The organism is Martinezella lusitana (genome assembly GCF_900094565.1).
Classification (GTDB): domain Bacteria; phylum Pseudomonadota; class Alphaproteobacteria; order Rhizobiales; family Rhizobiaceae; genus Rhizobium; species Rhizobium lusitanum.
Genome location: NZ_FMAF01000013.1, coordinates 114,032 through 156,004, shown reverse-complemented (window position 1 = coordinate 156,004; position 41,973 = coordinate 114,032). Strand labels below are relative to the sequence as shown.

The following is a 41,973-nucleotide window of genomic DNA, read 5'->3' as shown; positions in this document are numbered from 1 at the left end:
GCTGCGGAAATCTCCTCGATCTCGAAAAGTCACATCGGGCGCATGAACAATGCGACGGACCCGGAAATGATGCCGTTGCACGCCGTTTACGCCCTGGAATCCGAATGCGGCGTGCAGGTCGTCACCTCGGCGATGGCAGAACTGCACGGCAAGCGGCTGGTCGAGCCGGAAAGCGAGCGCGGGGCCGATCACTGCCTTATCGCCGCCTATTCCGACATGGTGCGAAAGGCGGGCGACCTGATTTCGGGCGGGGCAGTTGCGATTGCCGATCTCATGGTGACGCCAGCGGAAGCGACCAAGATGGACCGGGACGCGGCGGAACTGGAAATCGGGATTGCGGCGCTACGCAAGGCGCTCGCCAACGTGAAAGCACGCGGCGGGCAGAGGGTCGGCCTTCATGCTGTTGGAGGCGGACGATGAAGCCTCAAACTGATCACGCCATTGATGAATTGATGTCCCGCCCCTTGTCCGAACGTGCAAGGGGTTTTCTGCGTGAAGTGCAGTTTGCCGGCGGACGCGTCGAGATCGCAACTGGTCTTGGCCGTCGCCAGCTCGCTTTGGAGTGCCGCCGCTGTGGCTATGTCCACATCTCCCAAGACGAACGGACAGCAAAACTGACCGGCCTCGGGCAAGCCTACCTCAATCGATTGATGAGGGCTAACTGATGCCCGTCTATCAATCCGTAAAACTCCCCAAGCCCGGCCCGAACGCGCTAGCGCTCATCACGACAGCGGTTAGCGAAGGCGTCGTGAAGGCAACAGAGCCAAGACATGTGACGGCGGCAAACAATGCCGTTGGTAACCGCTATCTGAAACGCGACAAGCAAGACGCGAAAACCTACTATCCGACCGAGCGCGCCCGCGAAGTGCTGGCGATGCTGCAAGGCATAGCGGAACCGGGCGACTTGCCCATCACTGCGGATATCCCTCAAAATATGCCGGATATCCAACCTTCCGCCGATGCGTCTGGGCTGGTCGCAACCGTCGAGCGGGCGCGGGCGCTACTGGACGACGGCGATATCGTCAACGCTCGTATCGTAGCCTCGGTTGCATATGCCACGGCCAAGACGGCGGCGCAATTCGCCGAACAGATCGGCGCGACGGAAAAGCTGATCGCCAAGGCGCGGCGGATGCAGGCCGACGCACTGCTGATCGAAGCACGCGCGAAAATCCTGATCGCGGTCAAGTGGGATGAGGCGCAGGCTTCGGGGAAGGCGTCAAAAGGCGGTCGGCCCAAAACCGTTTCCGATGGAAACAGTTTTACGTCGGAGGAAACCGGCCTTTCCCGCAAGGAAATCCATGAAGCGCGCAAGCTGGCAGCGGCGGAACATCGCGAGCCGGGCATTGTCGAGCGTGCAATTCAGGCGCGGCTTTCTGCCGGGCTTGAGCCGACCCGCGCCAATCTTCGGGCGGCAGTGGGAACGGCGAGCGCCACGAAGGAAGCGCGCGGGCACAACCTTTATGAAACTCCACCGGAAGCGATGCATACGCTTCTTGCCCTCGAAACCTTCTCCACCACGGTGCTTGAGCCGGCCTGCGGTCGCGCGGCGATTGCCCGGATGCTTGAGCGGGCCGGCTACGGCGTCGTTCTCGCCGATCTGGTCGATTACGGCACGGCGGACCAGCACGGCGAATTGCAGGCGGTGCAAGACTTCCTGACTTCGCAGCCGGCGGAAGATGGTTCTTACGATATCGTGACGAATCCGCCCTATGGCGAGGTTCTAAACGGCTTTGTCGCCCATGCCCTACGGGTGTTCCGCCCGCGCAAGATGGCATTGTTGCTCAATCTCAATTTCCTTTGCGGCTTCGCCGACGATGACCGCAATTTCGCCATGGACGATTGCCCGCCGTCCCGCGTCTACATCTTTAAGCATCGCCTTCCGATGATGCACCGCGACGGATGGGATGGCGAAAAGGCCAGTAGCCGCATGAATACTGGCTGGTTCGTATGGGAGCTACAGGAAGACGGCACCTACGGCGACAAAGAGAAATGGATACCGACGCGACGCGTTGACTGGCAGGATTACATGCCCGCCGAAGCCGCGCAGACGGCGGAAAGCGAGGCGGCATGAGTGTGATTTTGCCAATCGTTGAGCTGCTTGCGGATTGCAAGACCGACGCCGAGCGCGCGCAATGGCTGTTTGCGTGCCCTTCCGCCGTTCTCTATCGCGAGGACGGCAGCATACGCGTCATTCTGCGCAAAGCGGGGCTTCAAGCGGGGATCGATTATCTCGACGTCGAGCTTTCGGCAATGCGTGCCGTTCGAGGCCCGTTCGGCGTGCTTGCCCCTACGATCAAAGAGTCGCGTGACGGCGCAACCCTGGAGCTGGCAAGGACTGTCGGCATGGTGAGGGCGATATGATCTTACGTCAAATCGTCCAGGCTGATCATCAAAGCGCCAGCAATTGCTTTCAATGCTTCGATCGATCCCGCCTTTTTGCCGGTCTCGATCTCGGACACGTAGGGCTGAGACAGTCCGGTTTTCTCGGCAAGCTCGGCCATCGTCATGCCGCGATGCTTGCGAAAGACACGTGCCGGGTTTTCGCCAGCGATCAGCGCCTTTACGACGCTGTCGGGCCAAGTTTCTTCGCCAGCGTCAATGCGTGCCTTGACGGCGCGGGCATCGACGATGTCGAGCAAATCTTCATAATCCGCTTCGGGCATGAGGACGTAGCCCTTGCCTTCGATAGTGATGCGATTGATCTCGCCCATGGTGGTCTCCTATTCCTTGTAGATATCGCCGCGCGGGCCGGCTTTGACAACCAATACCGTCATGGTCTGGTCATCGATGATGACGCGATCCTGACCGACGCGGATGCGGAAGAATTCGCTTCCCTGCAGTTTCTTCAGATCGACCGTTTCGCCATTCGCAAAAGCTTCGACCTTTGCAACGATAGCCGCTGCGCGCTTCGGCTGCATCTTGCGAAGGGCTTTCGTGGCGTCTTTGCTGTAGGCGATCTTTTTCATGAGTTTTATATAGCTATTTGCGATATTTCACGCAAGCGGAAATATCGCTATGGGCGATTAAATTTGCGATGTGAGGCTTCGCTATGAGCCAAGAATCTAACATCCGGCGCGGCGTGCGCAACTCGGGTTATGTCCCGATCCCGAACCGTGTCTTTGAAGATGATCGCCTTTCCATGGAAGCGCGCTGGCTGCTCGGCTATCTGCTTTCTAAGCCCGACAACTGGATCGTCGTTATCGGCGATATCATGAAGAAGGGCGGCTGCGGGCGCGACAAGGCACGCAAGATGATCGCGGAGCTTGTCGAGTTTGGCTATGCTGAACGCGAGCAAGGGCGCGCTGACGGCAAGTTCGGTGCATCCATGCTGGTCATCTTTGACGAACCCCGCGCGTCCGCGTCGGATGATCAGTCCGGCCAGAACGAAAGTGTTGCATTTCTACCGCAGACTGAAATGCCGGCGCCGGTAAAACCGTCGCCGGTTTTACCGTCGCCGGCAAAAACGGCACATAGTAATAACTCATCTCTAGCAAATACTGATTATCAGCAAGAGAGAGATGCGCGCGACGAAGGTTCGGAAGAAAAGCCGGAAGCCGTCGAGCGTGCTTTCCGTCGCTGGTATGCCAAATGGCCGACGCGGGACAAGGACAGCGAATATGCTGGCCGGAAGGCGTGGCAGAAGCTTTCGCCAGAGCAGCGCGCCGAATGCATCGCCAAATCTCCGACCTACATCGAGCGTGCCGAGAAAGCCAAAATCTCGGTTCCATGGGCCGGCGCTTACTTGACCGGGCGCGATTGGGAAAAGCTTGAGGACCCGAAGTCGGACGTTGCTCTGCCAATCGTCCACAAGCCGTATTCGAGGGCATGGCACGCCGGACGTTGTGCCGAGTTGCTGAAACCCGCTTCGGCAACCATGCCAGCGTTGCCGCCGCTTCTGCGGTCGCTTGTGGCGCAAGGCGGCGAAAAGGCGGACGCGATCCTGCGGGACCGTCGCATCAAGCATGGCTGGCCGAAGGTCAACACCATGGATGAGCGCGTACAGGACCGTAAGGGGATGACAGTTGCTCCGAACGTCTTCCGCGTCTCCGAAGGTTTCGACAGCGTTGGCCGCACTGGCGAGTTGTGCGCGGCATGGGAGCGATTCTTTGCCAGAACCGGATTGCCATGGGTGCCAACGCCAGACGGGAACGTCGAACGTTTCTTTTTCCCGCCGGTCTCATCCGAAATCACCGACTTGGACGCGGCGGTTAGTGAGGCGTGGTCTGCATTTGAACGGCAAGTCAACGAGGGAATTTCCAATGATGCATAACGTCAAAACCTACGCCGCCTGCAGGACGGTTGATACCACCCTCTACGATGCATCGCAGTTCGACGCTGTGCTTGATCGTGTCGTGGCGCGGAAGCGAATCAAGGCGACCATGCTCTCCATGGCATCCGAATCGCACCCATCGTTCGCCAGCAAGGCGGCGTGGTTTGCGATCCAGACCCCTGACAATCGTGAGCTGGTTGTGAAAAAACTTCTGGATGACGAAAAAATTGTCACGGCATTTCCGATGGTGCCGGGACCTCGGACCTACAAACGCGGACGAGTTTCTGAGGGCGAGAAGACGCCTTTGCTCGCCGGGTATCTCCTCATCAAAATTGTTCCGTCGCCCGCTGCGTTCGTTGGCTTGCGCCAAGTAAAGGGCGTGGTCGATATCGTTGGCGGGTGTGAAAAGCCGTGGCGTGTATCACAGGAAGATGTGAGCCGATTCATCGCGTTGACGGATTTGGAATTACGCGCCGCGGCTGATTTGGAGTTCAGCCGGGGCGACCGTGTGCTCTTTGGCTTCGGTCCTTTTAAGGGGATTGAGGGAGTGATTGAGAAGCTCCACGCGACCCGCCTGCATCGCAACGACAGCCCGGCTATGCTGCATGCTGACATCACAGCTTGCGTTCATGGACAATGGCACAATCTCAAGCGTACCCCTCTTGCATTGCTCGAAAAGCTGTGACTAGAAAGGGTCAGGTTGATCTGATGATCTCGGTTAGCGTTTGACCCGCCCGACAAGAACGGGCCGGAAGTGAGGCAAGAGCCTCCGCGTGGGTAAACCAGTCAGACCCTGCTTGAATGGCCTCGTTGGAGGCATCGATTCAAGCCCGGTGCTACTGCATTGCAAAAATCATCATCATGTCGAAGGCGGTCCAGAGTGATCGCCTTTTCTGTTTCCCATAGGTAGGGCCTGCCGATGACCGCGCTATCCATGCAATGGGTTGACCGCAACCTGTCGGAGTACGGCAAGCGTATCGGTGCACTGAAAGAACGCTTCCCGAAAGTCTTGCCGCGCATCGTCAATCAGGTCGGCAATCGCGCCAAGACCGTTGTCATTCGCGAGTTGACCAAACAAACCGGCCTGCCGCGTGCGACCATCGTTAGAGCGATTGGCAACCCATCGGCGGCCCGGCCCGGCAAACTCTACTACGACATGACCACGCAAGGCGGGAACATTCGTTTGAAGTTTCTGCGCCCGAAGGAAACCCCGGCTGGCGTCGTGGCCCGACCATTCGGCAAGCCAACGCTCTACCCCGGATCGTTCATGCGGGGTGGCCTGTTCCCCGACCGCAAGGACGTTCCACGGTTCAACGGCCATGTCTTCTATCGGTTGAACCGGTCAGGAACGAAGATCACGTTCGCCCGCTCTGGCGTGTTTATCCCGAAAGAGATGACCACGGGCGCAACGTCTGCCGCCTTCCATCGGGTCGCGGCTCCATTGCTCAAGGAACGGGTCGAAGTCGCCTTGAACAAGCTGGTCCCCTGACAGGGGCCACCCGCTCGACCCCTCCGGGCCGGGCACCCCCACCCCCCCATTCAGGGACCGGTTAGACGACCTTTGCCATGGACGGGCCTGGGGGACTGCGGGATTTCGCCAGTAGCACTTTCGAAAAGCGGTACACGGATACACGTGCAGTACACGTGTTCATGCACGGATGGCACACATGGACGAAGATTGGATATCGATCACCGAAGCCGCCGCCCGCCTTACGCAGGTCGGCGACAAAATCGACCGATCATCACTATCGCGGTATCTCAAGCAACATTCCGAAGCTCTGCCGCTAAAGGCGGACGGCAAATCTAACCTTGTCGATTTTGTCGCTCTGATTGCCCATCGCAGCGAGAATGTCCGGCTCAAGACGCCAGCCGCATCGCTGCCTGCCATGGGAACCGGGCAGGCGTCGGTCCCTCCTATGATGGCTTCCCGTTTCAAAGGCACGCAATCCGATGGTGCCGCCCGTAAGTCGCAGGCGGAAGCCGAGCTGAAGGAAATGGACCTTGCGGAGCGTCGAAGCGAGTTGACCATCGTTGCGGAGGTCGATCAGGGCGGACGCGATGCAATCGCCCTGATGCAAAGCGCTTTCGAGCGCGCGATTGAAACCGAAGCTGCTGCCTTGTCCCTGAAATATGGATGGGATGAGCGCATGGCCCGTCTCGCGCTCAAAGGCTTTGCGAGGGAGGGCTTGAGTGTCTTCAACCGCGAAATCCTGAAAAGGCTCGACGGGATGCGGCGGCAAACCGAAGCCGGCGGCGATAATCGATATCACGAGACAGGGCAGGCTTTGCAGTGACCTTTCACGATGTTCGGGCACGGTTTCCAGCGCTGGCAAACGGCGCGGCGATCCTCTTCGGAGGTTTGGCCGCAGCGAGCCGTCCAGCGGAAGATTTGACGATCAGCGAGTTTGCCGACCGTCATCGCAAGGTTTCGCCGGAATCGGGTTCACCCTGGCCGGGCGATTTTCGTACCGACCGCGTGCCCTATCTTCGCGAGCCGCAAGATTGTTTGCACCCCGATCATCCGGCCCGGCGCGTGACATGCCGATGGGCGGCGCAGCTCGGAAAATCGACCGCAATCGAAAACTGGTTCTGCTTCATCGTGGATCAAGCGCCGGGATCTATGATGATCGTGCTGCCGACGCTCGAAGAGGCGACGAAGTTCAACCGCATCAAGCTACAGCCGACCATCGAAGCCTCAAAGCGCATCGCGCACAAGGTCTTGCCGGTCAACAGCCGTGATGAGCAGGGCAGCACAACGTCGTTCAAACGGTATGCCGGCGGCTTTTGCCAGATCGTCAATGCAGGCTCTTCCAAGGGTTTGCAGATGGTGTCCATCAAATATCTCGCCATGGACGAGGTGACCGGCTATCCCAAGGACGTGGACGGTCGCGGTAGCCCTCGCGATCAGGCCCGCGCCCGTCAGAAGATGTATGGCGATCTCGCGAAAGAGTGGCAGGGGTCCACGCCGGGCATAGCGGGTGAATGCGCGATCTCGGAAGATTTCGAAGGCGGCGACCAGCGTTACCGCTACGTTCCTTGCCCGCATTGCGACACCTACCAGCCGATCATTTTCGACATGATGCGCGGACCTGACAAAGAGCAAGGGCTACCGGTTCATGTTCGGTGCATGCGCTGCGATGGTGTGATCCTCGACGGCCATAAGCGCGAGATGGAAGAGCGGGCACACTGGATTGCCCGCCGCGTCCAAGAAGGCGACGAGCCGGTTCCGCTTGAGATTGCGGCGGACGAAATCGCTGATTGGATTTGTCCGCCCTGCGAGGGGCGCTGCCGCGATTGGCAACCGAGCTATCATTTATGGGCCGGTTACGCGGTACGCGAGAAATGGGCTGATATCTGGCAGCGCTGGACTGATGCGCAGGGTGATACGACCAAACTCAAAGCCTTCTATCAGCAGGATTTGGCAGAGCCGTACGATCCCGGCAGCACAACCGTCGAGTGGGAAAAGATCGTCAAGGCGGCGCGGGACCACATGGTCCCGACTGGCATCGTGCCGTCATGGGCGGCGTTGCTTGTCTCTGCTGCCGACGTTCAAGGGTACGGCATCAAGTGGGGCGTGTATGCCATCGGGCCGCGCGACCAATATTGCCTGATCGATCGTGAGATATTCGAAGGTTCGCCCGATCAGAGCGATGAGCCGTGGATAAAGCTGTCCGATGCTTTGAGCCGCACATACCCGACATCAGGCGGGCGCGAGAAGAGCATTGACCTGTCCGGCGTTGACTCCGGCTGGTCAACCGACCGCGTTTATCGCTTCTGCGTTGGCCGTCCGAACGTCATTCCGTTGGACGGTCGCGAGCCGGTCGGCCTGCCATGGCTTGGCACTCCGGTAAAGAAGGATGTCAAAGACCATCGGAAGCGGGTCATTGCCAAGGTCTTGCTCTATCCGGTCGGCCTCTATGACGTGAAAACCGCCGTCACTGCGGCGCTTGCCAATCTCGTCCAAGGTGCTAGCGAGGCCGGGCAATGGCCTCGTGGAACGATCCATTTCGCAGGTAATCTCTGCGATGAGGATTTTGCCAAGGAACTCACCGCTGAATGCTTGGTAGACGAGGAAGAGGAAGCCCGGACCAGTCTCAAGCGAAGGTCGAAGCGGCTGGTAAACCCGAAGGCCGGACGGAAGTGGAAGAAGATCAACGGTCGCATGAACGACTGGTTTGACGTGACCGTCTATTCCTATGCCCTCGGCTGGCATCTTCAAAACAAACGCAAACTCACACTCGACCGGTGGGCCGACTTGATACGCGAGCTGCATGGCGAACCGGAACAGGCTAACGACCTGTTTGACCTGGCCGACTTAAGCCCGTTCGGCAAGCAACAGCAAAAGCCGTCTCCACCATCTGGAAAACCGCGTCAGCGCAAGCGTTGGGGGTCATACTCATGATTGAAAGCAAACCTCGGATGCGGGTGAAGGCAAATTCGGTGCGGGTTGAGATGCCCGCGCCGCAGTCTGCGCCATCGCGCAAAATGACGGCGCGATACCTTCGTGGTGATCGGGCCGGCACGCTTAGCATGCGTCGAGCGGTCACGCGCGATGCAAGGCTCGATGTCCGGGAAGCAGCGGAACGTGCCTCTGCATTGGCCTTTGACTTCATGCAGAATAGCGGCTGGATATCGGGTGCTATTCAGCAGATCGTCACCGATACCATCGGCGAAGAGCTTAAACTTGCCTGCCTCGCGCAGCTCGAATCCTTCGGCTACACAAAGAAGCAGGCGACCGCATGGTGTCGCCGGGTAGAGCGCGCATGGCGGCGCTGGGCGTGGAACCCTCGGGAATGCGATCTCGCGGGCAAGGCGACCATCGCCGATATGGCGGAAGCCGCGTTGCTTAGCTTCCTTGCGACCGGGGAGGCATTCGGCATTCTCGACAACGTGTCGTTGGAAAAACAACGTCGCCTCGGTTTGAAGTCCGGCACAAAAGTCTCTCTGATAGCCTCGCATCGTTGCCCTCGCAAAACAGAGGAAAGCGTCGGTCTCGATCAGGGCATCTACCACGACGAGGATAGCAGGGCGGTAGCCTATCGTTTTCGCGTGCGTGTTTCTGGCGTCGAGCAAGACCGAACCGTTGATGCTTCCGATGTGATCCATGTCATGGATCGTGCCGCGAACCTGAATAGCCCGCGTGGCATTTCGGTCATCGCCGCCGCTTTGAAGGTTATCGCGCAGTCGGATCAATTGGCCGATGCCACCTTGGCGACGGCGTTGATGCAGACGATTTTCGCGGCAACGATCAAAAGCCCGGAGCCGAGCGAAACCGCGTTTCAGGCCATACAGACGCTGAACGACATCGAAGCGCCTGCCGGCTATGATGGCGACTGGCCGGAGTTCATCGGCGGGTTGCAGCAAGATTTGCTCGACGTTTGGGACCATCGCATCGGTGCCTTGAAGGAAAAGGGCGTCTCGATGTCCGATTCCGCGCGCATCAATCATCTCGGTCCCGGTGAAGAATTCCAGATGCACACGGCAGCAACGCCGGGTTCGCAATATCTGCCGTTCTTCCAAAATCTCTTGAAGGAAGTCGCCCGTTGCCTCGGTATCACATACGAGGCTTTGGCGATGGATCATTCCAACGCCTCTTACTCATCTGTCCGAATGGCGGTCGCCAGCATCTGGCCGATTGTCTTGCGTCGTCGCACTCGCATCGTAGCACCATTCTTGCAGGGCATCTTTGAGCGCTGGCTAGATGAGATGATCTTTCGCGGCGTCATTCCCTTCAAGGGCGGCTATGCTGCTTTCAGTCGAGACAGAGAAAGCGTCTTTCAGACGGAATGGAGCGGTCCCGCCGCGCCGTCAGCCGACGATTACAAAGCCGCCCTGGCTGCCAAGATCAGGCTCGAAACAGGCCTTTCCACCTACCACGACGAATGTGCTCTTGCCGGCAAGAATGGCGAGGAACAGATCGTCCAGCTCGGGCGCGAAAAGAAGATGTTCGAGGACGAAGGCGTCCCGCATCCGTTTGGCCGGTCGCAGGGTGGCGGCGGTCCACTTGGGGCCGCAGCCGTTGGAAACCGAGACCCGGCGAAGGAGGCTGCTTGATGGCTGATGATGCCGACCCGCTGAAAATCGATTGGTGTGCCCGCGCGGTGAAATTGCGCCGCGTGGAAGAGGCGTTGCTCTCCGGCGAGATGGTCACGGAAGCGCGCTTCGGTGAAGACATGTCCCGCTATGCCAATGCCTCGTTGGCAGAAGTGCAACGGGCTTTGAATGAGGCCATCCGCAATTGTCAGATTGCGAGAGGCGAGAAACCAGCGCGAACCCGATACGCGATCAGCGGTCGCATGCGCCCCTACTGAGGTCACGGAAATGGCTGCTATTGTTGAAGACGGAAAGCTACGGCTTTCCGGCTATGTCGGCGATTATTACTTTGAGGACGGCTTTACCTCGGCTGATGTCGTCTTTGCTCTGTCGCAGATCGAGGCCGACGCGGAGCTTGCCGTCCACATCAATTCCGGTGGCGGCATCGCGACCGAAGGTGCTGCCATTCACGCATTGCTGTCGGCGCGACCCGGTGTGACCAATGTGGTTGTTGAAGGGATTGCGGCATCTGCCGCGTCTCTCATCGCCATGGCAGGCCACACCGTCACCATGTCGGCGGGCGCGGTGATGATGATCCACGACCCCAGCGGATACACCTTCGGCAATTCCGACGATCACAGCAAAACCATTGAAGCGCTTGAGGCGCTGGCGACTTCATACGCTCGTGTCTACGCCGCGAAGTCCGGCAAGACCGCCGACGAATGCCGGGACATCATGCGGGCCGAACGATGGCTGACGCCAGACGAAGCCGTCGCCGAAGGCTTTGCCAACGACACAACCGAAAGCAAGGCCAAAGCGGTCGCCGCCTTCGATTACCGGCTGTTCGCGCACGCTCCGAAGAGCCTCGTTGCGCTGTCGAAGGCCAAGAACTGGTCGATGACGGCCAGCCCCCCACCCAAAAATCAGAGTCCCACTTCCACCAAGGAGACAACCATGAACGACAAAGAGCGCGCGGAAAGCCTCGCATCCGAAAACGCCGGCCTGAAAGCGCAGATCGAAAAGTTGACGGCCTCGGCTGACGCAGCCGTGAAAGAGGATCGCGAGCGCCGCGCCGCGATCATGGCGCTCGATGAAGCCAAGGGACGCGAGGCGCTGGCGGAGCATCTGTTTTCGACCGGCCTTTCTGTCGATGCCGCCAAGGCAACCCTTTCCGTTGCGCCGAAAGCGGCCGATGCGGGCGAGCAGGAATATCAGCCGCCTCGCACCATGAATGCGCAGGGCCTCAATCGCGAGCCGCTGGCCGGCAAGCCGCAGGCGAAATCGGGCCTTTCGGCTCGGATCGATGCCCGCGTGCAACGCGCCAAGGCATAGCCGGCCCGGCTGACTAGCATCTCATCTGCAACACATCTTCCGTGAAAGGAAACGAACATGGGCATTCTGCCTGTTATGAAATTCCAGCAGACGCCGGGCATGTCCACGCTGCTGAAAAAAGAAGTCGATACCGAGATTTGCCGTAGCGTCGGCACCTTGCTTGCCGGCGAGGTTGCTGCCCGCTCGCTGAAAATGGGACAGCTCGTCGGCAAGATCGCCGGCACCGAGCAGGCTCCTGCCGGCGCGAAGCTCGGCAAGCTGGTGGCGTGGAACCCGACCGCGACGGATGGCAGCCAGATCGTCCAGGGTGTTTGCCTCAAGGATTGCGAAGCCGCGGTAGGTGCCGATCTCGTTGGCGGTGTTCTCTACTCTCGCCGGCTCTCCGTTCTCAATCGCGCCGCCATCCTGTGGCCTGCCGATGCGACCGACGCCCAAAAGGCCGCGGCACTCGACGATATCGAAGAGCGCCTTGGGCTGATCGTCCGCGCCTAACCCATCCCCCATTAATCGCCGGAATTTCCGTCTCGCGCTCGCGGGGAGGGGTTCCCACGCCTATCAGGATACAAGGATCCAATCCGCCATGCCGGAAATCATTTTGCCCTACTCGAATGTTGATCTCACGACGGAGGTCAACAAGCTGCCGAATACCTTCGGTCTTCTGAATGCGCTTGGCATCGCGCCGGGCGAGGCGAAGCGTTCTCGCCTCGTCCGTATCGACTATCGGGAAGGGCAGATTGTTGTCCTGTCCCATCGGGAACCGGGCGGTCCCGGCGAGATTACGGATGACGGTGTTCAAACCGGCATCATCCTGTCCATTCCGCATTTCACCCACTTCGAAAACATCCTTGTCGGCGACATTGACGGCCTCTTGGAGGTTGTGAACGGGCAGATTACGGACGTTTCGCTTGACGCCGAGCTGGAGCGTAAGCTCATCACCATCCGCAAAAACCATTCGATCACACGTGAGTTTTTGCGGCTCGGCATGTTGCGTGGCGAAATCAAGGACGGCAAGCTGCGGACGCTCTATAATCTTTACGATGTCTTCGGCGTCGAAAAGAAGGAAGTCGATTTCGCCCTGGGTACTGCTGGCACCGATGTTCGCCAGAAGTGCGAGGAAGTCAGCGACCATATCCTGTCCAACGTCAAGGGCGAGACGGTCGGCGGCGTGGAATCCGTCGTTGACAGCAAGTTTTTCGCCAAGCTGATTTCCCACGCCAAGGTCGAAAAGTACTGGCTACAGGCGCAGAATGCCTCCGTTCACACGCAGTTAGAGCGCCAGCGCCTCGGCGGCAATTGGGGTCGCGTCTTCGAGTTTGGCGATATCATCTGGCGCGAATACAAGGGCGGATTGCCGGTCAAGAGTAATGACGGCAGCATTTCCACCGTCAAGAATGTCGATGACAATTCGGGCACGGTCTATCCTTCCGGCACCCAATCGATGTTCCGCACCTTTGATGGTCCGGCCTACCACATCGACCGCGTCAATCAAGCTCCGACCGTCGATGAAGAAGGATCGATCTTCATTTCCACCAAGGAACTGGATCACGGGGTCGGCCTCGAACTGAAATCGCAGTCGAACATGCTCGCGATCTGCAAGCAGCCCGATTGCTTGGTGCAGGTCAAAACGAACTAACAGCCAACGTCATCCGGTCGCCATTGCGGCGACCGGATGCAGCCTTGGGAGATTGGGCATGCCTGTAGCGGCCAACTTTCACAGCGTCCGCGATGCGGTTGTTTCGGCGGTTGACGGCAAGTTTGCCGAAACAATCCGCTTGTCGCCGATGAGTGGCGGCGCGAGAGACCAGCAGAGGCCGCAAACCGAGATTGAGGCGGTCTTGCGCACGGGTGGCGAAAAATCCAGCTCCGTTGACGCTGCGAACCCGGCGGCTTGGCAATCCAAGATAGCAGCAGGAAAAGCCCTTCTCTACATCGATCGCACTCGATACCCGGATATCACTGTAAGAAAGCAGGACGCGGTTCGTGCCTTGGCTCGTCCTGGGCAACCTGTCTTCGAGGTCTCGCTTGTCGATGATCGCAATCACACTCGGCTGATTGTCGAGCTAGTTCACAAATAACAGATTTGGCGGGTGCTTATGTCGCTTGTACGTGTTGCATTGCGCATTGCAGCGGTCGAAGCCCTGAAAGGGCGGACGCTGGTGGATGGCAATGTGCTGGATAGCCAGATTGGCGCGCTCGACGTTGCGGCCAACGGTTTATTGCATACGCCGCAGGAAAGGCCGTTTGTCTCCGTCTATACAGACGACTCGAAGGTGACGAACGGGCTTGAGCTGCGTTCATTCACCAAAAGCGGTCATGTGGATATTGTTTTCGAGGCCGGCATAGCAACGCCACATGTCGTGACGGACGCGGACACAGACGAATCCGTCATTTACGAGGGCGTGGCGGCGACGGACGCGAATTTCGAGTTCCACCTTGATTTGACGATGCGGCAAATTGCGGACGCCTTGGCGGACCCGGAAAACGAATGGGCGGCAATCTTCAATAGCCTTATCCGCAGCTTTGAACAGTCGCAACGGTCGAGGGCGAGCGGCGATACCAACGGCGTCCGGCTGGCGGCGCATCAATTGAAACTGACCGTGGATGCGGTTGCCGATCCCGTTCGGGGCGTGGCGCTGAAAGATAGCTCGCCTCTGGCACTGTTCTTCGCGAAATGTGAGACGGACCTTGTTTCGCGGATGCCGGATATGGCTAGAAAGGTAGCGCTCATGCGTGCGCAGATCGCGGGCGATGCCAACGAACTGCAAGCCGCCATGCGACGGTATGGCATGGTCTTCGGCGAAGCCGATGCCATGTTGATGACGCCAGCTTTCGAGGTGCGGTGATGAGCGCTCTGGTTGATCAGCTCGCAGACATGCTTCACCGCATTGCCGAGCTTGAGCGGCGCAACCGCAATCGCCGCAGGAAAGGGACCGTCGCGGAAGTCAGCGACGACAAGAGTAAGTACCGGGTCAAGTTGTCTGACCAGAACGGCAAGCCCTACCTCACGCCATGGATAGGGGCACGGACCCTTGCGGCGGGTGGCGTCAAGGTGGACGTGCTCTATCAGGCCGGCGAGCAAGTCGATGTCGTTTCGGAAAACGGCGACATGACGGACGCGCAGATAGATTTCTCAACCTATAGCGCCGCCAACGCACGCGAGAACAAGGATATGCCGCTGCATATCAAGATCGGCAATACCGTCGTGGAAGCCTCGTCCGATCTGGTCAAGGTGACGGGCGCGACCGTCATCGTGGAATCGCCGAATGTACAGCTCGGCGGCGAGGGTGGTAAAAAGGTCGCCCGCATCGGCGATAGGGTAGATGTCGGAGCCGGCTCGTCAAAGGGGCTTTGGCCGATTGTCGAAGGTTCGTCCCGCGTCTTAGCCGCCGACTAGGAAGTAAGCGATTGGACGTGGAAGTCCGCTATTTCAGTAAACAGTGATAGGTGTCTTTCATGCATGCAAGTCCCATTGAATACCGCCCCTACGATGTAAGCTTTCTAAAGGCCCTAATGACTCCAGAGCACGCCAGATAACCTGAAAAATGCAATGAAAAGTAGAATCCAAAAATGAATAACGTAGATTTCGACACGAGTACAAAAAGATTATCGTGCGATCCCAGTGTATATAAGTCGATCTTTTCATGTATTCCATCGCAGGCGCATAAGAACATCGCCGCCGACATCAGCGATGTAAAAATAAACATCGGGATTGAAGTGAGGTTTCTTCTAGATGATATTTTGAAGAAAATACAAAATATTAGCCAAGTAAGTAGCAAAAAACTCAAAAGTGATCTATCGAAGAAAAATTCTGATGCCTGGGTATCGTTTAATATGCTGTTGTTACTGGAAACTTGAATGTATGCATTAGGTGGCCACGCATAAAAAAATAAGTTCGATAGAAATACAATATAATCATGATGGACGATGATTGAGTTTACGGCACCAATCAGCAAGACATAAAATAGCAAGATGTATATAAGAAATTTATAACAAAAACTAAAGTATATTTCATCCGTTGCTGTCTTCATAACCTCACTTACCAATACCGAGCCCGTCATCCTTGATGAAATTAATGAGCATCAGCCCGCTTTGACGTAGGCTGTTAAGTTGCTGCGCCTTAAAGGGCTTCATCCCGTTCCAGACCATCCACCGCAGTAACCCTCATTGAAGTGGCAACCAAGAAGCGCACTCACAAAGAGCCGCGCCTTGAAACACGATTACCCGTGTTAGGCGCAGATCATCCGAATTTTGATCGGATTACAAGAGGCGTGATCTCATGCAGAAATTCAAGGTTCGCACCGGCTGCGAGATTGCCGGGCAATGGCGCATGTCCGGCGAAACCATATCGCTGACCGCCAAACAGGCTAGCGAGCTTGCGCCGCCATTTGGCGATGTCGTGTCGCCGGTCAATCCAGAAAGAGGTTCGGGCGATGCCGGATTCAACGGGTCTAAGCGCCGCAAGCGGCAAGTCTCTCAGTAATTGGGAGCACGTCCAGCAATCAATCCGCAAGATACTGAAGACGCCCAAGGGCTCGCGCATCATGCGCCGGACCTTCGGCAGTGATTTGCCCGATCTTGTAGACGGCAAGATGACCCGCCGAAACATACTCGCCGCCTATGCAGCTGCGGCGACGGCAATCCTCGCATGGGAACCACGTTATCGCATGACGGCGGGCCGGGTGACGCGAGCCGATGCGGACGGCTCGATCACGCTGGAAATCTTCGGAACCTATTACCCACGCGGCCATCGCGGCGACTACTCCATATCGGAGAGCGCAAGCGTCCGCGTCATCTACGGTGGGGCCTGACCATGGCAATCTACACGCCTGATATCATTGACGTTTCCCGCTTGCCGGAACCGGACGCGATTGAAAAGCTCGATTTCGAGACGATCCTTTCAGCCCGGATGTCCGATCTGGAAAAGCGGGCGGGACAGGCTGGTTATGAATACGACGTGGGCGATCTCGAAAGCGATCCGATCAAGATCGATCAGGAGGCCCACGCCTACCGCGAAATGCTAATGCGTGCCCGCGTCAATGACGGCCTGCGCTCGACGTTGCCGGCGTTTGCAAAGAATACCGATCTCGACCACGCTGTTTCGAAGGCCGGTGTTGAGCGCATTGTGACGTTGGACGAACACGGCAAGGTGATCTTTCGCGAAGAGGACGGCGCATTGTTGCGCCGCTATCTCGCGACCTTTTCCGCACCCGCCGCTGGTTCGGAGGACGGATACCTGGCTGCGGCCCTGAAGGCTTGGCCGCAGGCGCATGATATTCGCATCGTCAACGGTGGGGCTGGCAAGGTTCTCGTCTATCTGCTTGGTGCGGATGGGGTTCCGGCCCCCTTGGATGCGGTCTTTGCCGTCGCCAAGGCGCTCGACGCCAAGCATATCAGGCCACTCACGGACGATGTGACCGTTTCGGCGGCGGCTATCGACCGGTACGCCCTGGCTGGAAAACTCATTGTGCCGCGTGGTCCAGACCCCGCGCAGGTTGTTGCCGCTGCGATCAAAAGCGTCAAGGCGTTCGGCGATGCCCGCTATCATATCGGCGCGGAAATTCCCCGCGATGCACTGTTATCGGCGGCTTATGTCCCGAATGTCATCCGCATTGAAGGTGTCGGGTTTTCGGACATGCCGGCCCGCGCCAATGTCGCGCCGTATCTGACGGGCGTTAATCTGACGTTCGGGGTGCAATCATGATCCCGGCGCAAACACATTTGCTGCCGCCAAATTCGGAGCCGCTGGAAAAGGCGCTGGCTGCGGTCGGGGAGCGTACCGATGCAATCGGGATTGACTGGCAAGCCTACCTCGATCCACTGACGACGCCGGTTCACTTCCTGCCGGTTCTCGCGCATGCCTATTCTGTCGATATCTGGAATCCGAAATGGCCGGTCCATCATCAACGCCGCGTCATCGCCGATGCGATCTATCATCATCGGATCAAGGGCACGCTCGCCGGGCTTGAAGCCTATGCCGCCATCGTCGGAAGCGAGATCATTCGTACCATCCGGCCACCCGGCACGTTCTTTCTGTCCGGCGGCATGTCGGAAGAACAGCGGGCGGCGCTGTCTGATCGCATGCCGCAAATCCGCATCTACACGCGTGCACTGCGGTCTAGCGCCGGGAAGCGGCTGTTTCTTTCGGCGCGATCTTATTCGGCCCTTGGCGCGTCCTTCATCGCCGATAGCAAGGCAGCGGAGCGAACGCGCCCGCGTATTACCTTTGTCGAGCGTGGGATAGAACAGCCTATCAACGTCGAAGAGATAACGGATATCATTCCGGGCCTCGGTTATGCCCTATACGAGCGGGCCTTGCTGCGGCGTCCACGTCGGCGCTCTGTTACCTATCTCGGTAAAAGCTTGCGCTTTTTGGTGTCGCTCGATCACAACCGATCGGTGGCGGCGTTCAGGCGGGCGGGCGGTGCGCCCTCGGTCATTCGCTATGGGATGCGCCCTGCGACTGTCCAGCCGGAAGCCGAGTACATGCCAGCAAAGGCAGGCCGGGCGGCATTCTTCGGGCGACCCCTGCACCGTCGATACTGGTCGGACATGCGATCCGAGACGCGGGTGTTTGAACGCATCGTCATTTGGGACCCGGAAATGGTCCCGCGCCGCCGTGGTGCCTCGTACTTGGGTGTCAGCCGCTTCGGTGTCGCGCCATTCACCGCCGAACTGGTCGTGCATGTGCCGTCCATCAAGCCCCGCCGCGCGCTCTTGGTAGGCGGTTTCTTCGGAAGCTTCTTTGCTGCCTCGGACGGCGAGAAATATCGCGAAACCCTACGAGCTTTGCGCGCCGCGAAATCGGCGCGAGACACGATCCTCATCAACACGAAAACCTATCGCAGCCCGCAGGCGGGCCAGCTCATCGTTGCTGGCACGCCCTTCATTGCTGGCCGTCTACTCAGGAGCTGACATATGCTGAAAACAGTGCCGTTTCAGGATCGCATGGAGGCGCGTCATAGCGACCTTAACGCTATCCAGTCGTCAACCCGCGCGACATTTGACACGCTGGTAAAGGATGCGGTGACGGCGGACGCGCCCGGCTATGCCGGCTTCACCGTCACCAAAAACAGCGCAACCGAATTGCAGGTTGCCGGCGGTCGGATTTACCGGCCCGATGGCGCGATCTTCGAAATGGCGCAGGCATCCACCCGCAATATCGTCTCGATCCTGCCTTCTGCGACCAAGCGGCTGGTTGCCGTGATCGCCTACGGGCAGGAGGAAGACAGCCGCAACGAGACCCGCGACTTTCTCGTTGATCTGGAAAGCGACACGACCGAACCGCGCATGATGGTCGTGGAACGCCAGCGCGCCGCCAAGATTGACCTCATTCCGGGGCAAGAAAGCGCGACACTGCCTCGGCCTGTTGTCGATCAGTCGCTTATCGTCATTGCCTGGGTGACGCTGAACACGACCGGTATCGAGGCGATAGCGATGGAAGGGGCCAATGCGCTTCCGTCTGTCACGCGCAATGACAAGCGTATTCGCTCGCTCGAAGTCTGGCGCGACCAGATCGAACCGCGCATCAACACGATTGCCAGCGATATCACCGCGCTCAAAAAGGGCATGGCGGGCATGGCCGGGTCCGGCGAGCTGATCAACGTCATGCGCGATATCGCCCGCCTGAAAGAGAAAATGGAGATACCGGACGATGCCTCGGATTGGGCGTCGGATCGTTATCTAACCGACAATGAAACTGACAAAGACAACATCGATCTTCTTTGCCTTGTCGAAGAGGGCGTGCGCTTTTCGCATGAGAACCGGAACGAAACGCAGATTTCGCTCTATAACCCGCTCGATCTCAATGCCTATGTGCCGGGGAATGGCCTGTTGCTGCCGGCGATCTCTGGGCGGGAAATCCGTCTGGCTTCATCGGCGGGCGCTGTCGATGGTTCGATTGCCATCGCTCAGTACGGTTTCCAGACCCACGAGATGAAACAGATGTCTGTGGCACGGTCGCGCCTGCGCTATGGGCCGGCCTATAACGTCTGCAACAATTCGCAGTGGTGGGCCGATGGCGTCTATGACAGCGCCACCAACACGTTCAAGAGGAACGGCGAAACCTTCCTCGTTACGGGCACGCAGATTCTCGATAACGTCTACGGACAATCGTGGTGGGACCCGCTGAATGCCCATACGCTGCTGCGCGTTCAGCAGTTTTGGGAAGACGAGTGGAACGATAATTATTGGGTGGCGCAGGTCACCGACCGCACGGTGTCCGGCGCGCAGATCGCGCAGACCATCCTCAATTCGCAGGATGGTTGGTTGTCCGGTCTGAAGCTTCGTTTCGCCGAAAAGGGGGCGGACGGCGATGTCCATATTTCCATCGCCTACGCCACGGCGAGCGGTTCGCCCGATCCGGCGCATCTCGTGACGCATGTCACGATCCCATATGCCGATATCAAGGTTGCGCCGAACGATACCTATGTCACCATTCCGCCGGTGTTCTTGGAAGCCGGGCAGCGCTACGCGCTGATCGTGACCACGCTCGGCAATCACAAGGTCGCGGTCGTTGACAGTAACAAGTATGCGCAAGGCACGCTGTTCTACTCGACAGACGGCGCATATTATCAGGGCGATCTAACGCGGGACCTGTATTTCCAGATGGAATATCTGGTCTTCAAGGCGTCTCGCGTGGAAATCGAATTGGCGGCGCTGACCCTTTCGGGTGGCATTGCTTCTATCGATATCCTTGCCGGCACGATCAAGCCGAAGTCCTGCGCGATTGAGCATCAAGTGATGATCAACGGCGCGTGGAAGCCGTTGAACGTTTTGACGCCCAATCTGCTTGTGGGATTGCCGCCGCTGCTCCGCCATCGTGTCGTGATGACCGGCACGAATGCGGTCGCGCCTGCTTTGGAGATACCGAGCAGCCGCATTCGCATCTGGCGACAGCGGACCACGTTGAAGCACATTTCGACGCGCCGCACGCTGGCGACTTCGGCGACGACCATCACCGTGCAGCTCATTATTGCCAAGTTCGAGGCGGACCGACACACCATCGCGGTCAAGCTGCGCAAGGATGACAATACGCTGATCGCAAGCAGTGGCTTTGTGGATGAGCCGATCGATCCCGGTCGCTTCCGCCGCACCTACAGCTTTGCGGCAACGCCTGCGATCAACGCCTACAAAATCCAGATCGAGGGCACGACGAATAACGCCCTCGTTCCCTTCCACGTCGAAGAGCGCGTTGACGTAGCGCTCTAACTCCCTGGAGACGAAAACATGCCTGCCAAAAGCACTACGCCGGCCTTCAAGCCGGACGCGGACTATCGCGTCCAAGTCGCAACCGTCCGCAAGGTCGCCGGGCTGATCATACGCCCAAGCCAAGGCGGCACCATCAAGGGGGTTCTCGCCGAACAGATCAAGGATGACATCCTCTCTTTCGAGGAAGTCGCGCCAACGCAGGAGTAACCGGTCATGCGCCGACTGAATCAATATCAAATCAGGGTCGGCGACGATCTCGGCGACCCTGACTACTGGAACCGACGCTTTGAAGATGTCGATTTGCGCCTTCACGGACAGGAAGAGATTGAAAAGGATTGGCGGTCGGCTGTTCGGGAATTGCAGGAAAACGGGTTGAGACGGATCGATGAAGCCGTCTCGCCCCTGATTGCGCAGTTGCAGGAAGATCTGCAGCTTGGGGCGGTCTTCATTGCGGAAAGCAAATCTGCAATCGAAGTCAAGACCGGTCCATTGACCATCGGTATCAGCTCGGCGAACAAGCGCCGCTATTCCCCGGCGGCCTATTTGGCACTCGTGACCCGCGATGCGCCCTATGGCGTGATGCTCGGCCGGTTGATTTCCTATAATCGCGACACCGGCTCGCTTGCCGTCGATATCGAAAGAACCTTTGGTGCGGGCGATCCCATCCGCGCCAACTGGATCATCTCGGCGACCTCCCATATCGATTATCAGGCGGACCGGGTCTATCGCGAGGCCGGCGGCGGTCTCACGTCCACCACGGTCGAAGACGCGCTTCGTGAAGTCCTTTCCCTGACCGTGCCGAAAACGCGTTCGGTCACTGCCGGGACCGGATTGAAGGGCGGCGGCGAGATGGTCAGCGACCTCTCAATGTCGCTCGATCTCGCTTATACCGACGTCCGATATGTGAAGGCGCAGGACTATGACCGCCATCGGCATCTATGGTCGGAGATCGACAACAAGCCGACGACCCTTGGCGGCTATGGAATTGGTGACGCTCACACCAAAGCCGAAATCTTCAACCTCCTGACCGGCAAGCAGGACAAGCTTTCGTACAATGCCGAAGACAAGGCCAATAAGGGGAAGCCGGATGGTTATGCGCCGCTCGGCCCGGACGGCAAGATTGCCGGTGCTTTTCTTCCGGTCGATGGCAGTTTCCTTGGCGTCTACAATGCGGAGACAAACACGCCCGCCATTTCGTCGGGTTCGGGAAATCAGGGCGACTTTTGGGTTGTCTCCATTGCCGGATATGTAGTCGCGGACGATATCGGCGCGGTTGCAGCCGGCGACCAGTTGCGTCGTGGTCCGAGCCGCTGGGAGCTTGTGCCGACGTTCAATGCTGTTTCTTCGGTTGCGGGAAAAACGGGTGTTATCACCTTAAATGCCGGCGATATTTCCGATAGCGGAGCAACCGGTCGCGCGATCCTCAAGGCGGGGGATGCAGCGGCGGCAAAGGCCGCTCTGTCGCTTGCCGTCGCCGATCTATCGGATTTTTCGACCGCATGGACGGCTGCTTATGACGGGGTGACATCGGCCTACGGTCGCGCTCTTGTCGCCGCCGTCGATGCCAACGCGGCCCGTGTTTCGCTACAGCTCGGTTCCGCAGCCTTGCAGGCATCGACGGCATTTGCTGCCGCTGCCCATGTCGGAGCTGGCGGCGTTGGGGCACACCCTGACGCTACGGCGACGACCAGCGGCTTCATGTCGGCTGCCGACAAAACCAAGCTTGGCGGCGTTGCGGCGGGGGCAAACAACTACGTCCATCCCACGGGCGACGGCAACTTACATGTGCCGTCGACAGGAATTGGTAGCTCCAAAAAGGTGCTGACGGCCGGCGGTGCAGCCGGGTCGATGACCTGGAGCTTTGTGGACTTTGCCGACGTCGCCGGCAAGCCAGCAACGTTGTCGGGTTATGGCATTGCCGACGCCTATAGCACGGCCACAATTGACGCTCTGCTTGCGGCAAAACAGGCAAGTCTTGGCTATGTGGCCGAGAACATTGCCAACAAGGGAGCTGCCAACGGCTATGCTTCGCTCGATGGCGGTGGCAAAATCCCGGCCTCACAGCTGCCCGCGTCTGCAATCACCGATACCTTTGTTGTGGCAACGCAGGCTGCAATGTTGGCGCTCGGCGTGCAAAAGGGCGACGTTGCCATCCGAACCGATGTCAACAAGAGCTTCATCTTGCAGGCGGAGCCGGCCACGACGCTGGCGAACTGGCAGGAACTGCGCACGCCTACGGACGTGGTGCAATCTGTCGCTGGCCGGCAAGGCGCTGTCACGCTGACATCGGCAGACCTGACGGATGCGAGCGCGCCGGGCAGGGCATTGCTGACTGCCGCGAACAATGCCGCGCAGCGTACTGCCCTGGGCTTGGGGAACGTCAACGATACCTCGGATGCGGCAAAGCCGGTTTCGAACGCCATGCAAGCGGCGCTCAATCAAAAGTCGGATACCGGGCACAAACACGCAATAGCAGACATAGCTAACCTGCAAACGACCTTGGACACAAAGCAGGCGGCTCTTGGTTACGCTCCTGTCAACAGAGCGGGCGATCTTATGACCGGCAGTCTTGAAATCAAACAGGACGAGCCGTCATTCTGGCTTCACCGGCCTAATGTGAAGCGTGGTCGGTTCGGTATCGATAGCACGGGCACTCTGTTCTGGATGGACCAAAGCGGACAGGCCCACTTCTACGTGACGAGTGGCGGTGTCGTTTGGACGCAGCAACTGGGGGACCTGAATCAGCGGATCGAGGATCGAGCCAATTATTGGGGGGCCGCCCATGGCGCGAACTGCGTCACCGACGCTCGCGCTGCTGGATACATTGAGGTTGCTGTCAAAACCGGCTCGTCTGGCGGAGGCGATAGCAACAATGGCGGCTATTTCCTTTGCAGGGCCTATAAGTCCGGCGTCGAGCAACTGACCTTTGGCAGCAGACAACTGCAACTCTACATTCAAAATCGCGGCTGGTTTGCCGCCTTCGCATTCTAAGGATTGCCGATGCACGAATTCGGAAAACTCACGGCGAGAGCCGAGACCGTTGAACATGAGGGCGGGCAGGCGGTTCGAATTTATGCCTTCTACGATGCCGACAACATCGAATGGCATGAGCTTTACAGGTCGCAACCGCCCTTCGATTTCTATCTTGCCGTGGACGATAGCGGCTACATTGTTTCAATGGAGCCGGACCCTGAACATTCGCAGATTCCGGATTACAGGATTATCGGCATTAGCGCGGTCGAGGCGGGCGGGTTTACCCGTGGTCCCGGCGGCACGGTCTACGGAATGAAATGGACCGGCACGAAGATCGTCAATCCGGTCGATCTCATGACGGCGGAGGAGAGGCGAGCAGCCATGCCCGCTCTCACCCCCCGACAGTTCCGTGACGCCCTGATAGACAACGACATCATGCCGGACGAGGTGACTGCGGCTATCAACCAAATCACCGATCTCAAGGCGCGTGCGAAGGCGCTCAATGCCTGGGAATATCCGTCCGAGTTTCTGCGGACGGACCAACTGCTTGAGCAGATCGGGGCTTCGTTCAGTCTTTCCCCGGATGCAATTGATGCCATGTGGACCGCAGCGACACAGCGATAGAACGCTCGTGATCTAGTTCGGAAACTCGCTGTGCTGGTCGAGCGCTTGCAGAAGGCCGATCAGAGATTCAGCCCAATACCACGGCATATTTTGCAGCACCATGCCGCCTCTCTCGACCACTTCGAATGTCTTCGCGTCGAGGATCGCAAAGGTGCCGTCTTCATCTTCGTGAATGGCGTATCGTTCCAGCATATCGGCAAATTAGCTCGAAAAGGCTGAGGGCGGAAGTAGAATATCGACCGATAACACAGCCCGCCGCGCTTCGGCGTGCTGCTTCCTCGTGGCCGCTCTGAATTAGAGAGGCGGCACAAACTTCCACCGATCTTCTGTCATTTTTAATGGAGACCATTCATGGCCGACCTATCCTATGCGCATGGCGTGACACTTGTCGAAAGCGCGGAAACCCCGTCGCTGTTGCGCGTCCAGCGTAACGGCATCACGTTCGTCAACGGCACCGCACCCGATGCGGACCCCGCCGCCTTTCCCCTGAACTATCCCACGTTGATCACCTCGTTGCCGCAGGCAGGGGCACTCGGCGCGGCGGGCACCCTTCTTGAAGACGTAACCACGGTTTTCAACGAAGGCGGTTCGTGGTGCATCGTCAACCGGGTGGCTGACAGCGTGGACGCTGCCACGTTGCAGAGTAACCTTATAGGCGATCCCGTCGCACGCACCGGCATCTACGCGGCGCTGCGGGCCAAGGCGATTACCGGCTATCAGCCTCGCGTGGCTATTACATCAGGCAATACCGGTGCCTGGGTGGAGGGAGGCGTTGTCTCGATTTCACTTGCGGAGCAGGGGGCCAAGCTTTCGGAAGCGCCCATTGTGGAAGCGACCGGCGGCGGCAACGATCCCGGCAAGGCTCTGCCCAAGCTAGAGGCCGTCATGGGTACGGGCGCAAATGCCGGCACCGTGGTTTCGGTGCAGGTTGTCGAGCCGGGCAAGAAGCTGTCGCAAGCGCCGACAATCGTCTTTACGGGCGGCGGCAACGAGGCGGACAAGGTGTTGCCGGCGGCGACCGCCAATGTGGGCGATGTTGCCAATCCCTATGTCTCGGCACTGAATGCCATTCTGCCGAAGATCCGCGGACGTGCCTATATCACCGGCCCGAACACCACGAATGCCGAAGCCGTCCGCTTCCGTCGAACCGTCAATGGCGGTCGCATTCTCATCATCGATCCGAAGACCATCAAGAACGTCAACGGCGTTCCCGTCACCAAGCCGGTCGCCGCTGTCTTTGCCGGGGTGCGCGCCCGCGTCGTGGCGTCCTCCGAAGGGGTGTCCGGCTCGGTTTCCAACAAGATCATTCGCACGATCGATGGCGTTGCCCGTACGATCTCCTACCCGGATGACAGCAACTATCTGAACGAAAAGCAGGTTGCGACCATCATCAACGAGCGCGGCGGCTTCCGCACATGGGGCAGTCGTCTCGCGACTGACGACCCGCTTTGGCAGTTCGACAGCGTACGGGCGACCGCCGACATGGTGAATGAGGCTCTGGAAGACCTCTATTTCCTCTATGTCGACCGCAAGTTCACAAAGGCGAACCTCAAGATGCTGATCGAGGACGGCAATGCCGCCCTTCGTGTCTTCAAGAACAACGACGACATTCTTGGCGGGCGCGTCTGGCTGTCGAGCATCAACGAACCGACGACGCTGGCAGATGGCAAGCTCTTCCTCGACGTTGAGTTTGAGCCGGTCGGCCTGATGGAACAAATCCACGTCACCACTCACCGCAACATTCTCTATTACCGGCTGCTGCTGGACGAGGTGAATGGGGCAATCGAAACCGGCCCGCTCTCGCTCGCCGCCTGATTAAGGAAACTCCGACATGGCAGAAAAGACCCTTCCTAGCTTCATCCTGCGCGATTGCATGATGTGGGCCGACCGCGTGAGCAAGCTCGGCCAAATCGGTGACATCACCGTGCCCGTGCCGGAAGCCAAGCGCGAAGACGTGCGCAATGCCGGCATGATCAAAGCCCGCAAGGTGCAGCTCGGTTATGAGGCGCTGGAATTCAAGTTCAAGATGCCGGGCCTCGACCCGCAGATTTTGAAGCTGCACGGCGTCAAGCCGGGCGTCGATACGCCATTCATGGTGACGGGTGCTCTCGTGGACGAGGATGGCACCACGCATAGCGCCGTGCTGACCATTCGCGGCAAGATGTACAAGCCCGATCACGGCACATGGAAGGCCGGCGACCTCGCCGAAAATGATCATGCCGTTGATGTGAATTACTACAAGCTCGAAATCGACGGCGAGGAAATCTACGAGATGGACGACTTTGATTTCAAGGTCGGCGGTGTCTCGCAATATGGCGATATCCGCAACGCCCTGCTGCTGTAGGGCCGGACCTCTTCCCCTCACGATCCACCTTCAACCGGCCCGCTTTGAGCGGGCCATTTTCTATGAGGATTCATCATGACCGAAGCTGTTAAAGTCCCTCTCTCGAAGCCCGTCACCCACAACGAGGCGTCCTATTCCGATCTGACTTTCCGGGAGGTGACTGTGGGCGACTTCATGGCGGGCGATCAGTTCAAGGGCGAGATTTCGCAGAACGTCGCCGTACTCTCTGCCATCTCCGACGTGCCTATTCCGGCCTTCAAGAAAATCTGCGCTGCTGACTATCGTCGCATTCTCGACGCGACGAAGGATTTGTTGGGAAACGCATAAATCAGCACGATTGGCGTTTGGTCGCCCTGTTCGTTGCCCGTTTCGCGCACACGCCGCTCGATGTCATCGAGCGGTGGTCACCTGAAAAACTGCTCGCCTATTTCGATAAGGCTCGTGCCTTGCGCGATACGATGGAGGGAACATCATGACTACACTTCAAAGCACCCTGCGCGTCTCGCTGCTGGACGATGTGACGGCTCGCGCCAAGCATATCACCAACGCCCTAAACGGTCTTCGGGCACAGCAGCGGGCGACCTTCGCACCCATCCGTAGCATGGTCGGACAGGCCGTCGCATTTGGTGCTGGCTATCTTGGTGTGAGGGAGGGCTTGCGGGCAACGGCGGGCGAGGCGATCAAGTTCGAGTCCGCTTTTGCCGATGTCAAAAAGGTGGTCGATGCGTCCAGCGAGCAGTTCGAGAACATGCGCCGTAATATCAGGCGCATGTCCGGCGAAATCCCGATGTCCGCCAACAACATTGCAGCTCTCTATGCCGCTGCCGGCGAATCCGGCATCGCAACGCAGGATTTGCAGGGCTTTGCCGAGATGGCGTCCCGTGTCGGCATCGCTTTCGATATCACGGCTGAAAAGGCCGGTTCTAGCCTGGCTAAACTGAAAACGCAGTTCGGTTTGACGGTTGCCGAAACCGGCGACCTCGCCGATGTCATGAACCATCTATCGAACAACATGGCTAGCAAGGCGTCCGAAATTACGGACTTCATGCTGCGTGTTGGTGCGCTCGGCAAAATCGCCGGCTTCACCAAAGAACAGGTTGCCGGCATCGGCAGCGCCATGATTGCAGCCGGCGCGGAGCCGGAAGTTGCCGCAACCGCAATGCAGAACGTCACGAAGGCCCTGACGCGTGGCGCGTCGGCGAAAAAGGGGCAGCGCGATGCTGCGGCAAGGCTTGGCCTTGATTTGCCGCAGATCGCCAAGCAGATGCAAAAGGATGCGCCCGGCGCTCTGAAAAAGGTTCTCGCCACCATCGCCAAGGCTCCGAAGGATCAACAGATTTCCATCGTCTCGGATTTCTTCGGCGACGAGGCGAAGGCATTCATTCCGCTACTCGGCAATGTCAAGCTGCTGGACGATGCGCTTGCCAGTGTCAGCGACCGCACGAAATATGCCGGCTCCGCAATGAATGAGTATAAGCAGCGTGCCAGCACCACGGGCAACACGCTCGAGCTTTTGGGCAACAAGGTATCGAATATCTTCTGGGAGGTTGGCGACGGCATGTTGCCCACAATCCGCGAAGGCGCGCAGGCGATCAGCGACGTGCTGGACACGCTCGGGAGCCGGGCGACGATCTTCGATCAGATCAAGGTCGGCGCGCAGGGCTTTGCCAAAGGCTTTGGCTATGACGGAGGTATTCGCGAACTGGTCAACGATGTTAGCGACCTGATGCTTGGGCCGGTCGATCCGAACGCGGGCGAGAACCTTGGCCGCTTCTTTATGAAGGCGAAGGAATGGGGTTCGTCCATCCGTGAGTTGACAGACGCCATTCGTGAAAACCCTATAGCCAAGTTCTTCGCGGGAATGTCGGGCTATGGTTTCAAGCTCATGTTGTGGGGCGCTGGCTTTGCCTTTCTCGCCGGAACTGTCCGCAAGCTCGCAAGCGCGATGTTTCTGCTGTCGGGTGCAAGCACGTTGCTTGGTGCACTCAAGACGGTTGGTTCCATCGCCGCGCTTGTCGGTGGTGGAACGGCGACTGCGGGAGGCGTGGCGGCAACCGCCGCAACCGGCGCGGCGGCGGGCGGTGCTGCTACCGGGTTGCTTGGCGGCTGGTCGGCCATGCTCAAAGGTTTTGCGCGTCTTGGAATATTGGGCATGGCAGGGGCGGGAGCGTGGGAGCTTGGCAAGCAAAGCTATACCGGCGACACGTTCTACAAACAGGGAAAGGCTTGGCTGCCCGGCCCGGACGATGCGTTGCATACCATTGGGTCGTATCTGAAGTCGTTCGTCACGACAGAAAATGGCCCGGCTTCGGCTGGTGTCTACGCGCAAACTGCGATGGACAGCGCACGCTCTGCCCGTGCTGCCGGGTTTGGCGGGTCAACAACAGAAACCTTGCCCGGAAAGACGGCGGACGATCTTGAATTGATAACCGCCCGTATCGATGCGTCATCCATTGCCGAGATGGTGAGGCCGAGCGGGACACAAGATGTTCGGGTAGTGAATCAGCAACCGCCTAACGTGACGGTTCATGCTCCCATCTCAATTACCGGCGTTTCCGACCCGCAGGCGGCGGCAAGTGCTATCGTTGGGCAATTGGGGGCTGCTATCAAGAATGCTGCGGATGCACAATTCAGCGATTAAAGGAAACGAGGGCCGGTCTGTAAGTGGGGCAGACTTGAGGCTAGCCCCGATCAATTGGCGTCAGCATCTTTACCTTTCGTCCCGATCCGCCGTCTTACAATGATCAACCAACATGCCAGAAAGGCTGTGGCATAGCCGCTGATCAAATAAGGAGCAGATATTCCAGCATATTCCGCCAGCGCGGCTCCAAGTGGAGGGGCAGTCATCATCGCCATCGCACTAAGTCCCTCGCCAACTGCGGCAACGCGCCCCAAAAGCTCAAGCGGTGTCTCCTTCTGCAGCACTACACGGTAAGGGACAAAAAAGCCGGCGCTGGCCAAACCCGTGGCAAACAGGAGTACACAAAAACTTACAGCAGAAATCTCGATATCACCGCGTCCGACGTGTCCCATCAATGCAATTAACAGGCCTCCAAAAATGCCCGAACCGATCATCAGCTGAATAGGATCGCGGTGTCCGAAGAACTGCCCTAGAAGCAAAGCGCCAATTACTCCGCCTGCTCCTGCGGATGCAACGGAAGCTCCGAGCAAGGCGCTCGAAAGTCCGATCTCCTTCACCAGGAGTGCGATCAAACCATCGTAAAGGAAGATTAGAAAATATCCGAGAGCCATTGCCACAATGGCGGTAGCCAGGACTGGCTTGCGGCGAATGTGTCTCAGGCCGTCGGCAAACTCCTGGCCAAATTTTCCCTTAGTGGTTCCACTGCGATCTGTGCGCAAACCACCAGGTAAACCAAAGAGGACCAGGGCCGCGATCAGCGACAGGCCAGCGTTCACCAAGAAGATTTGTTGCAGGTCGAGAAATACAGTCAGAATTCCACCCAACGCTGGACCGACAATCTTGGTCAGCTGATTAATGACGTGGCTGAGACTATTCGCCGCAAACAATCGGTCACGGGTCGCAAGAAGTGGAATTGCCGCCTGCTTTGCCGGCGTGAACAATGCGTCGGCGCTGGATTTGATGACGACGCATACAAGGAGCACAACGAGATTTGGCGCGAGAACAAATGCCGCCGTTGAAATGGCGCGTATCACGTTACTCGCTACCAGCAGCATTCGCTGATCGGCTCGATCTACCAATACGCCAACGGCGGGGGCGAGAACGACATACGGCAACGCTAGCGCCAATGTTAAACTTGCAACCGCTAGGGGTCCAAGCTGCCATTGGAATGCCACCAATGCGCTCAACGCCACAAAGTCCAACCAATCGGCTAGGTCGGAAGGAATCTGTGCGAGGAGCAGTCGTCGCAGTTTCGGCACAGTGAGCGGCGCGAGGCTATCAGGCAACCGATGCAAAGCGATCATCATCAATATCGAGCTTCGTCATGTTGATAGGCATAGATGCCAACAGCAACCGCGACCCCCATCGCAATCCGCCTGGGCCACGCGCTTTTCTGCTTGGCCCAGACCTGCGCACTTTGCGACATTCACAACCCTCAACACTTCAATTTTAGGTAAACCATGACGAGTGTAGCATCGATGATGCTCGGAGGCTACGCCTTCGAGGCGTTGGGTTTTGGCTATCAGGGTATCAAGCGCAAGGTGAATACGCCTTGGGTTGAGATTTCCGTGGGCCAAACCCTCAATCCGCAGCAATGGACCGGGCCAACGTCCGACGAAGTGACGATTCAGGGTGTCTTGTTTCCTGAAGAATTCGGCGGGCAATCGCAACTCGACGGCATCATCGCCGCACAATTGGCCGGCACGGAAATGATGCTGGTCAGTGGTGACGCAATAGAGGGCGTCATTCGCGGCATGTTTACGGTGCAGTCTGTCGAGGAAGATATGTCTTTTCACGATGCCAGCGGCGTGGCCCGTCGCAATGCCTATGTCATCTCGCTAAAGCGAATTCGGGCGGAGACAGCGACGAGTGCCGGCGGGGTGGTCGATAGCGCGACCTCTTTCCTCTCCGAACTTTTCCGGTGATCGCATGGCAAAGACTTACACAACGCGACAGGGCGAGACGGTCGATATCGCCTGCCTCTCTCACTACGGACGAACGTCCGGGGTTGTCGAGGCGGTGCTTGCCGTCAATCCGGGGCTTGCTGGCCTCGGCCCGGTCTTGCCGTTCGGCACGCAAATTTTGATGCCGGAAATGCCGAGCGTGAGCGCGGAACATCGTCTAACAAGGCTATGGGATTGAACATGCATCCTCGTGTTGAAATTACCGTCGATGGCGTTCCCGTCGCGGGGCAATTCTATGAACGGCTGATTTCCGTCACGGTGACGGATGAAGAGGGGTTGAAGTCCGATACGGTCGATATCGAGCTGAACGACGGCCCGCCGAATTTCCTCGCCCTGCCGCGCAAGGGTGCCGTGATCTCGGTCAAAATGGGCTACGGCAACAACCTCACTCCGAAGGGGCAATTCACGGCTGACAAGATCAGCCTCGATTGCCTGCCTTATAAAATGTCGATTTCCGGCAAGGCGGCGGACCTGCGCAGCGGCAAGTTGAAAGAACGGCAGGAACGGGCATGGGACAAGGCCACGCTCGGCGACATCATTGCGGAGATTGCCGGCGAAAGCGGATTGACGCCAGCCGTAGACGGCGACCTTGCCGGGCATACTTACGACTGGATAGGCCAGCAAGACGAGACGAACATCCATTTCCTGCGGCGGCTCGCAGATCGGCATAACGCCCTGTTCGCCATCAAGCAGGGGCGACTATTGTTTGCCCGGCGCGGCTCTGGCCTGTCGGCTTCCGGCTCGTCGCTCGGCTCGATCATCCTCACGCCGTCCGTCATCAAAACCGGCACGCTGAAAGTCGATATCAACGACCGCACGAAATACAGCAAGGTTGTCTCCTACTATCAGGATGCCGACAAGGCGAAGCGTGTCGAAATCGAGGCCGAAGCGGATGCCGATGGCGACAGCGTTTACCGCATTCCCGAAGCCTTTTCCTCGCCTGCCGAAGCCGACAAGGCGGCTCGCGCCAAGGCGAAAGAGCTTGCGCGCGGGGAGGGCGCGGTTTCGGTGACGGTGCTAGGCGATGCCGACATAGAGGCCGGCTTGCCGCTTCTGTTCGCGCAAGTTCGCCCTGGACTGGACGGCGTGCCCTACATCATCAAGACGGTGCGCTCCAAATACACAAAGACATCAGGCTTTGAGGTTGATGTTTCCGGGCGGCTATACGACGGTAAGTCGGGGACCGAAGGCGAGGGCGGCGGACAGAGTGAAAACGGTGGCTCGTCCGGCTCATCCGATGCCGGCGGCAAGGTTGCACCGAACAGCGCGCCGGGCACGCCGGCCACGCCTTCCGCATTCCTAACGCCGCGCCGGTTCGGACGAACGGACGAGAACTAGTCGTTGGAGCGTCAGCGTGGCTTGTTCATTTCCGCTTTCGGTCCAACGTAGCCATTCTATAATGTTTCTGGATACAAATGTCCGTCGATGTGACGGCCTGCGTCGCCTTAGCCTTGATAAGTCGGATGGTCAGGCTCTTATCGCAAACAGATCGGGTTTCCGCATGTCGATCCTTAAAAATCTGGTTATTCCGCGCCTTTCAAAATCCTCTGGAATGATCTCTTTATCGACGACCTCAGGCGTGCGGGATATCCCTTTTCTCTCGTCAAGCCTAGAGCGCCTGTCGTTCAGCTGGAAGATCGTAGGCAGTCCAATATTGGTCGCGCGCTCTTCATAGGACGGGATGACTTCTTCTACAAATTGCCCGACATATCGCTCAATCGGAACGTCTTCCTGAAATCGCCTAATATAGGGGCCTCGACTCGATGAGAACTTGTGTCTCGCACACAAAAAATGCCAGGGAACGGTATCGTTTTCGATCTCATCAAGTTTTTTTGGCGTTTGTGATTTCACAGTTTCAGCGTCCGCAATCAGGCAACCGGTTTCGAACGCTTCGGCTTCTTCTTCTACGGTTCCCTTCACCCAGTAAGACCTTTGGGGTTCGGCGCAATAAAAGCAGTATGCAGGAAAGAGACCGTTCGCTTTTGCATCTTCAATGAGCAAATCTATCTGCGGTTTGGCGGCTCCTTTGCCCATCTGCCTCAGGTTTCCAATTCCGCCGGCCTTATGAATTCTCTTGGCTTGTACGCGCATCTTCAGCGTGTAGACTTTTCCGATAATATGCCACTCCCAGTCGGCCCCGGTGTTCTTGCTTTCCTGCGATTTTGAAAATGTCAGCAGTGTCACTTTGTGCGGATGGCGCCGCCTGATCTCCAGCAAATTCGTTTCAGTAATCGTCTCTTCTCCGTAGCTGACCTTTACATCGGGCGAATGAGCGAATTCCAAGTTCTGCGAGGTGGAGTGGCCGAGTTCCAACAGTGTGTGGAGCAAGGAAATCATGCTTTCTCCCGATATTAACAATCTGAATATTCAGTTGTGTGTGTAAAATTTGCAATCGGTTAGCGTCCCATTATGATCGCGGAATACTCACGTCAATTGTGCTGTTGGGCCACTATTTTTCTAGGGGGCCAGGGGATGCCCATCCGATACGTTATTTTCGTCGTCTTTGGTTGCGTTAGCCAGAGAGCCCGCCGGGGCGGCTAGGCAGCTTTCGGCCTGCCGGTCTGGCGCGGCCGGTAATGAGCGTGCATTAACAGCGGATCGCGTTGGCTCGCGCGCAGCAGCATCTTGACGGCATGGCTGACCGGTGCACCCGCGCGGTAGTTTTTCCATGTGCGCAGACTGACGCCAAGGAAATCCGCCGCCTCGTTGTTGGAAAGCCCAATTTCTTCCTGCCATCTGCGCAGATCCTCAACCGCGAAATCGCGCTGATCTTCCGCGATTTGGAAAAGGTGAAAGGCATCAATCGCCAGATCGTCGCCGGCCCATTCGACTGTTGCGCCATAGTCTGAAACGGTCGCGGTTTTCCAGACATCGGGCGACTTAAGTGGGGCGAGCAGTTCGCCGCCGGTCGCAATCCAGCCTACGAGATTTGCGGTGGATGCCGGGGCACCCTTCCATTGAATTTCCAGCGTCATGTTTGACGCTGGCGTTACACTTTCGATGCGCGGCATGTCCATTTTCGTTTCCTTCCTCAAGCGATGGGAAAGCGGGGATTGGTCCGGTTCCATTCGGCGGCGATAGCCGCCTTGTTCTTGTGCGCCCATCCAAGGGCGGTGTCTCGTGCCTTGTGCGCCAGCTTGCCGCGTAGGATTTCCAGCGTTTCGATGTCCACCAAGGCATCCCCATTGGGGGTGATGATATGGAAGTGCGGCGGCAAATGGTCGTTCGCGTAAACCCGAATGACGATGTTTCCGATTTGAACCAGCTTGCCCATATGCCCCTCACTTCGATGGGGGAAACATAGGGCATATTATGCACCATGTAAAGTTATATGGTGCAATTTTTACCCCCAAAATATGGAGAGAGACTATGGCTTACACGCTGTCGGCGCGAAGCAATTCGCGCCTTATTGGCGTTCACCCCGATCTTGTGCGCGTCGTCCGTCGTGCAATCCAGATCACGGAGGTTGATTTCACCGTGCTTGAGGGCGTCCGCGACATTGGACGCCAAAAAGAGATGGTCACATCCGGCGCATCCACGACGATGAATTCGCGGCATCTGCGCGCGGAGAATGGCTATGGCCATGCGGTCGATCTTGCGCCCGTCGTCAACGGCTCGGTCTCTTGGGATTGGCCGCTTTACCACAAGATCGTCAAGGCCATGAAACAGGCGGCGAAGGAACTCCGCATTGCTATCGAGTGGGGCGGAGACTGGAAGACATTCAAGGATGGCCCCCACTGGCAATTGCCTTGGAAGCAATATCCTTCGAAGGGGCCGGTTGCTGGTGCCAAGTACACGGCGGAGACGGAGACGCGAGCCAAATCCAAGGCCGTCGCGCTCGTTGCCGGTGGCATGGGTGCGGCGGCACCTGTCGCTCAAGAGCCGCTTGTGAAGGCCGTCGAAATCGTTTCGGCGCAACAGGGCGATCTCTCTTCCGGCGATTGGCTGCGGATGGCTATCGCGCTGATCGTTGTTGTTCTCACAGTCTATCTCGCGTGGCGGAAGCTCTCATGACGCCATTCGACTATATTAAGATCGGCGGCGGCATCGTGATCGGTGCCGCCTTGGCGATTGCGCCCGCCTATCTGGCCGGCAGACATGCGGCCATAGCCGAGATCGTGGCAACGCTTCAAGCGGGCCGCGTCACCATCCTCAAAGACGGACAAAAGATCGATGAACAAGCTATTCAGGCTGACGATGCTGATTTGTGCCTGTTGCTCGGTGGCTGCGTGCAGCCCGACGGCCAAGGCGATTGAGCCGTGCGACCTTCTGGTGCCGATCGATCCGCGTCCAGAAACCAACAGCTACCTTGTAGCACATGACCGCCCCGCCGCCGTCAGCATCGCCCGGCATCGCGGACGCTATGCCCTCTACTGCGGAAAGTCAGATTGATGTCGGATAAATACAATTCGCTTTACGAACTGCTGAACGCTTGGGGTGGCGGCGCACTCTCCACTATTGTCGGCGCCATGTTGGGCCGCGCGATGTGGCATAGCAACGAAGCGCGCAAGGGTCGCCGGAAATTCTTCGGCATCGAACTGCTTTGGGAAATCCCGGTAGCCTTCGGAATGGCGTTCATAGGGGAGGGGATTGCCTCCTATTTGAACGTTGGACCACCGGCAACAACGGGCCTGATTGCCGGGCTGGCCTACCTTGGGCCACGCGGGACGGAGGTGCTGTTTCAGAAGTGGTTCTCTCGGCGGATTGCCGGTTAACAGGAAGAAAGGAAGCCGCCTGCGGAAGTCGGCGGCTTCTCGGAAATCAAGGCGCTGGGCCTTGGTAATGCAGTGTCATCTCCTTGTGCACATGCCCGTCCACCCAACTTAGAGTGAGCCAGTTTGTTGATTTCGGGTAACAAACGAGGATACGTCCGGGGCGGAATTGTGCTCCTTGCAAATACGCATGCTTCGTAGCGTCGAATGGCGCGAGTTGTAGTATGAATGATAGACCCAAAATGTTGAGCTGCAGCGCCTCGATTTCGTCTCTATCGTTGGTAAGAGGTTGGAGCTGGAACCGTTTGTGATTTTCGGCGAGATCGCCGGTCTTCATCAAGCAGTAGAGGCCCGCACCGTTCGCCCATTGGTGCGGGTTATCGAGCATATCCAACACGCCGGTGCTCTGTGAGAAAACGCCGGACAGGGGCGCTCTCCCCCGTGCGAAATTGCCCGAGACAGCGAAGGCTTTAGCTGTTTTCAGCAGCCAGCGCTCAATGTCGTGACCCGCTACGATTGCATGTCTGAATCCGTTGTCACATTCAAGAAATGACTTGAGAGAGCCAAATAGATAGCTGGCAGCATCATCAAGGCGATGCAGCGCACTGTTATGCTTGACGCAAAGGCAGTTTGTTCGAAGGCTCTGCGGTGCGAGTATCTTTTCCTCGCCCGCTTCCTGCCACGGCATGCCGCTGATTGTGAATTCACCGTCGTCTTTCAATATCTCGATTACCGACTGTGAAATCAAATGCTCGCCGGAAATGGGAGCGACGCATGAACCGAGTTCACGCATATAGCACTTCTCAACTTGAGACGCCGGCGGAAGCGACTTTAGGCCGAGAACGGCCGGCGGCTTATGCCAGTCGCGACCATTGAAACAGCAGAGCCGAGATGCTTTCGTTGACCCACAAGGGCATGGCCCATTCAAGACGGCTTCTCTTTTTCGTTTTGCTTCGCCCATACCTGCTGCCCATCGCTAACATTATCAACATGCAACCACATTTCTAATTTGTCCGTCGCTATGCCGTTTCTGGAACGTGTTCTAACAGACTTACGTCGAGCGTAATTTGTCGGGCATTCATGTTCGCGTCGAACCACAGAAGTTCAGCAAGCTCGCTATCATCAGCAGGGGAGATGAAAGCTAGGCGCCAGCGCACGAGCCCGGAGAGGCGCATGGACCACACTCTTGGAAGCACCAAGATATATATCGTTTCGAACGCTGCTCGGTGCGCCTCATGCTTCTTCAGTCCGTTCAGCAACGTGCCAAGCATGCCTATCGCTGTTTTAGAGGTGGGGCGTCACGCGTACTGAAAAAAATCAACCTTTGAACTGTTCGCGCTTTCGCGTAAGTTGCGGTCAAGTCAGGGGATTGAAATGTCAAAATTGCGCGCGACAGAAGTTTTTACACCTAATGACACGCCGGTTCACACTTACGTGGATCGACGCGATTTGAAACTTGAAGAACTGCTAAGAGACGCTCTAGACACCCCGAAGGTAGTTGCGTCGGTTTCAGGTCCATCGAAGGCTGGAAAGTCTGTACTGATCCACAAACTCGTCGATCCCAACTTAATCATTCTCGTTTCGGGTGCCACCATTACCAAGGCAGATGATCTTTGGGATCAGGCGATCCAATGGATGGGTGGAGCGGATACCGAGTCAGAGACCGACGTAACTGCGACGACAGGGTCAATAAGTGGCAGTATGAAAGGTGGCATTTCGGCGATACTGGTCAAGGGAGAGGCAACGGGCTCGCTAACTTCTTCGTTAACAGGGAGTTCTGCTGTCACTAAAACTCGGCGGGTCGGCGGCCTTCCGGGCGTGATCGCAGAGATTGCCAACAGCGATTTCATACTCTTCATCGATGACTTCCATTACATTCCCAAGGATGTCCAAGGTGAACTTGGCAGACAGGTAAAGTTCGCTGCCGAGCGGGGCGTTAAAATTTGTGCGGCATCTGTCCCCCACAGATCAGATGACGTGGTTCGAAGCAACCCAGAGTTAAGTGGTCGAATTGCGGCGGTTAATATCGGTTATTGGGATATCAACGAGCTTCAAGTCATCGGGAAATTAGGGTTCCCGAAGTTGAATATCGACCTAGCTAATTCTGTTATTGAGCGACTTGCAGCCGAAGCATTTGGTAGCCCGCAGTTGATGCAAAGCCTTTGCCTCAACTTGTGCCGCGAGAAAGCCGTCACGGAACAACTTGATCAGATGGCGCGAATCGAGGTGAATGAGGCGGATCTTGCGCGAACATTCGAACGGACCTCGGCGATGTCGGATTATTCCTCCGTAGTCGACGGCCTACACTCTGGACCAAAAGAGCGCGGCCAGGAGCGGAAACAATTTCGCTTTAGCGACGGGTCAACTGGGGACGTTTACAGATCAGTGCTTCTAGCTATCAGCGACGCCCCCCCTCAGTTGACTTTCACCTATGACAACTTGCTCGATCGTGTACAGCGCATAACAATCGATGAGAAACCGGTTGGCTCGAGCATTAGTCAGGCGCTTTCTCAGATGGATACACCGCTCTCAAAAAACCTATCGCCTCGCGTGCCAATCCTAGAATGGGACGAGAACATTCTGAATATCCTGGAACCGTACTTCCTCTTTTTCCTGCGCTCGTCCACCAAGCTGAGTTCCCTCGGCGGAGTTTGAATATCCATTAAACAGGTATTGATGGATGACCAGCCACACTGAAAGGCGAAACCCCGCATTAGCGGGGTTTTCTCATTGGCGATTATGCAGCTTGAGGAAGAGGGATGTCTACTCCAATAGACACATCTATAGCCTTGAAAGCCGCCTCAATTTGGTCAATCTGTGATTTGTGGTCGATCCTGAATAATCGATCCACCTGTTCTCGATGCCAGCCGAGACGGCGCGCCAAATCTGCGCGTGAAACGTCCTTGAATCTGCAGATCATATACAGTGCGCATTTGAAATAGGTTAGCAGCGGAACCTCTACGGAGCGAACAATGCCATTGGAGCTATCAAGCGGCAGGGGAAGATCCTCTCCAGCCGCAATGCGAGCGGAGATCGCTTCCTCAATCGCCTTCAGACCTTCAAGGCAAGCTTCTGGCTGCGTATCTCCGAAGGTGGTGACTTCCGGAAATGCTGGTGCCGTTACCATCCAAGAATGAGTGCCGTCCTCAGCCTCATCCATTGCGATCGTGAGTTCATAATACCTGCCCATTATTTTATCCCTAGGTCTTTTAGAATTTTAGCGACGAGACCTTTGCCCAGTTCCTTACTACTCCCATGAACGGGCATCACGCTGATACGTTCCCCACGTCTGACGGTTATGTGACCGCTACCGCCGCGATGGTTCTCGAATTTGCAGCCATTTTTGGTGAGAAGCTTCTTAAGCTCGGCGGCATTCATAAGATAGTGCCTTTAACACTTCTGTGGAAGTCAACAGCTCTGTGACCGGAAATTAACCGCCTGTCAACCTTCTTATGACGACACATTTTGCCCGAACTGAAACATTATCGGTTTTACATCCGTATTGATACTAAAGGGCTTTTTCGCGCGCAAACGGCGGAGTTTTACATCTAAGTGCTAGAACCATCGACAACAAGTCGAGCTTCCCAAGCTGAATACGAGGGTTCGATTCCCTTCACCCGCTCCAACTTGCCCTTGTCAAAAACGGCCTCTTGTTTTCAGCGCAACCTTCAGCGCTTCGCCGAAGGTTGCGATCGGGCGGGCGAGGCGTCCGGCCTGCGGGCGATGCATCAGCCAGTTGACGACTTTCGGGCTGAAATCCGGCGCCTCGATGACCTCGACGGCATCGCGCCAGCGGCTTTCCGATAGCGCCGCCGGTGTCAGGACGCCGATACCGAGACCGCGTGATACCAGCGACATGCGCAATCGGCGCTCATGGCTTCGCCAGCTCGACGCATCAATGGTCTCTTCGTCGGCATCTTCTTTCTCGGCGGCACGCTGGGCTCGGCGCTTGCCGGCACCGCATGGGATTTTGGTGGCTGGGTTGCCGTCTGTGCAACGGCCGCAGGCTTTGGCGCGGTTGCCTTGATCACAGGCCTTGCGGAGCGTAGGTGAAGGATGCAAGAAAACGGCAACACTTGCCGCCTCGCCTCCGCGTCGCCATATGCTGGCTCATTCAGGTGGGTGCCAGACAAGAATGGCAAAAGGAGTGCCCCTTGAAAGGAGCGTCCTTATGCGCGGCATTGCATGGTTCTACAGATTGAAGGCGATCTTTGTGCGTGGCGTGCTCACGATATCGCGCAGCACGAAAATTCCGCTGGGAACGACGATCATCTGGAAGCGCGGCAGTGTTCGCATCGGCGCAAAGGGGCATTTCCGCAAGGGCGTCGTCATCGATGCGCAAAAAGGCAGCATCGATATCGGCAATCACGTCTCCTTCAACGAGTACACAATTCTGTTGGGCAGTGGCGGGATTTCGATCGGCAACGATGTGCGGATCGCCGCCCATGCCATGGTCGTATCCTTCGATCACAATTTCGATGATCTCACCCAGCCCATCCGCCAGCAGGGTCTCACGAGGAAGCCTGTCGTCATCGAAGATGATGTCTGGATCGGCGCGGGAGCGAAGATCCTGGGCGGCTCCCATATCGCTAGGGGATGCGTCATCGGCGCGAATGCCGTCGTCAAGGGGAAGACCGAGCCATACGGCATCTATGTCGGTGCGCCCGCCAGATTGCTGAAATGGCGCGGACAGAAAGACAACTCCACTGCCGAAAATATCGAGCAGCTTCTTTCTTCGAAGAGATTGACAAACCGATAGGCATTGACGTGTCGAAACAGGCGGCATTCGTTAAGACGTGCCGCCTGCAGTCTATTCGCCAAATGGTTTACGATCGCGGCGTTCTCAGAATTCCGTCCAGTCCGCGTCCTTGCTCGTCGTGGCCGGTGGCTGATTGCCACTGAACGCACTCAGCAATTTCTGGCCGAGCGCGCGCGCCGGCGAGGGCGCCGGACGTGCCTTCACGCCGTCGACAGCCCGGATGACGGGAGCTGGCGCAGGTCGTGGCAGGGGTCGCGCAGTGGGCCGCGGCGCATTGGTTGCGGCAGGCGCCGCACGTACATGTGCAGCCTCGCCTCCGCTCGTGCGGAACTGGCCGATGAGTGCCGCCAGAGAGGCGGCCTCGGTCGCCAGACTGTGGCTCGCAGCCGTGCTTTCCTCCACCATGGCGGCGTTCTGCTGGGTGCCGTGATCCATGGCGTTGACGGCGGTATTGATCTCCTGCAGGCCGGCCGACTGCTCGCGCGAGGCTTCGGCGATCGCGTGTACATGCCGGTTGATTTCCTGCACGTCCGAGACGATGGCGTCGAGTGCCTTGCCGGTTTCGTTGACCAGGCCGACGCCGGTCCGGACATGCGTTTCGGAGGTGGCGATGAGCGTCTTGATCTCCTTGGCGGCATTGGCGGACCGTTGCGCCAGCTCGCGCACTTCCTGGGCGACGACGGCAAAGCCCTTGCCGGCCTCGCCGGCGCGGGCGGCTTCGACGCCGGCGTTCAGCGCCAGCAGATTGGTCTGGAAGGCGATCTCGTCGATGACGCCGATGATGTTGCTGATCTCCCCGGAGGATTTTTCGATCTGCTGCATGGCTTCTACGGCATTGCGAACGACCTCGCCGGACCGCTCCGCGCCTGCGCGCGTATGGACGACGAGTTGACTTGCTTCCTGCATACGCCTGGCGGCGTCCTTGACCGTCGTGGTGATCTGTTCCAGCGCGGCGGCGGTTTCCTCGACCGATGCCGCCTGTTGTTCCGTGCGCCTTGAAAGCTCGTCGGCTGCGCCACGGACTTCGTTGGCACCGGCGTTGATGGCGCTGGCATTGGCGCCGACCGCGTGCATTGCCCCGTCGAGCTTGAGGAGCGCGTTGTTGAAGTCCTGC

At 57.8% G+C, this 41,973-nt stretch carries 51 protein-coding genes (1 of these 51 running past the window's edge); 39 read left to right on the top strand and 12 right to left on the bottom strand.

Annotation, left to right across the window (positions count from 1 at the left end):
* The 4 genes from GA0061101_RS23670 to GA0061101_RS23655 all read left to right on the top strand — a co-directional run.
* A partial coding sequence (locus GA0061101_RS23670) for a hypothetical protein (protein WP_092575198.1) occupies window positions 1–420 on the top strand: 420 nt, incomplete at its 5' end.
* Window positions 417–665 (top strand): hypothetical protein, encoded by a 249-nt coding sequence (locus tag GA0061101_RS23665; RefSeq protein WP_092575178.1) that lies wholly within the window; start codon window positions 417–419, stop codon window positions 663–665. The genes GA0061101_RS23670 and GA0061101_RS23665, both read left to right, overlap by 4 nt.
* Window positions 665–2,071, top strand: coding sequence for a TRM11 family methyltransferase (locus GA0061101_RS23660; protein WP_167669590.1), 1,407 nt, complete (start codon window positions 665–667; stop codon window positions 2,069–2,071). Before GA0061101_RS23665 ends, GA0061101_RS23660 begins: the two co-directional genes overlap by 1 nt.
* Window positions 2,068–2,361, top strand: coding sequence for a hypothetical protein (locus tag GA0061101_RS23655; RefSeq protein ID WP_092575176.1), 294 nt, complete (start codon window positions 2,068–2,070; stop codon window positions 2,359–2,361). The genes GA0061101_RS23660 and GA0061101_RS23655 overlap by 4 nt, the downstream gene beginning before the upstream one ends.
* A gap of 2 nt (window positions 2,362–2,363) precedes the next feature.
* Here GA0061101_RS23655 and GA0061101_RS23650 read toward each other — a convergent pair whose 3' ends face one another.
* Together GA0061101_RS23650 and GA0061101_RS23645 are read right to left on the bottom strand one after the other, a co-directional pair.
* Window positions 2,364–2,711, bottom strand: a complete 348-nt coding sequence (locus GA0061101_RS23650; protein ID WP_092575175.1) for a helix-turn-helix domain-containing protein — start codon at window positions 2,709–2,711, stop codon at window positions 2,364–2,366.
* A 9-nt stretch (window positions 2,712–2,720) separates the two neighbouring features.
* A complete protein-coding gene (locus GA0061101_RS23645) occupies window positions 2,721–2,966 on the bottom strand; it encodes a type II toxin-antitoxin system RelE family toxin (RefSeq protein WP_092575173.1) in 246 nt (81 codons plus the stop codon).
* 173 nt (window positions 2,967–3,139) lie between these two features.
* On the opposite strand from GA0061101_RS23645, the gene GA0061101_RS23640 reads away from it, so the two are divergent.
* The 21 genes from GA0061101_RS23640 (at window position 3,140) to GA0061101_RS23535 (ending at window position 24,439) form a co-directional block, all read left to right on the top strand.
* Window positions 3,140–4,270, top strand: a complete 1,131-nt coding sequence (locus GA0061101_RS23640; protein ID WP_245297557.1) for a helix-turn-helix domain-containing protein — start codon at window positions 3,140–3,142, stop codon at window positions 4,268–4,270.
* Complete coding sequence (nusG, locus tag GA0061101_RS23635; protein WP_092575169.1) at window positions 4,260–4,955, top strand: transcription termination/antitermination protein NusG; 696 nt, start codon at window positions 4,260–4,262, stop codon at window positions 4,953–4,955. The genes GA0061101_RS23640 and nusG overlap by 11 nt, the downstream gene beginning before the upstream one ends.
* A gap of 234 nt (window positions 4,956–5,189) precedes the next feature.
* Window positions 5,190–5,759 carry a hypothetical protein gene (locus GA0061101_RS23630; RefSeq protein WP_092575168.1) on the top strand — a complete coding sequence of 190 codons (570 nt, stop codon included), beginning with the start codon at window positions 5,190–5,192 and terminating at the stop codon, window positions 5,757–5,759.
* A gap of 178 nt (window positions 5,760–5,937) precedes the next feature.
* The gene (locus GA0061101_RS23625) at window positions 5,938–6,564 is read left to right on the top strand and encodes a hypothetical protein (RefSeq protein WP_092575166.1); all 627 of its coding nucleotides are present in this window, start codon (window positions 5,938–5,940) and stop codon (window positions 6,562–6,564) included.
* The gene (locus GA0061101_RS23620; RefSeq protein ID WP_092575164.1) at window positions 6,561–8,672 is read left to right on the top strand and encodes a terminase gpA endonuclease subunit; all 2,112 of its coding nucleotides are present in this window, start codon (window positions 6,561–6,563) and stop codon (window positions 8,670–8,672) included. The genes GA0061101_RS23625 and GA0061101_RS23620 overlap by 4 nt, the downstream gene beginning before the upstream one ends.
* A 128-nt stretch (window positions 8,673–8,800) precedes the next feature.
* Entirely contained in the window at window positions 8,801–10,324 is a 1,524-nt protein-coding gene (locus tag GA0061101_RS23615; protein ID WP_245297556.1) for a phage portal protein, read from the top strand.
* On the top strand, window positions 10,324–10,581 hold the full coding sequence (locus GA0061101_RS23610) for a hypothetical protein (RefSeq protein WP_092575163.1): 258 nt from the start codon (window positions 10,324–10,326) through the stop codon (window positions 10,579–10,581). The genes GA0061101_RS23615 and GA0061101_RS23610 overlap by 1 nt, the downstream gene beginning before the upstream one ends.
* A gap of 10 nt (window positions 10,582–10,591) precedes the next feature.
* Complete coding sequence (locus GA0061101_RS23605; RefSeq protein ID WP_092575161.1) at window positions 10,592–11,635, top strand: head maturation protease, ClpP-related; 1,044 nt, start codon at window positions 10,592–10,594, stop codon at window positions 11,633–11,635.
* A 57-nt stretch (window positions 11,636–11,692) separates the two neighbouring features.
* Entirely contained in the window at window positions 11,693–12,127 is a 435-nt protein-coding gene (locus GA0061101_RS23600; RefSeq protein ID WP_092575160.1) for a head decoration protein, read from the top strand.
* A gap of 88 nt (window positions 12,128–12,215) precedes the next feature.
* Complete coding sequence (locus tag GA0061101_RS23595; RefSeq protein WP_092575158.1) at window positions 12,216–13,268, top strand: major capsid protein; 1,053 nt, start codon at window positions 12,216–12,218, stop codon at window positions 13,266–13,268.
* A gap of 58 nt (window positions 13,269–13,326) precedes the next feature.
* A complete protein-coding gene (locus tag GA0061101_RS23590) occupies window positions 13,327–13,710 on the top strand; it encodes a hypothetical protein (protein ID WP_092575156.1) in 384 nt (127 codons plus the stop codon).
* Between the two features lie 39 nt (window positions 13,711–13,749).
* The gene (locus tag GA0061101_RS23585) at window positions 13,750–14,478 is read left to right on the top strand and encodes a hypothetical protein (protein ID WP_245297555.1); all 729 of its coding nucleotides are present in this window, start codon (window positions 13,750–13,752) and stop codon (window positions 14,476–14,478) included.
* Window positions 14,478–15,029 carry a phage baseplate assembly protein V gene (locus tag GA0061101_RS23580; protein ID WP_092575152.1) on the top strand — a complete coding sequence of 184 codons (552 nt, stop codon included), beginning with the start codon at window positions 14,478–14,480 and terminating at the stop codon, window positions 15,027–15,029. Before GA0061101_RS23585 ends, GA0061101_RS23580 begins: the two co-directional genes overlap by 1 nt.
* An 882-nt stretch (window positions 15,030–15,911) precedes the next feature.
* Window positions 15,912–16,115, top strand: coding sequence for a hypothetical protein (locus tag GA0061101_RS23570; protein ID WP_092575148.1), 204 nt, complete (start codon window positions 15,912–15,914; stop codon window positions 16,113–16,115).
* Complete coding sequence (locus tag GA0061101_RS23565) at window positions 16,066–16,443, top strand: GPW/gp25 family protein (protein ID WP_092575147.1); 378 nt, start codon at window positions 16,066–16,068, stop codon at window positions 16,441–16,443. The genes GA0061101_RS23570 and GA0061101_RS23565 overlap by 50 nt, the downstream gene beginning before the upstream one ends.
* Window positions 16,444–16,445: 2 nt before the next feature.
* Window positions 16,446–17,336, top strand: a complete 891-nt coding sequence (locus GA0061101_RS23560) for a baseplate J/gp47 family protein (protein WP_092575145.1) — start codon at window positions 16,446–16,448, stop codon at window positions 17,334–17,336.
* Complete coding sequence (locus GA0061101_RS23555; RefSeq protein ID WP_092575143.1) at window positions 17,333–18,547, top strand: phage tail protein I; 1,215 nt, start codon at window positions 17,333–17,335, stop codon at window positions 18,545–18,547. Before GA0061101_RS23560 ends, GA0061101_RS23555 begins: the two co-directional genes overlap by 4 nt.
* A 3-nt stretch (window positions 18,548–18,550) precedes the next feature.
* Window positions 18,551–20,842: a hypothetical protein gene (locus GA0061101_RS23550; RefSeq protein ID WP_092575141.1), complete on the top strand. Its 2,292-nt coding sequence runs from the start codon at window positions 18,551–18,553 to the stop codon at window positions 20,840–20,842.
* Between the two features lie 18 nt (window positions 20,843–20,860).
* Window positions 20,861–21,049 (top strand): hypothetical protein, encoded by a 189-nt coding sequence (locus GA0061101_RS23545; RefSeq protein WP_092575139.1) that lies wholly within the window; start codon window positions 20,861–20,863, stop codon window positions 21,047–21,049.
* Window positions 21,050–21,055: 6 nt separating this feature from the next.
* On the top strand, window positions 21,056–23,833 hold the full coding sequence (locus tag GA0061101_RS23540; RefSeq protein WP_092575136.1) for a phage tail fiber repeat family protein: 2,778 nt from the start codon (window positions 21,056–21,058) through the stop codon (window positions 23,831–23,833).
* 9 nt (window positions 23,834–23,842) lie between these two features.
* Window positions 23,843–24,439 (top strand): hypothetical protein, encoded by a 597-nt coding sequence (locus tag GA0061101_RS23535; RefSeq protein ID WP_092575134.1) that lies wholly within the window; start codon window positions 23,843–23,845, stop codon window positions 24,437–24,439.
* Window positions 24,440–24,451: 12 nt separating this feature from the next.
* On the opposite strand, the gene GA0061101_RS23530 is transcribed toward GA0061101_RS23535, so the two are convergent.
* Entirely contained in the window at window positions 24,452–24,631 is a 180-nt protein-coding gene (locus tag GA0061101_RS23530; protein WP_092575132.1) for a hypothetical protein, read from the bottom strand.
* 159 nt (window positions 24,632–24,790) lie between these two features.
* On the opposite strand from GA0061101_RS23530, the gene GA0061101_RS23525 reads away from it, so the two are divergent.
* From GA0061101_RS23525 to GA0061101_RS23510, 5 genes are all read left to right on the top strand, one after another.
* Entirely contained in the window at window positions 24,791–26,254 is a 1,464-nt protein-coding gene (locus tag GA0061101_RS23525) for a phage tail sheath protein (protein WP_167669589.1), read from the top strand.
* A 16-nt stretch (window positions 26,255–26,270) separates the two neighbouring features.
* Window positions 26,271–26,783: a phage major tail tube protein gene (locus tag GA0061101_RS23520; protein ID WP_092575130.1), complete on the top strand. Its 513-nt coding sequence runs from the start codon at window positions 26,271–26,273 to the stop codon at window positions 26,781–26,783.
* A gap of 75 nt (window positions 26,784–26,858) precedes the next feature.
* The gene (locus tag GA0061101_RS23515) at window positions 26,859–27,110 is read left to right on the top strand and encodes a phage tail assembly protein (protein ID WP_092575128.1); all 252 of its coding nucleotides are present in this window, start codon (window positions 26,859–26,861) and stop codon (window positions 27,108–27,110) included.
* Window positions 27,111–27,127: 17 nt separating this feature from the next.
* Window positions 27,128–27,259 (top strand): hypothetical protein, encoded by a 132-nt coding sequence (locus GA0061101_RS40770; protein WP_280951439.1) that lies wholly within the window; start codon window positions 27,128–27,130, stop codon window positions 27,257–27,259.
* A complete protein-coding gene (locus tag GA0061101_RS23510) occupies window positions 27,256–29,424 on the top strand; it encodes a phage tail tape measure protein (protein WP_092575127.1) in 2,169 nt (722 codons plus the stop codon). Before GA0061101_RS40770 ends, GA0061101_RS23510 begins: the two co-directional genes overlap by 4 nt.
* Before the next feature lie 50 nt (window positions 29,425–29,474).
* Here the strand turns inward: GA0061101_RS23510 and GA0061101_RS23505 are convergent, their stop codons facing one another.
* Entirely contained in the window at window positions 29,475–30,731 is a 1,257-nt protein-coding gene (locus tag GA0061101_RS23505; protein WP_092575125.1) for an MFS transporter, read from the bottom strand.
* A gap of 171 nt (window positions 30,732–30,902) precedes the next feature.
* Between GA0061101_RS23505 and GA0061101_RS23500 the strand changes: the two genes are divergently transcribed.
* Genes GA0061101_RS23500 through GA0061101_RS23490 form a run of 3 tightly spaced genes read left to right on the top strand, consistent with a single transcriptional unit; the run spans window position 30,903 to window position 32,726 of the window.
* Entirely contained in the window at window positions 30,903–31,349 is a 447-nt protein-coding gene (locus GA0061101_RS23500) for a phage tail protein (protein WP_245297554.1), read from the top strand.
* Window positions 31,350–31,353: 4 nt separating this feature from the next.
* Window positions 31,354–31,566 carry a tail protein X gene (locus tag GA0061101_RS23495; RefSeq protein ID WP_092575122.1) on the top strand — a complete coding sequence of 71 codons (213 nt, stop codon included), beginning with the start codon at window positions 31,354–31,356 and terminating at the stop codon, window positions 31,564–31,566.
* Window positions 31,567–31,568: 2 nt separating this feature from the next.
* Window positions 31,569–32,726, top strand: a complete 1,158-nt coding sequence (locus GA0061101_RS23490) for a phage late control D family protein (protein WP_092575121.1) — start codon at window positions 31,569–31,571, stop codon at window positions 32,724–32,726.
* A gap of 129 nt (window positions 32,727–32,855) precedes the next feature.
* Here the strand turns inward: GA0061101_RS23490 and GA0061101_RS23485 are convergent, their stop codons facing one another.
* The 3 genes from GA0061101_RS23485 to GA0061101_RS23475 form a co-directional block, all read right to left on the bottom strand.
* On the bottom strand, window positions 32,856–33,725 hold the full coding sequence (locus tag GA0061101_RS23485) for a DUF6615 family protein (protein ID WP_092575120.1): 870 nt from the start codon (window positions 33,723–33,725) through the stop codon (window positions 32,856–32,858).
* 200 nt (window positions 33,726–33,925) lie between these two features.
* A complete protein-coding gene (locus tag GA0061101_RS23480; protein ID WP_092575118.1) occupies window positions 33,926–34,405 on the bottom strand; it encodes a helix-turn-helix domain-containing protein in 480 nt (159 codons plus the stop codon).
* A 14-nt stretch (window positions 34,406–34,419) separates the two neighbouring features.
* Complete coding sequence (locus tag GA0061101_RS23475; protein WP_092575117.1) at window positions 34,420–34,662, bottom strand: DUF4160 domain-containing protein; 243 nt, start codon at window positions 34,660–34,662, stop codon at window positions 34,420–34,422.
* A 95-nt stretch (window positions 34,663–34,757) separates the two neighbouring features.
* Here GA0061101_RS23475 and GA0061101_RS23470 point away from each other — a divergent pair, with 95 nt between their 5' ends.
* The 3 genes from GA0061101_RS23470 (at window position 34,758) to GA0061101_RS23460 (ending at window position 36,103) form a co-directional block, all read left to right on the top strand.
* On the top strand, window positions 34,758–35,402 hold the full coding sequence (locus GA0061101_RS23470; protein WP_092575115.1) for a M15 family metallopeptidase: 645 nt from the start codon (window positions 34,758–34,760) through the stop codon (window positions 35,400–35,402).
* Window positions 35,399–35,644, top strand: coding sequence for a hypothetical protein (locus GA0061101_RS39520; RefSeq protein ID WP_167669588.1), 246 nt, complete (start codon window positions 35,399–35,401; stop codon window positions 35,642–35,644). Before GA0061101_RS23470 ends, GA0061101_RS39520 begins: the two co-directional genes overlap by 4 nt.
* A 135-nt stretch (window positions 35,645–35,779) precedes the next feature.
* A complete protein-coding gene (locus GA0061101_RS23460) occupies window positions 35,780–36,103 on the top strand; it encodes a phage holin family protein (protein WP_092575112.1) in 324 nt (107 codons plus the stop codon).
* Between the two features lie 46 nt (window positions 36,104–36,149).
* Here GA0061101_RS23460 and GA0061101_RS40265 read toward each other — a convergent pair whose 3' ends face one another.
* Window positions 36,150–36,893, bottom strand: a complete 744-nt coding sequence (locus tag GA0061101_RS40265; protein WP_245297553.1) for a hypothetical protein — start codon at window positions 36,891–36,893, stop codon at window positions 36,150–36,152.
* Between the two features lie 581 nt (window positions 36,894–37,474).
* Between GA0061101_RS40265 and GA0061101_RS23445 the strand changes: the two genes are divergently transcribed.
* A complete protein-coding gene (locus GA0061101_RS23445; RefSeq protein WP_141694115.1) occupies window positions 37,475–38,755 on the top strand; it encodes a hypothetical protein in 1,281 nt (426 codons plus the stop codon).
* A gap of 82 nt (window positions 38,756–38,837) precedes the next feature.
* Here GA0061101_RS23445 and GA0061101_RS23440 read toward each other — a convergent pair whose 3' ends face one another.
* The 3 genes from GA0061101_RS23440 to GA0061101_RS23430 form a co-directional block, all read right to left on the bottom strand.
* Entirely contained in the window at window positions 38,838–39,290 is a 453-nt protein-coding gene (locus GA0061101_RS23440) for a type II toxin-antitoxin system HicB family antitoxin (RefSeq protein WP_245297552.1), read from the bottom strand.
* Window positions 39,290–39,478 carry a type II toxin-antitoxin system HicA family toxin gene (locus GA0061101_RS23435; RefSeq protein ID WP_092575108.1) on the bottom strand — a complete coding sequence of 63 codons (189 nt, stop codon included), beginning with the start codon at window positions 39,476–39,478 and terminating at the stop codon, window positions 39,290–39,292. Before GA0061101_RS23435 ends, GA0061101_RS23440 begins: the two co-directional genes overlap by 1 nt.
* Window positions 39,479–39,736: 258 nt before the next feature.
* The gene (locus tag GA0061101_RS23430) at window positions 39,737–39,958 is read right to left on the bottom strand and encodes a hypothetical protein (RefSeq protein WP_245297551.1); all 222 of its coding nucleotides are present in this window, start codon (window positions 39,956–39,958) and stop codon (window positions 39,737–39,739) included.
* Window positions 39,959–39,973: 15 nt separating this feature from the next.
* On the opposite strand from GA0061101_RS23430, the gene GA0061101_RS23425 reads away from it, so the two are divergent.
* Entirely contained in the window at window positions 39,974–40,153 is a 180-nt protein-coding gene (locus tag GA0061101_RS23425; protein WP_092575106.1) for a hypothetical protein, read from the top strand.
* Between the two features lie 118 nt (window positions 40,154–40,271).
* Window positions 40,272–40,859 (top strand): acyltransferase, encoded by a 588-nt coding sequence (locus GA0061101_RS23420; protein WP_092575104.1) that lies wholly within the window; start codon window positions 40,272–40,274, stop codon window positions 40,857–40,859.
* A gap of 84 nt (window positions 40,860–40,943) precedes the next feature.
* Here GA0061101_RS23420 and GA0061101_RS23415 read toward each other — a convergent pair whose 3' ends face one another.
* Window positions 40,944–41,973, bottom strand: the 3' portion of a protein-coding gene (locus GA0061101_RS23415; RefSeq protein ID WP_092575186.1) for a methyl-accepting chemotaxis protein. 983 nt of this gene lie beyond the right edge of the window; only the last 1,030 of its 2,013 coding nucleotides appear in the window; its start codon lies beyond the right edge, outside the window; its stop codon occupies window positions 40,944–40,946.

Bases quoted from the DNA above. Each gene is read 5' to 3' on its own strand.
- GA0061101_RS23665 (WP_092575178.1), top strand. From the start codon at position 417: ATGAAGCCTCAAACTGATCACGCCATTGATGAATTGATGTCCCGCCCC.
- GA0061101_RS23660 (WP_167669590.1), top strand. From the start codon at position 665: ATGCCCGTCTATCAATCCGTAAAACTCCCCAAGCCCGGCCCGAACGCG.
- GA0061101_RS23655 (WP_092575176.1), top strand. From the start codon at position 2,068: ATGAGTGTGATTTTGCCAATCGTTGAGCTGCTTGCGGATTGCAAGACC.
- GA0061101_RS23650 (WP_092575175.1), bottom strand. From the start codon at position 2,711: ATGGGCGAGATCAATCGCATCACTATCGAAGGCAAGGGCTACGTCCTC.
- GA0061101_RS23645 (WP_092575173.1), bottom strand. From the start codon at position 2,966: ATGAAAAAGATCGCCTACAGCAAAGACGCCACGAAAGCCCTTCGCAAG.
- GA0061101_RS23640 (WP_245297557.1), top strand. From the start codon at position 3,140: ATGGAAGCGCGCTGGCTGCTCGGCTATCTGCTTTCTAAGCCCGACAAC.
- nusG (WP_092575169.1), top strand. From the start codon at position 4,260: ATGATGCATAACGTCAAAACCTACGCCGCCTGCAGGACGGTTGATACC.
- GA0061101_RS23630 (WP_092575168.1), top strand. From the start codon at position 5,190: ATGACCGCGCTATCCATGCAATGGGTTGACCGCAACCTGTCGGAGTAC.
- GA0061101_RS23625 (WP_092575166.1), top strand. From the start codon at position 5,938: ATGGACGAAGATTGGATATCGATCACCGAAGCCGCCGCCCGCCTTACG.
- GA0061101_RS23615 (WP_245297556.1), top strand. From the start codon at position 8,801: ATGCGTCGAGCGGTCACGCGCGATGCAAGGCTCGATGTCCGGGAAGCA.
- GA0061101_RS23610 (WP_092575163.1), top strand. From the start codon at position 10,324: ATGGCTGATGATGCCGACCCGCTGAAAATCGATTGGTGTGCCCGCGCG.
- GA0061101_RS23605 (WP_092575161.1), top strand. From the start codon at position 10,592: ATGGCTGCTATTGTTGAAGACGGAAAGCTACGGCTTTCCGGCTATGTC.
- GA0061101_RS23600 (WP_092575160.1), top strand. From the start codon at position 11,693: ATGGGCATTCTGCCTGTTATGAAATTCCAGCAGACGCCGGGCATGTCC.
- GA0061101_RS23595 (WP_092575158.1), top strand. From the start codon at position 12,216: ATGCCGGAAATCATTTTGCCCTACTCGAATGTTGATCTCACGACGGAG.
- GA0061101_RS23590 (WP_092575156.1), top strand. From the start codon at position 13,327: ATGCCTGTAGCGGCCAACTTTCACAGCGTCCGCGATGCGGTTGTTTCG.
- GA0061101_RS23580 (WP_092575152.1), top strand. From the start codon at position 14,478: ATGAGCGCTCTGGTTGATCAGCTCGCAGACATGCTTCACCGCATTGCC.
- GA0061101_RS23570 (WP_092575148.1), top strand. From the start codon at position 15,912: ATGCAGAAATTCAAGGTTCGCACCGGCTGCGAGATTGCCGGGCAATGG.
- GA0061101_RS23565 (WP_092575147.1), top strand. From the start codon at position 16,066: ATGCCGGATTCAACGGGTCTAAGCGCCGCAAGCGGCAAGTCTCTCAGT.
- GA0061101_RS23560 (WP_092575145.1), top strand. From the start codon at position 16,446: ATGGCAATCTACACGCCTGATATCATTGACGTTTCCCGCTTGCCGGAA.
- GA0061101_RS23555 (WP_092575143.1), top strand. From the start codon at position 17,333: ATGATCCCGGCGCAAACACATTTGCTGCCGCCAAATTCGGAGCCGCTG.
- GA0061101_RS23550 (WP_092575141.1), top strand. From the start codon at position 18,551: ATGCTGAAAACAGTGCCGTTTCAGGATCGCATGGAGGCGCGTCATAGC.
- GA0061101_RS23545 (WP_092575139.1), top strand. From the start codon at position 20,861: ATGCCTGCCAAAAGCACTACGCCGGCCTTCAAGCCGGACGCGGACTAT.
- GA0061101_RS23540 (WP_092575136.1), top strand. From the start codon at position 21,056: ATGCGCCGACTGAATCAATATCAAATCAGGGTCGGCGACGATCTCGGC.
- GA0061101_RS23535 (WP_092575134.1), top strand. From the start codon at position 23,843: ATGCACGAATTCGGAAAACTCACGGCGAGAGCCGAGACCGTTGAACAT.
- GA0061101_RS23530 (WP_092575132.1), bottom strand. From the start codon at position 24,631: ATGCTGGAACGATACGCCATTCACGAAGATGAAGACGGCACCTTTGCG.
- GA0061101_RS23525 (WP_167669589.1), top strand. From the start codon at position 24,791: ATGGCCGACCTATCCTATGCGCATGGCGTGACACTTGTCGAAAGCGCG.
- GA0061101_RS23520 (WP_092575130.1), top strand. From the start codon at position 26,271: ATGGCAGAAAAGACCCTTCCTAGCTTCATCCTGCGCGATTGCATGATG.
- GA0061101_RS23515 (WP_092575128.1), top strand. From the start codon at position 26,859: ATGACCGAAGCTGTTAAAGTCCCTCTCTCGAAGCCCGTCACCCACAAC.
- GA0061101_RS23510 (WP_092575127.1), top strand. From the start codon at position 27,256: ATGACTACACTTCAAAGCACCCTGCGCGTCTCGCTGCTGGACGATGTG.
- GA0061101_RS23505 (WP_092575125.1), bottom strand. From the start codon at position 30,731: ATGATGATCGCTTTGCATCGGTTGCCTGATAGCCTCGCGCCGCTCACT.
- GA0061101_RS23500 (WP_245297554.1), top strand. From the start codon at position 30,903: ATGATGCTCGGAGGCTACGCCTTCGAGGCGTTGGGTTTTGGCTATCAG.
- GA0061101_RS23495 (WP_092575122.1), top strand. From the start codon at position 31,354: ATGGCAAAGACTTACACAACGCGACAGGGCGAGACGGTCGATATCGCC.
- GA0061101_RS23490 (WP_092575121.1), top strand. From the start codon at position 31,569: ATGCATCCTCGTGTTGAAATTACCGTCGATGGCGTTCCCGTCGCGGGG.
- GA0061101_RS23485 (WP_092575120.1), bottom strand. From the start codon at position 33,725: ATGATTTCCTTGCTCCACACACTGTTGGAACTCGGCCACTCCACCTCG.
- GA0061101_RS23480 (WP_092575118.1), bottom strand. From the start codon at position 34,405: ATGGACATGCCGCGCATCGAAAGTGTAACGCCAGCGTCAAACATGACG.
- GA0061101_RS23475 (WP_092575117.1), bottom strand. From the start codon at position 34,662: ATGGGCAAGCTGGTTCAAATCGGAAACATCGTCATTCGGGTTTACGCG.
- GA0061101_RS23470 (WP_092575115.1), top strand. From the start codon at position 34,758: ATGGCTTACACGCTGTCGGCGCGAAGCAATTCGCGCCTTATTGGCGTT.
- GA0061101_RS39520 (WP_167669588.1), top strand. From the start codon at position 35,399: ATGACGCCATTCGACTATATTAAGATCGGCGGCGGCATCGTGATCGGT.
- GA0061101_RS23460 (WP_092575112.1), top strand. From the start codon at position 35,780: ATGTCGGATAAATACAATTCGCTTTACGAACTGCTGAACGCTTGGGGT.
- GA0061101_RS40265 (WP_245297553.1), bottom strand. From the start codon at position 36,893: ATGCGTGAACTCGGTTCATGCGTCGCTCCCATTTCCGGCGAGCATTTG.
- GA0061101_RS23445 (WP_141694115.1), top strand. From the start codon at position 37,475: ATGTCAAAATTGCGCGCGACAGAAGTTTTTACACCTAATGACACGCCG.
- GA0061101_RS23440 (WP_245297552.1), bottom strand. From the start codon at position 39,290: ATGGGCAGGTATTATGAACTCACGATCGCAATGGATGAGGCTGAGGAC.
- GA0061101_RS23435 (WP_092575108.1), bottom strand. From the start codon at position 39,478: ATGAATGCCGCCGAGCTTAAGAAGCTTCTCACCAAAAATGGCTGCAAA.
- GA0061101_RS23430 (WP_245297551.1), bottom strand. From the start codon at position 39,958: ATGTCGCTGGTATCACGCGGTCTCGGTATCGGCGTCCTGACACCGGCG.
- GA0061101_RS23425 (WP_092575106.1), top strand. From the start codon at position 39,974: ATGGCTTCGCCAGCTCGACGCATCAATGGTCTCTTCGTCGGCATCTTC.
- GA0061101_RS23420 (WP_092575104.1), top strand. From the start codon at position 40,272: ATGCGCGGCATTGCATGGTTCTACAGATTGAAGGCGATCTTTGTGCGT.